53 protein-coding genes, 2 tRNA genes and 2 pseudogenes (2 of these 57 only partly in view) are annotated in these 55,855 nt (G+C 64.7%); 20 read left to right on the top strand and 37 right to left on the bottom strand.

Annotated features, from left to right (window positions below; all coding sequences use genetic code 11):
* The 3 genes from F7D09_RS02910 to F7D09_RS02900 form a co-directional block, all read right to left on the bottom strand.
* Window positions 1–757, bottom strand: the 5' portion of a protein-coding gene (locus F7D09_RS02910; RefSeq protein WP_152233926.1) for an AMP-dependent synthetase/ligase. It extends 1,295 nt beyond the left edge of the window; only the first 757 of its 2,052 coding nucleotides appear in the window; its start codon is at window positions 755–757; its stop codon lies beyond the left edge, outside the window.
* A gap of 63 nt (window positions 758–820) precedes the next feature.
* Window positions 821–1,390: a hypothetical protein gene (locus F7D09_RS02905; RefSeq protein WP_226835895.1), complete on the bottom strand. Its 570-nt coding sequence runs from the start codon at window positions 1,388–1,390 to the stop codon at window positions 821–823.
* 188 nt (window positions 1,391–1,578) lie between these two features.
* Entirely contained in the window at window positions 1,579–2,700 is a 1,122-nt protein-coding gene (locus F7D09_RS02900; protein ID WP_152233925.1) for a GuaB3 family IMP dehydrogenase-related protein, read from the bottom strand.
* Window positions 2,701–2,872: 172 nt separating this feature from the next.
* Here F7D09_RS02900 and F7D09_RS02895 point away from each other — a divergent pair, with 172 nt between their 5' ends.
* The gene (locus F7D09_RS02895; protein WP_152233924.1) at window positions 2,873–4,093 is read left to right on the top strand and encodes an NADP-dependent isocitrate dehydrogenase; all 1,221 of its coding nucleotides are present in this window, start codon (window positions 2,873–2,875) and stop codon (window positions 4,091–4,093) included.
* A gap of 142 nt (window positions 4,094–4,235) precedes the next feature.
* Window positions 4,236–5,777, top strand: a complete 1,542-nt coding sequence (locus F7D09_RS02890) for a type 1 periplasmic-binding domain-containing protein (protein WP_152233923.1) — start codon at window positions 4,236–4,238, stop codon at window positions 5,775–5,777.
* Window positions 5,778–5,986: 209 nt separating this feature from the next.
* Here F7D09_RS02890 and F7D09_RS11080 read toward each other — a convergent pair whose 3' ends face one another.
* Window positions 5,987–6,517: a M23 family metallopeptidase gene (locus F7D09_RS11080; RefSeq protein ID WP_226835893.1), complete on the bottom strand. Its 531-nt coding sequence runs from the start codon at window positions 6,515–6,517 to the stop codon at window positions 5,987–5,989.
* Between the two features lie 507 nt (window positions 6,518–7,024).
* On the opposite strand from F7D09_RS11080, the gene F7D09_RS02880 reads away from it, so the two are divergent.
* Window positions 7,025–7,100 (top strand) — tRNA-Asn (locus F7D09_RS02880).
* Between the two features lie 386 nt (window positions 7,101–7,486).
* A tRNA-Asn gene (locus tag F7D09_RS02875) sits at window positions 7,487–7,562 on the top strand.
* A gap of 605 nt (window positions 7,563–8,167) precedes the next feature.
* Here the strand turns inward: F7D09_RS02875 and tsaD are convergent.
* From tsaD to F7D09_RS02815, 12 genes are all read right to left on the bottom strand, one after another.
* On the bottom strand, window positions 8,168–9,211 hold the full coding sequence (gene tsaD, locus F7D09_RS02870) for a tRNA (adenosine(37)-N6)-threonylcarbamoyltransferase complex transferase subunit TsaD (RefSeq protein WP_152233921.1): 1,044 nt from the start codon (window positions 9,209–9,211) through the stop codon (window positions 8,168–8,170).
* Complete coding sequence (gene rimI, locus F7D09_RS02865; RefSeq protein WP_152233920.1) at window positions 9,208–9,801, bottom strand: ribosomal protein S18-alanine N-acetyltransferase; 594 nt, start codon at window positions 9,799–9,801, stop codon at window positions 9,208–9,210. Before rimI ends, tsaD begins: the two co-directional genes overlap by 4 nt.
* On the bottom strand, window positions 9,801–10,613 hold the full coding sequence (gene tsaB / locus F7D09_RS02860) for a tRNA (adenosine(37)-N6)-threonylcarbamoyltransferase complex dimerization subunit type 1 TsaB (RefSeq protein WP_152233919.1): 813 nt from the start codon (window positions 10,611–10,613) through the stop codon (window positions 9,801–9,803). Before tsaB ends, rimI begins: the two co-directional genes overlap by 1 nt.
* A 43-nt stretch (window positions 10,614–10,656) precedes the next feature.
* On the bottom strand, window positions 10,657–11,265 hold the full coding sequence (gene tsaE, locus F7D09_RS02855; RefSeq protein WP_152233918.1) for a tRNA (adenosine(37)-N6)-threonylcarbamoyltransferase complex ATPase subunit type 1 TsaE: 609 nt from the start codon (window positions 11,263–11,265) through the stop codon (window positions 10,657–10,659).
* Between the two features lie 33 nt (window positions 11,266–11,298).
* A complete protein-coding gene (gene holA, locus F7D09_RS02850) occupies window positions 11,299–12,282 on the bottom strand; it encodes a DNA polymerase III subunit delta (RefSeq protein WP_193312298.1) in 984 nt (327 codons plus the stop codon).
* Window positions 12,283–12,363: 81 nt separating this feature from the next.
* Window positions 12,364–14,262, bottom strand: a complete 1,899-nt coding sequence (locus F7D09_RS02845) for a ComEC/Rec2 family competence protein (protein ID WP_193312297.1) — start codon at window positions 14,260–14,262, stop codon at window positions 12,364–12,366.
* Window positions 14,263–14,282: 20 nt separating this feature from the next.
* Entirely contained in the window at window positions 14,283–15,098 is an 816-nt protein-coding gene (locus tag F7D09_RS02840; RefSeq protein ID WP_226835891.1) for a ComEA family DNA-binding protein, read from the bottom strand.
* A 264-nt stretch (window positions 15,099–15,362) separates the two neighbouring features.
* Window positions 15,363–18,341, bottom strand: a complete 2,979-nt coding sequence (leuS, locus tag F7D09_RS02835; RefSeq protein ID WP_152233916.1) for a leucine--tRNA ligase — start codon at window positions 18,339–18,341, stop codon at window positions 15,363–15,365.
* Between the two features lie 128 nt (window positions 18,342–18,469).
* On the bottom strand, window positions 18,470–19,330 hold the full coding sequence (locus F7D09_RS02830) for a transporter substrate-binding domain-containing protein (RefSeq protein ID WP_152233915.1): 861 nt from the start codon (window positions 19,328–19,330) through the stop codon (window positions 18,470–18,472).
* A 5-nt stretch (window positions 19,331–19,335) separates the two neighbouring features.
* On the bottom strand, window positions 19,336–20,286 hold the full coding sequence (locus F7D09_RS02825) for a magnesium transporter CorA family protein (protein WP_152233914.1): 951 nt from the start codon (window positions 20,284–20,286) through the stop codon (window positions 19,336–19,338).
* Between the two features lie 142 nt (window positions 20,287–20,428).
* The gene (locus tag F7D09_RS02820; protein WP_152233913.1) at window positions 20,429–21,265 is read right to left on the bottom strand and encodes a histidine phosphatase family protein; all 837 of its coding nucleotides are present in this window, start codon (window positions 21,263–21,265) and stop codon (window positions 20,429–20,431) included.
* A 31-nt stretch (window positions 21,266–21,296) separates the two neighbouring features.
* Complete coding sequence (locus F7D09_RS02815; protein WP_152233912.1) at window positions 21,297–21,569, bottom strand: mycoredoxin; 273 nt, start codon at window positions 21,567–21,569, stop codon at window positions 21,297–21,299.
* Window positions 21,570–21,863: 294 nt separating this feature from the next.
* Between F7D09_RS02815 and F7D09_RS02810 the strand changes: the two genes are divergently transcribed.
* Window positions 21,864–23,348: an MATE family efflux transporter gene (locus tag F7D09_RS02810; protein WP_152233911.1), complete on the top strand. Its 1,485-nt coding sequence runs from the start codon at window positions 21,864–21,866 to the stop codon at window positions 23,346–23,348.
* 260 nt (window positions 23,349–23,608) lie between these two features.
* On the opposite strand, the gene F7D09_RS02805 is transcribed toward F7D09_RS02810, so the two are convergent.
* Window positions 23,609–24,496, bottom strand: a complete 888-nt coding sequence (locus F7D09_RS02805; protein ID WP_152233910.1) for a deoxyribonuclease IV — start codon at window positions 24,494–24,496, stop codon at window positions 23,609–23,611.
* 287 nt (window positions 24,497–24,783) lie between these two features.
* Here F7D09_RS02805 and F7D09_RS02800 point away from each other — a divergent pair, with 287 nt between their 5' ends.
* Complete coding sequence (locus F7D09_RS02800; protein ID WP_152233909.1) at window positions 24,784–25,410, top strand: isochorismatase family protein; 627 nt, start codon at window positions 24,784–24,786, stop codon at window positions 25,408–25,410.
* Window positions 25,411–25,457: 47 nt separating this feature from the next.
* Window positions 25,458–26,108 (top strand): alpha/beta hydrolase, encoded by a 651-nt coding sequence (locus tag F7D09_RS02795; RefSeq protein ID WP_376863371.1) that lies wholly within the window; start codon window positions 25,458–25,460, stop codon window positions 26,106–26,108.
* 21 nt (window positions 26,109–26,129) lie between these two features.
* On the opposite strand, the gene F7D09_RS02790 is transcribed toward F7D09_RS02795, so the two are convergent.
* Window positions 26,130–26,660, bottom strand: coding sequence for a MerR family DNA-binding transcriptional regulator (locus tag F7D09_RS02790; protein WP_226835889.1), 531 nt, complete (start codon window positions 26,658–26,660; stop codon window positions 26,130–26,132).
* Window positions 26,661–26,957: 297 nt separating this feature from the next.
* Between F7D09_RS02790 and F7D09_RS02785 the strand changes: the two genes are divergently transcribed.
* Window positions 26,958–27,662 carry a helix-turn-helix domain-containing protein gene (locus F7D09_RS02785; protein WP_152233908.1) on the top strand — a complete coding sequence of 235 codons (705 nt, stop codon included), beginning with the start codon at window positions 26,958–26,960 and terminating at the stop codon, window positions 27,660–27,662.
* Entirely contained in the window at window positions 27,659–28,396 is a 738-nt protein-coding gene (locus F7D09_RS11350; RefSeq protein WP_226835887.1) for a hypothetical protein, read from the top strand. Before F7D09_RS02785 ends, F7D09_RS11350 begins: the two co-directional genes overlap by 4 nt.
* A gap of 217 nt (window positions 28,397–28,613) precedes the next feature.
* Here F7D09_RS11350 and F7D09_RS02775 read toward each other — a convergent pair.
* A pseudogene (locus F7D09_RS02775) lies at window positions 28,614–28,826 on the bottom strand (GNAT family N-acetyltransferase); the annotation flags it as partial.
* A 174-nt stretch (window positions 28,827–29,000) separates the two neighbouring features.
* Between F7D09_RS02775 and F7D09_RS02770 the strand changes: the two are divergent.
* From F7D09_RS02770 to F7D09_RS11070, 3 genes are all read left to right on the top strand, one after another.
* Window positions 29,001–29,402 carry a helix-turn-helix domain-containing protein gene (locus F7D09_RS02770; protein ID WP_193312296.1) on the top strand — a complete coding sequence of 134 codons (402 nt, stop codon included), beginning with the start codon at window positions 29,001–29,003 and terminating at the stop codon, window positions 29,400–29,402.
* An 18-nt stretch (window positions 29,403–29,420) separates the two neighbouring features.
* Window positions 29,421–29,594: a hypothetical protein gene (locus tag F7D09_RS11075; RefSeq protein ID WP_193312295.1), complete on the top strand. Its 174-nt coding sequence runs from the start codon at window positions 29,421–29,423 to the stop codon at window positions 29,592–29,594.
* A gap of 72 nt (window positions 29,595–29,666) precedes the next feature.
* Window positions 29,667–29,813, top strand: coding sequence for a PIN domain-containing protein (locus F7D09_RS11070; RefSeq protein WP_193312294.1), 147 nt, complete (start codon window positions 29,667–29,669; stop codon window positions 29,811–29,813).
* Window positions 29,814–29,872: 59 nt separating this feature from the next.
* Here the strand turns inward: F7D09_RS11070 and F7D09_RS11660 are convergent, their stop codons facing one another.
* Window positions 29,873–30,418 carry a GNAT family N-acetyltransferase gene (locus F7D09_RS11660; RefSeq protein ID WP_319792550.1) on the bottom strand — a complete coding sequence of 182 codons (546 nt, stop codon included), beginning with the start codon at window positions 30,416–30,418 and terminating at the stop codon, window positions 29,873–29,875.
* Window positions 30,419–30,432: 14 nt separating this feature from the next.
* Window positions 30,433–31,314 (bottom strand): aminoglycoside N(3)-acetyltransferase, encoded by an 882-nt coding sequence (locus tag F7D09_RS02760; RefSeq protein ID WP_152233905.1) that lies wholly within the window; start codon window positions 31,312–31,314, stop codon window positions 30,433–30,435.
* Window positions 31,315–31,544: 230 nt separating this feature from the next.
* On the opposite strand from F7D09_RS02760, the gene F7D09_RS02755 reads away from it, so the two are divergent.
* Window positions 31,545–31,814, top strand: a complete 270-nt coding sequence (locus F7D09_RS02755; protein ID WP_152233904.1) for a type II toxin-antitoxin system RelB/DinJ family antitoxin — start codon at window positions 31,545–31,547, stop codon at window positions 31,812–31,814.
* Between the two features lie 3 nt (window positions 31,815–31,817).
* Window positions 31,818–32,111: a type II toxin-antitoxin system RelE/ParE family toxin gene (locus F7D09_RS02750; RefSeq protein ID WP_152233903.1), complete on the top strand. Its 294-nt coding sequence runs from the start codon at window positions 31,818–31,820 to the stop codon at window positions 32,109–32,111.
* 135 nt (window positions 32,112–32,246) lie between these two features.
* Here F7D09_RS02750 and F7D09_RS02745 read toward each other — a convergent pair whose 3' ends face one another.
* The 8 genes from F7D09_RS02745 to F7D09_RS02710 form a co-directional block, all read right to left on the bottom strand.
* A complete protein-coding gene (locus tag F7D09_RS02745) occupies window positions 32,247–32,372 on the bottom strand; it encodes a chorismate mutase (RefSeq protein ID WP_152233902.1) in 126 nt (41 codons plus the stop codon).
* 30 nt (window positions 32,373–32,402) lie between these two features.
* A complete protein-coding gene (locus F7D09_RS02740; protein WP_152233901.1) occupies window positions 32,403–33,290 on the bottom strand; it encodes a DsbA family protein in 888 nt (295 codons plus the stop codon).
* A 148-nt stretch (window positions 33,291–33,438) separates the two neighbouring features.
* Window positions 33,439–33,816, bottom strand: coding sequence for an SdpI family protein (locus tag F7D09_RS02735; protein ID WP_193312293.1), 378 nt, complete (start codon window positions 33,814–33,816; stop codon window positions 33,439–33,441).
* Between the two features lie 74 nt (window positions 33,817–33,890).
* Window positions 33,891–34,370 (bottom strand): hypothetical protein, encoded by a 480-nt coding sequence (locus F7D09_RS02730; RefSeq protein WP_152233899.1) that lies wholly within the window; start codon window positions 34,368–34,370, stop codon window positions 33,891–33,893.
* Between the two features lie 242 nt (window positions 34,371–34,612).
* Entirely contained in the window at window positions 34,613–35,857 is a 1,245-nt protein-coding gene (locus F7D09_RS02725) for a sensor histidine kinase (protein WP_152233898.1), read from the bottom strand.
* Window positions 35,836–36,558 (bottom strand): response regulator transcription factor, encoded by a 723-nt coding sequence (locus F7D09_RS02720; RefSeq protein WP_152233897.1) that lies wholly within the window; start codon window positions 36,556–36,558, stop codon window positions 35,836–35,838. Before F7D09_RS02720 ends, F7D09_RS02725 begins: the two co-directional genes overlap by 22 nt.
* 60 nt (window positions 36,559–36,618) lie before the next feature.
* Complete coding sequence (locus F7D09_RS02715) at window positions 36,619–37,320, bottom strand: SOS response-associated peptidase (protein WP_152233896.1); 702 nt, start codon at window positions 37,318–37,320, stop codon at window positions 36,619–36,621.
* A 29-nt stretch (window positions 37,321–37,349) separates the two neighbouring features.
* A complete protein-coding gene (locus F7D09_RS02710) occupies window positions 37,350–37,649 on the bottom strand; it encodes a DUF2316 family protein (protein ID WP_152233895.1) in 300 nt (99 codons plus the stop codon).
* Window positions 37,650–37,898: 249 nt separating this feature from the next.
* On the opposite strand from F7D09_RS02710, the gene F7D09_RS02705 reads away from it, so the two are divergent.
* From F7D09_RS02705 to F7D09_RS02695, 3 genes are all read left to right on the top strand, one after another.
* Window positions 37,899–38,858: an aldo/keto reductase gene (locus F7D09_RS02705; protein ID WP_152233894.1), complete on the top strand. Its 960-nt coding sequence runs from the start codon at window positions 37,899–37,901 to the stop codon at window positions 38,856–38,858.
* A 1,220-nt stretch (window positions 38,859–40,078) separates the two neighbouring features.
* The gene (locus tag F7D09_RS02700; RefSeq protein WP_193312292.1) at window positions 40,079–41,383 is read left to right on the top strand and encodes an MFS transporter; all 1,305 of its coding nucleotides are present in this window, start codon (window positions 40,079–40,081) and stop codon (window positions 41,381–41,383) included.
* A 62-nt stretch (window positions 41,384–41,445) separates the two neighbouring features.
* Window positions 41,446–41,862: a peptide deformylase gene (locus F7D09_RS02695; protein WP_152233892.1), complete on the top strand. Its 417-nt coding sequence runs from the start codon at window positions 41,446–41,448 to the stop codon at window positions 41,860–41,862.
* 56 nt (window positions 41,863–41,918) lie between these two features.
* Here the strand turns inward: F7D09_RS02695 and F7D09_RS02690 are convergent, their stop codons facing one another.
* From F7D09_RS02690 to F7D09_RS02680, 3 genes are all read right to left on the bottom strand, one after another.
* Window positions 41,919–43,505 carry a helicase-related protein gene (locus F7D09_RS02690; protein ID WP_152233891.1) on the bottom strand — a complete coding sequence of 529 codons (1,587 nt, stop codon included), beginning with the start codon at window positions 43,503–43,505 and terminating at the stop codon, window positions 41,919–41,921.
* Window positions 43,506–43,593: 88 nt separating this feature from the next.
* On the bottom strand, window positions 43,594–45,183 hold the full coding sequence (locus F7D09_RS02685) for a S10 family peptidase (RefSeq protein ID WP_152233890.1): 1,590 nt from the start codon (window positions 45,181–45,183) through the stop codon (window positions 43,594–43,596).
* Window positions 45,184–45,305: 122 nt separating this feature from the next.
* Window positions 45,306–46,328, bottom strand: a complete 1,023-nt coding sequence (locus tag F7D09_RS02680; RefSeq protein ID WP_152233889.1) for a VanZ family protein — start codon at window positions 46,326–46,328, stop codon at window positions 45,306–45,308.
* Between F7D09_RS02680 and F7D09_RS11065 the strand changes: the two genes are divergently transcribed.
* Window positions 46,327–46,473 carry a hypothetical protein gene (locus F7D09_RS11065; RefSeq protein WP_193312291.1) on the top strand — a complete coding sequence of 49 codons (147 nt, stop codon included), beginning with the start codon at window positions 46,327–46,329 and terminating at the stop codon, window positions 46,471–46,473. The genes F7D09_RS02680 and F7D09_RS11065 overlap by 2 nt on opposite strands.
* Before the next feature lie 56 nt (window positions 46,474–46,529).
* On the opposite strand, the gene F7D09_RS02675 is transcribed toward F7D09_RS11065, so the two are convergent.
* The 3 genes and pseudogenes from F7D09_RS02675 to F7D09_RS02665 all read right to left on the bottom strand — a co-directional run bounded on the left by F7D09_RS02675 (window position 46,530) and on the right by F7D09_RS02665 (window position 52,593).
* A complete protein-coding gene (locus tag F7D09_RS02675) occupies window positions 46,530–50,138 on the bottom strand; it encodes an ATP-binding protein (RefSeq protein WP_152233888.1) in 3,609 nt (1,202 codons plus the stop codon).
* Between the two features lie 188 nt (window positions 50,139–50,326).
* Window positions 50,327–50,989: pseudogene (locus tag F7D09_RS02670) on the bottom strand (DUF4194 domain-containing protein); the annotation flags it as partial.
* A 74-nt stretch (window positions 50,990–51,063) separates the two neighbouring features.
* A complete protein-coding gene (locus F7D09_RS02665) occupies window positions 51,064–52,593 on the bottom strand; it encodes a DUF3375 domain-containing protein (protein ID WP_152233932.1) in 1,530 nt (509 codons plus the stop codon).
* Between the two features lie 198 nt (window positions 52,594–52,791).
* On the opposite strand from F7D09_RS02665, the gene F7D09_RS02660 reads away from it, so the two are divergent.
* Window positions 52,792–53,718 (top strand): winged helix-turn-helix domain-containing protein, encoded by a 927-nt coding sequence (locus F7D09_RS02660; protein ID WP_152233886.1) that lies wholly within the window; start codon window positions 52,792–52,794, stop codon window positions 53,716–53,718.
* Window positions 53,719–53,822: 104 nt separating this feature from the next.
* Here the strand turns inward: F7D09_RS02660 and F7D09_RS02655 are convergent, their stop codons facing one another.
* On the bottom strand, window positions 53,823–54,227 hold the full coding sequence (locus F7D09_RS02655; RefSeq protein ID WP_094665534.1) for a pyridoxamine 5'-phosphate oxidase family protein: 405 nt from the start codon (window positions 54,225–54,227) through the stop codon (window positions 53,823–53,825).
* A 161-nt stretch (window positions 54,228–54,388) separates the two neighbouring features.
* Window positions 54,389–55,204: a DUF1287 domain-containing protein gene (locus F7D09_RS02650; RefSeq protein WP_193312290.1), complete on the bottom strand. Its 816-nt coding sequence runs from the start codon at window positions 55,202–55,204 to the stop codon at window positions 54,389–54,391.
* A gap of 212 nt (window positions 55,205–55,416) precedes the next feature.
* On the opposite strand from F7D09_RS02650, the gene F7D09_RS02645 reads away from it, so the two are divergent.
* Window positions 55,417–55,855: the 5' portion of a nitroreductase family protein gene (locus F7D09_RS02645; RefSeq protein ID WP_152233885.1), read on the top strand. The gene runs 266 nt beyond the window's last position; only the first 439 of its 705 coding nucleotides appear in the window; its start codon is at window positions 55,417–55,419; its stop codon lies beyond the right edge, outside the window.

Below are 55,855 nucleotides of genomic sequence, written 5' to 3'. Positions count from 1 at the left end.
CGACCACGCCGTGCGAGCCGATCGCCACGTACTGGATGTACCGCGCGAAGCAGTGGGCCAGCGGCAGGAACAGCAGCAGTCGGCTCGGCTGGTAGAGCATGTCGTTGAGCACCTCGTAGCCGTTGTACACGGTGTGGTTGAAGTTGCGGTGCGACAGCATCACGCCCTTCGGTTTGCCGGTGGAGCCGGACGTGTACACGATGGTGAACAGGTCGTCGGCACGCACCCGGCCGATGGCACGGTCGAGCTCGCCGTCGCTGACGCCATCGCCGAAGTCGGCGACGGCGTCCAGACCGTTCGCCTTGAAGTTGAACACGTACTTGAGGCTGTCGCTCTGCGTGCGCAGCTGCTCGAGGGTCTGGGCGTGGGCGTCGTCGCCGGCGAACGCGATGACGGGCTCGACCTCGGCGACGATGCCTCCGGCCTGCTTGATGGAATCCGTCTCGTATACCGGCACGCTGACCGCGCCGATGGCGGCGCAGGCGAAGTCCACGACACCCCACTCATAGCAGGTGGCGGAGTAGATGACCACCATGCTTCCGGGCTTGACGCCCAAGCCCAGCAGTCCCTTGGCGACGGCACGCACCCGGTCGTCCATCTCGCCGGCGGTGACGTCATGCCAGCGGCGGGTCTCATCATCCTGCCATTGGGCGATCAGGTCGTCACGATCACGGTCGGCACGCTTCGCCAGCAGCGAATAGATGGTGTCCAGATCCGTGGTCTGGTAGATCGTATCAACGGTGTATTCACGCAACATGGGTACCACTATAGGCATTGCCGCGTACCGTCGTCGCCCGCCGCGCCGTCGGGTCCGGATGGGTCAGCCGATATCCGACATGGTGCACAGCCAGCGGCATCCCACCTGTTTGAGGATCAGGTTCGACCAGTAGTGGTCCTTGCCGATCGTCAGGTGCGCGGAGATCTCGAGCTTGGTCGGACTGACGAACATGCCCGACAGCATGTGCGGGATGACGGGGAAGTACTTGAGCCGCACCCTGATTTCCGGATGGGTGCGCATGTGGTGTTCCAGCAGATGCGCCATCGTCTCCAGCTTCTTCAGGCACGATGCTGTGGCCGCACGCTTGAGCATGCCGGCGGGCAGCTGGCCGCGCATGATGTCCGCGGACATGCAGGCGATGCGCGCCGCCGACATGACGAGTGCATGGACCTGCACGGCGTCGATGCTGTCCGGCCCACAGCAGCTGGAGACATGGTAGGGCACCGGCGTATCGGATGATTCCATGCGCAGAAAGCCGTCGAGGCTGGGCGGGCTGCCCGGCGTGCTGCGATAGCGGTGAGGGCAGCCTCCCTTATTCGGGCACCCCTCGCCCATCGGGCATCGTCGCCTCTCGAATGGGTAGTCGTCACTGATCTTCATGGATACGGTCATCGTCGGCCTTTCCTCTCCCCGTCATTGCGGTGTCGTCGCCCCTTGCCTATGTGCGGAAGGGGTCCGTATCCAAGCTCACCACATGACAAGGCATCCCCGCAACATGCGGGGATGCCTTTTTGTGTAGTCGCGCGCGTGCAGCCGCACGAGCGCGAGCCGGACGGAAGAGGCCGATCAGGCCGTGGGGCTCACGCGTGGTAGGGGTTGACGACCACCGAGCAACGCTGGAAGCTCTTCACGTCCACATAGCCCGTGGAGGCCATGGCACGCTTGAGCGCGCCGATGTAGTTGACCTGGCCGTCCGCACGGTGGCTAGGTCCGAAGAGGATCTGCTCCAACGTTCCGACGGTGCCGACTTCCGTGCGCGAACCGCGCGGCAGCGTCTGGTGACGGGCTTCGGCGCCCCAGTGCTTACCCTTGCCGGGAGCCTCGGTGGCCCTGGCCAGCGGCGCGCCGAGCATCACGGCGTCGGCGCCCATGGCGAACGCCTTGACGAAGCTGCCGGAATCGCCCATGCCGCCGTCGGCGATGATCTGCACGTAGCGGCCGCCGGACTCGTCCATGTAGTCCCTGCGCGCCTCGGCGACGTCGGCGATCGCCGTCGCCATCGGCGCGTGAACGCCGATCGTGGTGCGCGTCGCGGAGACGGCGCCGCCGCCGAAGCCGACGAGCACGCCGGCCGCGCCGGTGCGCATGAGGTGCAGCGCGGCGGTGTAGTTGGCCGCGCCGCCTACGATTACGGGCACGTCGAGATCGTAGATGAACTTCTTGAGGTTCAGCGGCTCATGGTCGCTCGACACATGCTCGGCGGAGACGACGGTGCCGCGGATGACGAACAGGTCCACGCCAGCGTCGACCACGGTGGAATAGAACTGCTGGGTGCGCTGCGGGGAGAGCGCACCGGCGACGGTCACGCCGGCATCGCGGATCTCGTGCAGGCGCTGCGTGATGAGCTCCGGCTTGACCGGCTCGCGGTAGATCTCCTGAATGCGCGCGGTGGCGACGTCCGCCGGCAGGGACGCGATCTCCTCGAGCAGGGGGCGCGGGTCGTCGTACCGCGTCCACAGGCCTTCCAGGTCAAGCACGCCGAGAGCTCCCATGCGGCCCATCGCGATGGCCGTCTCCGGACTCGTCACCGAATCCATGGGAGCGCCGATCACCGGCACGTCGAACTCGTAGGCGTCGATCTGCCAGGCCGTGGACACGTCCTGCGGGTCGCGGGTACGCCGCGAAGGCACGATCGAGACATCATCCAGGGCATAGGCCATGCGGCCCTTCTTGCCCAAACCGATTTCAATTTCCTGAGACATGGTTTCAAGGCTAATGCCGGGCGATGACACGGGCGGCAGGTCGGACGCGTCGCCCTGCGCCGACCGGACCGTCTCACATAGTGGAGCGTCGGGCGTCGTGGCGGCGAACGGTAACATACATGCACTAAGACTGGAACCCATATGCCGATCCATCTTCATAAAGGAGCATCGCATGGCCAAAATCAAGGTCGAAGGGACCGTCGTCGAGCTTGACGGCGACGAAATGACGCGCGTCATCTGGAAGGACATCAAGGACCGTCTGATCCTGCCGTATCTCGACGTGAATCTCGACTATTACGATCTGGGCATCCAGAACCGTGACGCCACCGACGATCAGGTCACCATCGACGCGGCGAACGCCATCAAGCGCGAGCACGTGGGCGTCAAATGCGCCACCATCACCCCGGACGAGGCGCGCGTCAAGGAGTTCGGCCTGAAGAAGATGTGGAAGTCCCCCAACGGCACCATCCGCAACATCCTCGGCGGCACGATCTTCCGCGAGCCGATCGTGATGAGCAACGTGCCGCGACTGGTCCCCGGCTGGACCAAGCCGATCGTCGTGGCCCGCCACGCCTTCGGCGACCAGTACAAGGCGACCGACTTCAAGGTGCCGGGAGCCGGACGACTGACCGTCACGTTCACGCCCGCAGACGGCTCCGAGCCGATCCAGCACGTCGTCTACGACTACGGCCAGGACGGCGGCGTGGCGCAGGTGCAGTACAACGTCAACGACTCCATCCGCGGATTCGCGCGGGCGTGCTTCAACTACGGCCTCAAGCGTCACTACCCGGTGTACCTGTCCACCAAGAACACGATCCTCAAGGCGTACGACGGCCAGTTCAAGGACATCTTCGCCGAGGTCTACGAGACCGAATACAAGGAACGCTTCGAGGCGGAGGGCCTGACGTACGAGCACCGCCTCATCGACGACATGGTCGCCAGCTCCCTCAAGTGGCATGGCGGCTACATCTGGGCCTGCAAGAACTACGACGGCGACGTGCAGTCCGATTCCGTGGCGCAGGGCTTCGGCTCGCTCGGCCTCATGACCTCCGTGCTCATGACCCCCGACGGACAGACCGTCGAGGCCGAGGCCGCGCACGGCACCGTGACCCGCCACTACCGCCGTTGGCTCAAGGGCGAGAAGACCTCCACCAACCCAATCGCCTCGATCTTCGCATGGACCGGCGGCCTCAAGCACCGCGCCGACCTCGACGGCACGCCCGAAGTGCGTCACTTCGCCGAAACGCTGGAGAAGGTCATCGTCGACACGGTCGAAGGCGGCCAGATGACCAAGGACCTCGCCATGCTCATCGGCCCGGACCAGCCGTGGCTCGACACCGAAGGGTTCATGAACGCGCTGGACGAGAACCTGGCGAAGGCGCTCGCCGACTGACCCCGACAGCCGGTTTCACCCCTCTTCGGAAAGGCCCGCATACCGTGCCGCACACGGCTTGCGGGCCTTTCCCATGCCCGGGACTACAATCGTGAGGAACAGCGATTCCATACGACCATCAGAGATGAAAGGCGCAGCTCACATGTCATCACGGCTTATCCCGGCTTGTCTCAAAGCGTTCGTCGTCATGCTGACCGCAGGCGTGGTGCTGTCCGTCGCCGGATGCACGATGACGCCCGGCAACGGTGCCTCGCAGAAGGAATCAGGCACGACATCCGTGCAGCAGTACGGCAAGGCCGCGGTGTTCACCCCCTCCGACGGCATCACGCTCTCCCAGCACACCCCGTTGAACAAGTGGGCCAAACTCGTGCCGGACATCACCGACGCACTGAAAAGCCAGGGGTTCAAGAACGCCGACATCACCACAAAGACGTCGGACGGACTTGACAAGCAGAGCCGCGACATTCAGGACTACGTCGTCAAGCACGCCGTGTCGGGCAAGGACTCTGGGAGCGACGGCAGCCAAGAGGACACGGACGGCACGGCGCAAGCCATCACACTGATCGTCGCGCCGGCCATGGAGACGTCGGACACGACGCGGCAGTACGGCGACTACGCCAGCCGACCAGCCGACGACGGAGACGCCGCCGGCGACGACGACAGCGACGCGGAGCAGCGGCTCGTCAACGCATTGCAGCTGGCCAAGGAATCCGGCATGCATGTCGTGCTCATGGCCAATGCGCTCGACGGCTTCACGCCGGACGCGTTCGTGGAGCTCTCCACCGCGCAGCGCATCGGGGCTATTCAGGCCGACAAGCTGGTGGACAAGCTGCAGCTGGACACCATCAGCAAGGACAATCCGAAGGCCATCGAGATCCTGCTCCCCTACAGCGCCAGCACCGACGAGGACGGCGCCGAGAAGACCGAGGACGCGGCGTTCGCCAAGGACGCCTTCGCCGGCGCATGGTCGGTGTTGCAACCGTATTTCAAGCAGGGCAAGGCATACAGCCCTTCGGGTCTGCTGACGGCCGGCACCACCGCGGCGCAATGGAGGAACGTGGCGTTCGACGCCGCCAAGGACTCGAACATCACCGACGAGCTCGACGCCAGGCTGAGCGGCGCCAAGGACGGCGAGCATACGCGCATCGACGGCATCATCGCGATGAACGACTATGTGGCGTCCGGCGTCACCGAGGCATTTGACAAGCTCGGCTACACTGGTACGGCCGCCGACATCAACCCTTCGATCACGCTGCCCGGCATCGTCGACAACATCACCGGCAAGCACGACCTGCAGCGCGGCAAGGTGCCCGATCCGATCAAGGCTCCGGAGGAGAACGCCGGCGACGACTCCGACAGCAAGGAAGCCCAGTGGCCGATCATCACCGGATACGGCGCGTATCTGGACCAGATACCGCAGATCGTCAACGGCAGGCAATGGATGACCGCATTGGAGAACAGGCAGCGCATCGCCGAGGACCTCGCGAAGGTGACCGCCGCGCTCAACAACGGAGAATCCCTCACCGGGATAACCGACCTGGCGAGGGAGCGCTATGCCGGCGCGTCATCCAAGAAGACACTGGTGCCGACCATCCGCGTGGACCTGCTGGCTGTCAGCGCGTCGAACCTGAAGAGCACGATGATCGACACCGGGTACATCTCGATGGCCGAGGCAGGACTCTGATTCCTGGTTACAGCCGGCCGATGTGACGCGCCCATGCCCCTCCCTCGGCCTCCTTGGCCCTCGGCTCGGTCGTCAGTCCGGTGAGAAACACGAGCGGCGTGACACACCCGCACCCCTCGGCCCCCTCGGTGGAGGGGGCTGGCACGGCGTAGCCGTGACTGGGGGAGCGCCACAACGGTCAAGGCACATTCGCCGACGCTCAAGGCCATTCATTCGAGCACCGGCTTGAGTCCCATGCGATGGCCGCCGATCCGGGATTGCGGGTCCAAGTACGACGCACGCGGGGAGTCCGCACCCGTCGCCGCTCCCCCACGTTTCACTCCCCAGTGCAGGCACGCACCATCGCAATGGTCGGACGTCCCCTCGATTCGCGCGAAACTCTCGCCCCTGCGCACGTGCTCGCCAACTGCCAGATCGGTACGGGCCGGCTCGAACGACGACACCAGGCCGCCATGGTCGATGCTGACCACCGCCTTGCCGCCGACCGAGCCGGAGAACCGCACGACGCCATCGGATGGAGCGCGTATCACGTCGCCTTCAGCCGCCTTCAGATCGACGCCACGATGGCCTGCCAGCCAGGGCTTGTCAGGCGGATCGTATGCCGCGGCGACTTGCGGCCGCCCGAGCGGCCAGACCCAGCCGCCGCCGCATGAAGACGCCGCTCCCCCTGCGGCACGCGCCCCGACCGCACTGGACGGCACGCCGCCCATGAGCAGCGCCATCGCCGACAGGCACCCCATACATGCCAGGCAGGCGGCCCGTCTGGCATATCTCCAGCGGCGAAGACTCCTGCGATACAGCCAGAGCCTTCGCCTGCGCGCCGACCGGTCGCCAGAGAACCTTCCCGGCCAATCCCCCAATGTCATTGTGCACCCCCAATCGCAGGCGGCTCGTTCGACCGCCGTGCATCCAGCGTGACATCGCGCCGCGCCGGCATGCAAGCCGAACCAGGGTATGTGGTCGGAGCTTACGGGTTTTCGCCGTCTTCGGCGTGTCGCCGTCATTTGAGCAGTTTGCCATCGGCTGCCGGCGTGGGCAGGTATTCGCAGCAATGCATGAATCCGACACGCGAATCGCACAATCAGGCGCGAAAACCGGTTCAACCGACAGCGCTGAACATGGAAGCAACGAACGAAAACCGTTGCAAATACTTGCGCCACGCCGTACGCCCACTCAACTTGCGCCAACGATGAATGTGTGTATTATATTCATCTTGTGCACAGCAGTTAGCTCGGCACAGGAAATATTCCTGCGTAGCTCAGTTGGCAGAGCATCCGACTGTTAATCGGACGGTCGCTGGTTCAAGCCCAGCCGCAGGAGCCATAAAAGGCCTCTTCAGTATCGGCTGAAGAGGCCTTTTGCGTTTCGAGAGCAGGACTCTCGAGTTACAAGTCAAAACAAGAGCCCTACCCGCAAACATCAACGAAACCAGTCGCTCCCATTCGCGTGACATGACGCTTCCGCTGGCGGGAACTGTCTGAGCGTAGCGAAGGCCGAGGGAGTCCTCTCCCTCTGTAGCCAACCCGGAAACCACCCTCAGTCAGCAAAGCTGACAGCCCCCGCCAGCGGGGGCGAATCCCCCTTTCTTCCGTCCTCATCAGCCCACACAAACCAAATCACAGTTGCGACACGCCGATGATTTGCATAACCGAACCAACTATGTAATAGTTATCTCTTGTGCACAGCGCAAGGCTGTCACAGGAAAACATTCCTGCGTAGCTCAGTTGGCAGAGCATCCGACTGTTAATCGGACGGTCGCTGGTTCAAGCCCAGCCGCAGGAGCCACAAGACAATCCCTCCGGCATCACGCCGGAGGGATTTTTCGTATGAACATGATGCGGCGTATAATCTCCCCGACGCGCAAGACGGGAGAATACTTCAGACTGGAAAGACCCACGTTTCTTTACTTAACCCCTGAACCCATACTGCGATGCGGCCGATGAGTCGGCGCCGCACGTGGGACGCGGCGGCGGAATCGCCTGTTTTCCTCCCCCGCCCCAATGGCCTGTGGGACGGGAGACGATGTGATCGGTCACCTGGGTTCGCGTCCCATGATTCCGTGGTACGGGAGAGCATGTGACCGGTTGCATGGGCGCGCGTCCCAATGGGCCGTGGGACGCGAGGCACGAAACCGCGGTTTCGGCGTCGTGTCCCAATCATCGGCCGATGCGGTGAGGATTGTGCGGCGGTGCCGTCTGCGGCGATATCCGCATTGTGCCGTGACCATGCTGCGGTCACGCGGTGGTCGGTGGTCGCGGCGGCGCGATTAGCGGCGCGAACGGACGCGATCATTGCGGCGATAAGGCTGTCGTGGGTCCCATCATCCCTTGCGCTGCCCGTCATGCTGCTGTGCGTGCGTGACGTCACGGACGCACAGCACGACCAACACATCACATGCAGATCTTATCCAGCGGCATGGCGGAGTCGATGGAGAATCCGGGGTCGCTGGGCCTGACGCCTGCCTCCACCAGATTCACGCCCAGCATGGCCACCATGGCGCCGTTGTCCGTGCACAGCTTGATCTCGGGGATGCGCACCTCGACGCCGTGGCTGCGCCCGTATTCAAGCAGTTTCGCGCGCAGCTGCGAATTGGCGGAAAAACCGCCGCCGACGATCAGCGTATCGGAACCATACTGCTCGCAGCCACGCATGGCCTTTTTCGCGAGCACGGTCGCCACGGAGTCGGCCAGCGAGGCGCACACGTCGTCAATGGGGATCTCATGACCCATGGCCTGTTCCTGCTCGATCCAGCGTGCCACCGCGGTCTTCACCCCGGAGAAGCTGAAATCGTACGGATGCGCCGCGCCCGCCTTGCCTTGGGTGAGTCCCTGCGGCACGCGGATGGCCTTAGGGTCGCCCTGCCGCGCGTGACGGTCGATGTGCGGACCGCCCGGGTAGGGGAAGCCGAGCAGGCGCGCCACCTTGTCGAAGCACTCCCCCGCCGCGTCGTCAAGCGTGGTGCCCACCACGTCGATATGGCGCGCGACATCGTCTACATGCAGCAGCGACGTGTGCCCGCCGGAGACGATCAGCGCGAGCGTGTCCTTGGGGAACGGGCCGAACTGCAGCTGGGTGACCGCGATATGCCCGATGACGTGGTTGATGCCGTAGATCGGCTTGCCGGAGGCCCAGGCGAGGGCCTTCGCGCCGGAGACGCCGACGGCGAGGCAGCCGGCGAGGCCGGGGCCTGCGGACACGGCTATGGCGTCGATGTCGTCAAGGGTCATGTCCGCGTCGGCGAGCGCCTTGGATACGCAGGGGACGAAGGCTTCGGCGTGGGCGCGTGAGGCGATTTCGGGGATGACGCCGCCGTATCGTGCGTGTTCCTCCATGGAGGATGCGACGACGTTGGAGCGTAGTGTGCGTCCTTGTACGATGGCTGCGGCGGTTTCGTCGCAGGTGGATTCGATGCCGAGTACGATGGGTTCGCTCATTGGTTCTGTTCTTTCTCTGCCGTGCCTGCTGTCGTTGGTTGCGTCGTTGTGGACTGCGTCGTTGTGGACTGCACTGCCGTGAAACCGACGATATGCGGTGCCAGGTCGAGTGCCATGACGAGCGCGTCGATGCCTTCGGGCTGATAGTAGCGGCGGCGCAGTCCGATGCGTTGGAATCCGAGGTTTCGGTACAGTGTCATCGCGGGCGTGTTTTCGACGCTGACTTCGAGGAGCATGCGCCGTGCGCCCTGGGCTCGTGCGTGTTCGATGATGTGGCGCATGAGGTTTGTGGCGATGCCTTGCCGTTGGTGTGCAGCCGAGACGCCGACGTCCATGATTTCGGCGTCTTCGCCGTCATACCAGTATCCGGCGAATCCGCGCACGGCGGCGTCGGAGATGGAGGCGGAGTCGATGTCGCTCTGGTCGATGCTGTTGTCATCGACGTCGAAGATGTAGGTGCGTGCCGGAGCGGCGAGTTCGTCGGCGACTGTCTGCCGGTCCCATGCGTGGCGGCCGAACAGTTCCTGTTCGAGCCGGGTCATGGCCGTCACCGCGGTCTCTCGCTCCATGGCTGTGTAGTCGACCAGCATCAGGCGGTCCTTTCGGCGCCTTCGTGGCCGAGCACGTGTTTGAGGGGCGCCGGCACTTCGGCGTCCGGTCTGCGCAGGTACAGTGGTTCGACCGGGGCGTCGGGCCGCTGCGCATATGCTGCTTGGGCGTCGGCGGCGAACACGGCGAGCCCGCGGCCGCCCTGGTCGAGCACGGAGTCGTCGGTGATGTCGCCGAGGTGTGCGATGCCGCGCAGGATATCCGCGTATCGTGTCGCGCCGTGGCCGATGACGTCGATGACGGCATCGCCGTCGATCGTCTGTGTGACGGCGTTCACCCGCTCGACGATGGCGTTCGGGTAGTCGATGTCCATGTCGATGAGCGTGCGCACTGTGGCATCGTGCGCTGCTGTCTCGTCCTGCGCCGCGTCGTCGGCGGTCGTGCTGTCGTAGAGCGCGAAGTAGAGCTGCTTGCGGCGTGCGTCGTTGACGGCGAGTGTGAGTACGCGCCGCGGCTTGGAACTGTCATGTGCGGCGGTTTCACCGCGGCGGATGAGGTTCCAGCGTACCTGCGGCTCGAGGATGTCGTGGCCGATGAGCCGTGCGCCGGTGGCGAAGGCGAGTGCCTTGGCGGCGACGATGCCGGCGCGTAGTCCGGTGAATGGTGCGGGGCCGGTGCCGACGATGATGGTGTCGATGTCGTGTGGCTTGTGTCCTGCCTGTTGCACCGCTGTCGCGATGTTCGTCTGCAGGCGTTCCACGTGGGTGCGTGAGTCGGTTTCGATGATCGGCTCGTGTCCTACGATGCCTACCGTCGAGCCGAATGACGTGTCGATCACCAATGTGCAGCCCATTGCCGCTCCTCTCCGTTTGCCGCCGTCGCCGGTCATGGTTCCGTCATGCCGGTCTTGCCAGTCCGTTGTGAGTGTACAACGAGGAGTCCCACGAGCGGTGTTCCCATGATGGTCCGACGGGGGTCAGGGTCACGATGCGCGTGCCGTCGCCGGTGAGTTCGCCGTCTTCCTGCCGGGCGCCGGAATCGGCGTGCAGGTCGAGCGGGCGTGCGATGTGGATGTCGAGCCGTTCGGGGGCGAGGGCCGCCGCCATCTGTTCGCCCCATTCCATGAGGATGACCGTGTGCTCGCCGGGGTCTTCGAGCTCCTCGTCGAGTCCGATGGATTCGAGTTCGTCGAGGAGCCTGTCGGCGGCGTCCTGTCCGGGGGCGTAGGCGTTGCCGCCGAGCCGGTAGGCGTCGACGTGGATCAGGTGGGCAGGCGTGCCGTCGCGGAATCGTCCGTCGAGTTCGCGGGCGATGGTGAAGGTGGGCGAGACGATGGGCCCTTCGATGCCCAATGCTCGGCCGAATCCTTGTGCGAACGTGGTTTTCCCCGCTCCCAATGGTCCTGACAGGAGCAGCACGTCGCCGCCGTGCACTGCATTGGCCACGGCTTGCCCCAGGTCGCGCATGTCCTGTCCGGTGGGCACGTTGATGGTCGTCGTGTTCATATGTGTCGTCGTCTCCTCGTCGCGGATTTGTATTTACCGGGTTTGCCGGCCTTTGTGGCTGATGAGTTCGATGCAGGTCTCCAGCGCGTATATGGGGTCGCCGCCGTTCGTCTTGCTTTGCTCGTCGGCCCATGCGAGCTGCCGGATGCATCGTGCCAAGCCGTCGGAGGTCCATCCGGACAGCTGCCGTGTGGCGTTTTTCAGCACCCATGGGTTGGTTTTCGCCTGCGCGGCGGTGATGGTGCCGGACCGTACCGCGGACGCCTTCGCGAGGGTGCGCAGTTTCATGGCGAGCGCCCCGATGAGCGCGATGGGGTCGGTGCCTTGTTCGACCGCGGAGCGCATGTCGATGATGGCTTGTGCGGCGCGGCCTTCGATGGCTTTGTCGGCGACGGCGAAGCCGGTGACCTGCGGGTTGGAGGTGAGGTATTGGTTGACGCGTTCCAGGCCGATGGGGTTGTCGTCGAAGTCGAAGCACAGCTGGTCGCACATGGCGGCCAGTTCGCCGGTGCGTTCGCCGAGTACGGCGACCAGCTGTTGGGCGGCCATGGGGTCGATGCGCCGGTGCTGCTGTTCGAACCTGCCGACGACGAAGTTGAGTTTCGCCTCCGCTTTTTTGAGGTCGGGTACCGGCTGCTGCCGTGCGCCGGCTTTGACGAGCTGGTCGATGAGCCGTTTGCCTTTCATGCCTCCTTCGTGACGGCAGATGACCGGGCTGGCGTCATTGGGATGGGTTTTGGCCTGTCGGCAGTAGTTGACGATGGCTTCGCCGAGCTTGTCGTCGGCGTTCTGCAGGTTGTCGATTCTGACCACCGCGCATTCGGAGAGCAGGGATGGGCTGACGGCTTCGTCGAAGGCGTAGCGGTCGCATGTCGATGCGTCGAGTTCGACGAGTTCGGCGTCGGGGTGGCGGCGCAGCGCCTTGCCGCACAGGTCCCGGGTGGTCTGGTCGTTGAGGTACGGGTCTCCTCCGGTCACGATGGTGATCACTGGGTTCGTCGATGCCTTGTCTGCCATGGTTTCCAATGTTCCCATATCGCTGGACAAGCTGCGGCGGCGTGATGCGGCCGTCTTCCCGGTTGGCTGTACTGTCACTGGTCATTCCTCCTTGTCGAACATGCGTCGCGTCTCGCCGATCCACAGCGTGATGCGGTCCCGGCGGCGCGGCCGGTATGGTGTGCCGGGCAGACGGTTGTGGCCGTTTGTCGTCGCGTCCGCGGCGTGGCCTGCGCCGTCGTGCGGACGTCCGGTTGCAGATGCGATAATGTCCGTGCAGCCGCTGCGTGCCGTGTGCGTCATGCCGCGGCGTCGTATCAGCCGGGTTCCGGCAATCGTCAATGCCGCGAACATGGTTTCGGCGGCGAGCATGAGCGCCGCGCCGCCTACGCCGCCCGCCCAGGGGACAACGGCGTAGCGTCCTGACGACAGCCATGCGGCGACGGCATCCATGGCGCGCGTGCCGCAGCCCGACAGCCACGCGAAGACCAGTCCCAGCCGGCCGTCGACCGTGGAGGTCAGCAGTGCCGCCAGTCCGGCGAGCGTGGCGACGTCCACGAACGGGCTGACCAGCAGGTTCGCCGGTATCGAGGCGAGCGGCAGTTCGGGCTCCATCAGCACCTGGATCGGCAGGGTCAGCGACTGGGCGGACGCCGTCATCGCCAACGGTTCGGCGATCACCCCCGGCAGCAGGCCTTCCAGCCATTGCGTGATCGGCTTCGAGAACAGGGTGATGCCGAGCACGGCCGCACAGGACAGCGCGAACCCGTAGCTTCTTGCCATGGCGGGGTCGGCCAGCAGCACGAGCGTGACCGTCCAGCACAGGGCGCTCACCGACTGGCCGCGACGGCCGACGAACATCGCGCAGGCGCCGATCAACCCCATGACCAGTGCGCGGAGCACCGAATCCGAGGGGACCATGAGCATCGACAATCCGAGCTGCGACACTGCCATGAGACAGGACACGATCCGGCGGGGCAGCAGCAGCCTGGCGCACAGCCGGCGCACCATGCCGGCGATCAGCGCGAAATGGCCGCCGGAGACGGCCATCAGATGCATGATGCCCGACCGTTTGAATCGCTGCTCGACGTTGCGCGCATAGTGGTCGTCCACGGGCTCGGGTGAAGCCCCGGCATCCACCGTACCGTAGCTCACTGTACCGTCGCTTACTGTGCCGTCGTTGGCCGGGACATGCTCATGGCCCAGCATCCCCAAGGTCAGGCCGGGCACCAGAATCCGCCCCTGGTCGTCAAGCCGTTCGGTGACCATGAAGAACGCCTGCTGCATGGCGTGCACCGTACGCCGCAGCAGGCCCTGCCGCCGTTCCACGGCGATGCCGTTGTCGTCCGCGGCCAGCCAGAGCGGAACGCCGCCGTAGCGCGCCTGCGACAGTTCTCCGGTGACGTTGACCGTCGCTCCCTGCAGCAACGCCGTGCAGCCGCCGTCCGAGGCGAACAGCCGTACCGGTGCGGCGGAACGTACGACGATCGACGCGCGGCCGTTCTGGTTCGATGTCGCGTAGCGTATCGTGCGTGCGACGGCGTCGGCCTGACAGTCGTGGCCGCGCACCGAAGATGCCATCATCGGCGTCGTCACCCTAGCGTGCACGGTGACCTCATGGCCGCTTCCCTGCCTCGCCAACGTGACGGCGGCGTCCTGCCATTGCGCGGTGTCAGCGGCCAGTGCGGCGATTGCGGCGAGCAGCATGGCCGACACGGTGACGGTGGCCATGCCGGGTGCCCGGCGTGACAGGACGTACAGCGCCGCCGTGGCCGCCGCTGCAAGCATGACCGGGACGATGACGTCGCAGAGCGCGCTGCCGCCGGCCGGTGGCCGCCGTTCACCGATGTCCATCATCATGGTCCACACGCCGTGCGCGCCCAGGGACGCCGCCCAGACCATCAGCGCGACCGGCATCATCCTGAAGTCGCGGCTCCCCTGCTCCCGGCTCCCGTCCGGCCGCATGCGCATGGCGATCGCGTGCACGTCCGACCTGCGCATACCCCTCACGCACGTGACCCTCACACGCGCACCCATGGCCGGATCTTCTCCAGTGTCCTGGCGCCGATGCCGCTGACGTCCAGCAACTGGTCGACGCTCGTGAACCTGCCGATGCGACGGCGATGGTCGAGGATGCGCTGCGCCGTGGCGGGGCCGACGCCGGGAATGGTGTCCAGTTGGGCGGCGGTGGCGCTGTTGAGGTCAATCAGAGACGAATCCTGTGCGCCGTCCTGCGTGGCCGCTCCCCCGGCGGTCGCGCTGCCATCCCCTGTTGCGGCATTCTCCCTTGTGCCGACACCCGCAGTGCCGTCACCCGCAGTTTCGTTCTGTCCGCTCCCCTCGACGGTCTGCCGATCATCGCCGTCCGAGCCTCCACCGTCCCCGTCCAAAGCCGCGTCGTCGCCAGTCACGCCTGCGTTGGCGGCATCCCCGGCGGGCTCCTCGTCCACCGTGCCTGCCTGCACCGGCTGCTGCCGAGCCGTGGCGGCGCCTAATGAGGCGTAGTGCAGCGACTGTTGGACGAGCATGGTCAGGCTGGCGCATAACGCCGTGGCCAGCAGCAGCACCGCCATCAGCGACTGCACCGGCTTGAAGGACAGTCTCGGCCGGGTGCGCGCGCCCGTTTGTTCTCTTCTGTCGCCGTCGGCGGACCGTACGCCCATGAGGTCGCTCATGGATACGACCCGGCGGGGAGAGGCGGCCGGGGGCGGCACCTGGGGAAGCCTGTCGGACGCGTCGTCGCGCAGCGTCCCAGGCCGCGCCCATCGGCCTGCCGTCCCGTCCAAGGCCGACAGCCGCCGTGCGACCGTCATGCCGTCTTCATGCGAATCACCCATGCAGGTCATCATGCACGACCGGCCGCGTGCATGTCCACATGAACGGGGTCATGTGGTCGGAGCTTGCCGGTTATCCACATTCCGGGCGTGTCGCACTGATGCGTTCCCTGGCTCCCCTATAGCGCCGGCTCCACTGACAGCCGTTGCACCGCGCCGAATACGCATGATGCCCGTGCATCCGTATCGCAGGATGCACGGGCATCGATGGTGCGGACGGCCCCGGAGCGCCGTGGCGTCATCCGGACAGTCCGATATGGCCTGACGTCACTCGGCGGGGACGATCGACACGATCTTCGGCGCCTTGACGATCACCTTGCGCGGCGTCTTGCCGCCAAGGCGGGAGGCGACGGCCTCGAGCGCCATGCGCTCCAGCTCATCGGCCGCAATGTCGGGCGACACTTCGAGCTTGGCGCGCACCTTGCCCTTGATCTGCACGACCGCGGTGACCGTGTCCTGGCCGACGTACCGTTCGTCGGCGACGGGCCACGGCTCGTGCGCGAGCGAGTCGGCGTGGCCCAGACGGAACCACAGCTCCTCGCAGATGTGCGGAGCGATCGGCGAGAGCATGAGGATCAGCGGCTCCACGGCGGCGCGCGGCACGGACGGCAGCGAGGTGAGATGGTTGTTGAGCACGATGAGCTTGGAGATCGCGGTGTTGGGGCGCATGCCCTCCATCTCCTCGGTCACCTCGGCGATCGTGTTGTTGAGCACCTTGAGGGTCTTCGCGTCGAGCGCGTCCTCGCTCACGTGCGCGGCTCCCGTGTTCTCGTCCACGACGTTGCGCCACAGGCGCTGCAGGAAGCGCATGCCGCCGACCACGTTGCGCGTGTTCCACGGGCGGGAGTCCGCCAGCGGGCCCATGCTCATCTCGTACAGGCGGAACGTGTCCGCACCGTAGTTCTCGTACATGTCGTCCGGCGTGATGATGTTCTTCAGGCTCTTGCCCATCTTGCCGAACTCGCGGTTGACGTGCTCGCCATGCCAGGTGAACGTCGGCTCGCCGTCGGCTCCGGCAGGACCCTCCTCCACTTCGGCTGCCGGCACGTACTGACCGCGGTCGTCGGTGTAGGCGAACGCCTGGATCATGCCCTGGTTGAACAGCTTGTGGAACGGTTCGGCGGAGTCCACGTAGCCGAGGTCGAAGAGCACCTTGTGCCAGAAGCGCGAGTACAGCAGGTGCAGGACCGCGTGCTCGACGCCGCCGACGTACAGGTCGACGCCGCCCTCGTCGCCCGAATACTTGTTGTGGTTCGGGCCCATCCAGTAGTCGAACTCGTCCTTCTCGACCATGTTGGCCGTGTCGGTCGGGTCGATGTACCGCATGTAGTACCAGCAGGAGCCGGCCCAGTTCGGCATCGTGTTCGTGTCGCGGTAGTAGGTCTTCACGCCGTCGCCGAGGTCGAGCTCGACCTTCACCCAGTCCTCGTTGCGGCTCAGCGGCGCCTCCGGGTTGGATTCGGCGTCCATCGGGTCGAAGGTGCGCGGCTGGTAGTCGGGCACGTCGGGCAGGTTGATCGGCAGCGCGGAGTCTGGCAGCAGGTGCGGGGTGCCGTCCTCGCCGTAGACGATCGGGAACGGTTCGCCCCAGTAGCGCTGGCGGCTGAACAGCCAGTCGCGCAGACGGTAGCTGACCGTGCCCTTGCCGACGCCGGCGGATTCGAGCCAAGCGTTGACCTTGGCGATCGCGTCGTCGACGCGCAGGCCGTCGAGCGACAGCGCGTCGCCCTTCGCGGCGGTGGATTCGACGGCGGAGTTGATGACGATGCCGTCGTGGGAGACGAACGGCGCCTTGCCCTCGTAGTTGGCGAGGTCGTCGCCGGATTCGGGCAGCGGCTTGACGGTGTAGATGACCGGCAGCCCGTACTTGACGGCGAAATCGTAATCGCGCTGGTCGCCGCCGGGGACGGCCATGATCGCGCCGGTGCCATAGTCCATGAGCACATAGTCGGCGGTGAACAGCGGCAGCTTGACGCCGGTGATCGGGTTGGTGGCGTACAGGCCGGTGAACAGGCCGGTCTTGGCGCCCGCCTCTTCGACACGGTCCTTCGCGGTCTTCGATTCGGCGGCGAGACGGTACGCCTTCACGCCTTCGGCGGGGTTGGCGTAGCCGCCCTTCCAGCTGTCCGGGATGCCGGCGGGCCACTCGGCGGGCACGTAGCGCAGCAGGTCATGCTCCGGGGAGACGACGGCGAACGTAGTGCCGAACAGGGTGTCGGGACGCGTGGTGTAGATCTCCATGTCCTTGTCGCCCTCGGCCGTGGCGACGGCGAAGTGAACGGAGGCGCCATGGCTTTCGCCGATCCAGTTGCGCTGCATGAGCTTGACCTTCTCGGGCCAGTCAATGCCGTCGAGGTCCTCGATGAGGCGGTGGCCGTACTTGGTGATGCGCATGGACCACTGGCGCAGCTCGCGCTGGAAGACGGGGAAGTTGCCGCGTTCGGACTTGCCTTCGGCGGTGACCTCCTCGTTGGCGAGCACGGTGCCCAGTCCCGGGCACCAGTTGACCGGGGACTTGGAGATGTAGGCGAGGCGGAAGTCGTTGAGGATGTCCTGCTGCTCGGCTTCGCTCAGGTCGGCCCACGCCTTGCCGTCGGACTCGTGGCCGGGGATGGCCTTCTCGCCGGACTCGAACTTGGCGACGAGCTCGCCGATCGGACGGGCGGAGCCCCTGGAACCGGACGGGTTGGTGGCGTCCTCGTCGTACCAGGCGTCGTAGATGCGCGAGAAGATCCACTGCGTCCAACGCACGTAGCCGGGGTCGATGGTCGCGAAGGAGCGGCGGTTGTCGAAGCTCAGGCCCATACGGTGCAGCTGGCGGCGCATGTTGGCGATGTTCTGCTCGGTGGTGATGCGCGGATGCTGGCCGGTCTGCACGGCGTACTGCTCGGCGGGCAGGCCGAAGGCGTCGTAGCCCATGGCGTGCAGCACGTTCTCGCCCTTCATGCGGTGGTAGCGGCTGACCACGTCGGTGGCGAGGTAGCCCAGCGGGTGGCCTACGTGCAGGCCCTTGCCGGAAGGGTACGGGAACATGTCCATGGCGAAGAAGGCGGGGCGGCCGTCCGCGTTGCGGCCCTTGCCGTCCTTGAGGTCGCCGTGGACGTTGGCCGCCCAGAACGTGCCCTCGTCATCCCATTTTTTCTGCCACTTGGTCTCGATGTCCTGCGCGAGCGCCGCGTTGTAGCGGAATTCGGGCTCGGCGGGAACTTCGGCCGCCTGCGCGGCGGCGTTCTTCTCATTAGCCATACGGTGCATTATCGCCATGCAACTGGACACAGTCGCCAACGCGGCCGGCGTCGTAGCCGACGGGACGAACGCCGCTGCAGGCGGTGCGGACGCGGCGGGAGCATGAGCGGATGACGCCCGCCTCGCGCTCAGGAGACCGGATCGGGCGGGTTGAGCCGGCGGTCCGGCGTGTAGCCCGTCTCATCATGCAGGGTCTGCGCGGCCTTCGCCCACGACCCGTCCTCGATCATGTCCTCGAGTATGCCGCTGATGTCGGAGGCGAGCCGTTCCTCGCCGAGCCGTACGGCGATGCCGTACTGTTCCTCGCCGTACGGGTCGCCCACCACGTGAAGGTACCCTTTTCCCTTGGCCGACGAGATGCCCTGCAGGATCGCGTCGCCCGCGGCGATGGCGTCGGAGGAGCCGACCATGAGCGAGGTGAAGCACTGCTCGTAGTCGTCACGCTCCTCCACGACCGCCTTGGGCGCCTTCTTGCGGATGTCCGCGCCTATGCTCGTGCCGGTGACGACGCAGACGGTGCGCCCGGCCATGTCGTCGAGCCCGCGGATGGCCTTCCGGTCGTCGTCGCGCACGAGCAGGTCACGTCTGGCGGTCAGATACGGCCCCGTCATCGTCACCTGCCGTCCCGCGTCGGCGATGGCGTAGCCGACGACGAAGTCGACCTTGCCGTCATTGAGCATGGCGACCCGCGTCGTGGAGGTCACCTGTTTGAAGACGATCTGCTTGTTGGCGTAGCCGAGTTCGTTCGCCACATACCGGGCCACGTCGATCTCGAACCCGGTGTAGGTGCCGTTGCGCCATGCGCCGATGCCGGGCTGGTCCGCCGATACGCCTATCGCGATGGTCGGCCCTTCCGGCGTACCGCTGATGGCGTTCTCTCCACCGGCCGGCTGCGGCTGGCCGCAGGCGGCCGCCGAGCAGACCCAGAGCATGGCGAACAGCGCGCCCAGAAGGCGCCGGCGTCGTCGATCAGCTCGTCTCGTCATCATGGCCGTCACTTGAACATGCGCGAACGCGTGAGGAACCAGGTGACGACCATGGACAGCGCGATCGAGATCACGATGATGATGAGGAATCCCCATTTGCTGCCGGTGAACGGCATGCCGAGCATGCCCTCCTGGAAGTTCATGCCGTACATGGAGAAGATGAGCGTGGGGATGGACAGCGTGATGGAGATGATGGTGAAGATGCGCATCACGTTGTTCAGGTTGTTGGACACGATCGAGGCGAACGCGTCGGTCATGTTCGCAAGAACGCCGCTGTAGATGTTGGCCATCTCGATGGCCTGCTTGTTCTCGATGATCACGTCGTCGAGCAGGTCCTCGTCGTCCGGGTACTGCTGGATGCGCGCGAGCGTGGTCAGCTTCTCCATCACGATCTCGTTCGATTTGAGCGAGGTGGTGAAGTAGACCAAGGTCTTGCTCAGTTCGAGCAGCATCATGATCTCGCGGTTCTGCATCGCATGGCGCAGCTTGAGTTCGAGCTTGTCGCTCTCGCGGTCGATGATGCGCAGGTAGCGCAGGTAGGTGCTGGCGTTGCGGTACAGGATCTGCAGGATGAACCGTGATTTCATGAACGTGTTGAACCCGCGGATGGTGCCTTCCATGAACGGGTGCAGCACCGGCGTGTCCTGCATGCACACGGTGATGATGAGGTCCTCGGTGACGATAATCGACAACGGGATGGTCTCGTACCAGTCGCGTCCGCCGCGCTCCTCGACGGTGGGGATGTCGACGATGATCATCGTGTAGTCGTCCTCCACGTCCACACGCGAACGTTCCTCGTCATCCAGGGGGGCGCGCAGGTCGGCGAGGTCGATGCCTGTCTGCTGGGCGACGGTGGCGAGCTCCACGTCGGTGGGTTCGGACAGGCACAGCCATGAGCCGTTCTCGGGTTTCTCTATCTGCTCCACTTGGCCGTTAATCGTGCTGAACATCCTCAACATGTCGTCTCACCCGCCTTCCGTCGAATCCGAACGCGACGGGCGCTTCCCGACGCCGCCGCTCAAAAACCTCACATAAGAATAGTCCCTGACCCGAGACGAGTGCGCGGCGGCGGATCGGTGCGACGCCGCGACGTTGCGGAGGTCAGGCCGTGATCGGCTTCCAGGCGGCCATCGAGCCGTGTCTGAGGTCGTCCGGACCGTTCTCCCAGTCGCACAGTCCGGCGATGGCCGGGCCTTGGTTGAACCCGGTCATGGTCCAGGTGACCGTTCCGCCGGCATGGCGTTGCGGCGTCAGCGTCGTCCAGAAGGCGTTGCGCATGCCGCCCAGGTTGCTCAGGTTGTCCGGGTCCATGCCGAGCAGCGTCTCGACGGTCGCCACATGCCATGATCCGTGGCCGACGAGCATGAGCGTGGTCGGTGTCGGCGAGTCTGCGTATCGGGGGTCGTTCACATAGTCGAGCACGGCCGCCGCGCCGCGTTCGCCGGTCGCCTTGCGGCTTTCGACGCCGAACGCGAGTTCGCCGCCCTTGTGGGCTCGCCACGAGTCGTAGGCGTCGGCATGGTCGGCGCGGATCTCCTCGCGGGTCATGCCCTCCCACTGGCCGAAGCTGCGTTCGCGCAGCCGCGGGTCAAGCCGCACCGGCAGGCCGAGCAGGTCGGCGAAGGCGTGGGCGGTCTGCTGCGCCCGGAACAGGTCGGAGGAGACAACGACCATGCGGCGGCGGGCGGCGGGAGCGTCGCGGTATTCGCCGATGTCACTGCGCGCGGCAGCGTCGGGGCCGGGCTGGGCGAGCCGTTCGGGGTGTTCGGCGATCGTGGAGACCTTCGCCCAGTAGTATCGCCGCGCCAGCTCGTACGCGCTCTGGTCGGCCTGCCATTGGCCGACGATGTCGAGCGGGACGTCGATCTGCCCTTGCAGCCGGCGGGCGAGGTTATACGAGGTCCGCCCGTGCCGCAGGAACACCACTTCGTCGATCATGACTCTCCTCTTGCGTGTCGTGGCAGCGGGGTCAGGCCAGCTGTCCCAGCTCCTGCAGCTTCGCCTTGATGTCGGTGGCGGACGGCTCGACCTGGAACGCGCCGTCGGAGTAGAGCACGACGGGGATGTGCTTCTGGCCGCTGATGGCGACGGCCCGGTCGGCGGCGCCCTCCTCGGTCTCGATGTCATGCCAGGTGAACGCGGCGCCGTAGCGGTTCAGCGCGTCCTTGGCCCGATGGCAGTCGCCGCACCAGTCGGCGCCGTACACGTCGATGGTGGGCTGGGTCTCGTTCTCGTTCGTCATGTTCGATCTCCTTTGGTTTCATGCGCGCCGGCTGATTGCGGCGAACGCCGGTTCGGCTTTCCTACGCGTAGTGTCTCATGACCCGCGGTCCGTGCCGCGCGAATCGGCCATCGGCGAACACAAGCCGGCGGCACGGCAACGCAAGCGCAGACCGGACCGCCGCCATGCCAGGGGAATGACGCGTGACACGCACAGCGTCCGGCGACGCTACAATACAGCTGTCACGCCGTGGCTCGACTCAGGTCGCGCCCGGCGGGCGTCAGGATCGGAAGAGCTTACGGGAAGGGTTGCTGCATGGATAACGAACTGTTCGAGAAGGCCTCGATCCCCCGCGCCTATTTCAGCCTGGCGATGCCGGTCGTCATGAGCATGCTGGTCACGCTCATCTACAACATGGTCGACACGTATTTCATCGCGCACACCGGCGACGCGAACATGGTGGCCGGCGTGTCCATCACCGCGCCGGTGTTCACGGTGATGATCGCCATCGGCGACATCTTCGGCCTGGGCGGCAGCTCGGTGATCTCCCGCCTGTTCGGCCAGCACCGCTATGCGGACGGCCGCCGGCTGAGCGTGTTCAGCTTTTATGGCTCGCTGCTCATCGGCGTCATCGTGATGGTCCTGGGTCTCGTCTTCAGCGCGCCGATATTGTCGGTGCTCGGCGCGAACGAGGCGACGCTGCCGCATGCGCAGGCCTACTATACGTGGATCATCATCGGCTCGCCGCTCATCATCGTCTCGATGACGCCGGTCAACCAGCTGCGCACCGAAGGCCATGCCGTGCAGTCGATGATCGGCCAGGTGGCGGGAACGCTCATCAACATCGTCCTCAACCCTCTGTTCATCCACGTGTTCGGCTGGGGCGCGGGCGGCTCGGCGTTCGCGACCGTGCTGGCGAACGTGTGCACGGACGCGTACTTCGTCTGGTTCCTCCTGTTCCGCAGCCCTAACCTGTCGATTGACCCTCGGCTCATGTTCCGGCGTGCGGCCGCCGGCGGCCGGCGCATCCTGCGGCGTCTGGACATCACCGTGCGCGAGATGCTCGACATCCTCGTCATCGGCATCCCTTCTATGGTCACGAACCTGACGCAGAGCTTCGGCATCGTCATGGTGAACCTGTATCTGCTGCGCTACGGCAACGATCCGGTGGCCGCGATGGGCATCGCATTGAAGGTCGTCATGATCGCCGTGTCCGTGTTTGTCGGGTTCGCGTTCGGCGCGCAGGCGATCATCGGATACAACTACGGCGCGCGCAACATGAGGCGGCTCGCCGGCATCCTGCGGTTCTCGTACACGTTCCTCTGCTCGTTCGCGCTGGTCATGACCGTGCTGCTCAGCGTGTTCGACCGGCAGCTCATGGGATTCTTCATCGCCGATCCGAAGATCATCGCGCTGGGCGCCGGAATGCTGCGCGTTCAGCTGCTCAGCCTCGTGTGCGTGGCGATCGTCATGGTGACCACATGCACGTTCCAGTCGACCGGCAAGGCGTTGGGCGCGTTCCTGCTGTCAATCAGCCGTCAGGGCGTGGTGCTGGTCATCGTGCTGGAGGTCGCCTCGCGCGCGGCCGGCTACAACGGCGTGATCGCCGCGCAGGCAATCGCCGACCTCATCACCGCGGTCATGGCGGCGGTCCTGTTCGCCGTCATGCTGCCGGAACTGCGCACGGCTGACAAGACGGCAGGCAGGCAGCCGGGCGACGCAGCGAACGGACGAGCGGACAGCACGCCGGACGCACGGCAGGACATGTCCGAACCGTCCGCCGCGGACAGCGTCATGTGACGGACCGTACTCGTAGCGGTGCGTTCGGGTACGTTTCGTCAGGATTGCGCAACGGACCGTACCCGTAGCCCCCCACTCGGGTACGGTCCGTCATTTCTTTCAAACGGAACGTACTCTTAACGGTCATTCCGGGTACGTTCCGTCAATGTTTTCCAACGGACCGTACTCGAAGAACCCCGCACGGGTACGTTCCGTCATTTCCTCTCAACGGAACGTACTCAAAATACACCGTACGGGTGCGGTCCGTCATCCTGTCTGTCTCACTGCGACTGCCGTACCAGCGCGCGCAGCTGCGCGATTTCGTCGCGGTGCGTGGTGTCGGCGAGTTCCTTGGTCTCCAGGATCATGGGGAGGGCCGCGGTGCGCGGGTCGTTGACCAACTGGGCGAAGAAGCCCAAGCCGAGTTTGCCTTGCCCGATGTTGGCGTGGCGGTCCTTGTGCGAGCCGAAGCCGAACTGGGAGTCGTTGACGTGGATCGCCTTGAGTCGGCCGAGCCCGATCACGCGGTCGAATTCATCCATCACACCGTCGAAGTCGTTCACGATGTCGTAGCCGGCGTCGTACACGTGGCAGGTGTCCAGCGTGACGCCCAGGTACGGCCGCCAGCGTTCGTCCACATGGTCGACGATCGCGGCGATCTGCTCGAACGTGCACCCGCATTCGGTGCCTTTGCCGGCCATGGTCTCCAACAGCACGGGGACGCGCGGAGCCGCCCCGTCGGCACCGACGGTCTCGAACACGCGGTTCAGGCCGTCGCCGATGAGCCGGATGCCCTCGTCCGCGCCCTGCCCCACATGCGAGCCGGGGTGGATGTTGAGGTACACGCCCTGCCCCGCGGCGGCGATCGGCGCGAGCAGCTGCAGGTCTTCGGCGAGCGCCCGGACGGCGAATTCGCGTTTGGCGGGGTCTTTGGCGGCGAAGTTGTATACGTAGGGCGCGTGGGCGACGAGCGGGCCGTAGCCTTCTGCGCGGAGCTGTTCGCCGAATGCCGCCGCGCCTTCGGGCGTGAGCGATTTCGAGCGGCTGCCGTATGGCGAGCGGGGGAAGAAGGCGAACGTGGTTCCCGCTTCTTTGTGGGAGCGTTTGATGAGCGCGTTCCAGCCGCCTGATGCGGACAGGTGGGAGCCGATAGTCAGAGTCGTGGTCATGGTTGGTCCTTTGCGTGTGTGGGTGCGCTGTTGTGTGCGGCGTGTGCGGCGTGGCCTTGATGGTGGCCGCCGTGGCGTGCATGGTTTCGCTGCATTCGATGATACGTCTTTCGCCGGCGTTCGCGATTGCTGCGCGGCGGTATTCATATTGCGTGATGTCGCCCGCCTGTGGGCGATTGTTTCCTTTATCATGGGTTTCGGTATGGCCGGGTCTTGCGGTGCGAATCCGGTCGGATGCGGGACCGGCGGGGTCTGGTTCTTCGGATAATGCGTGAAAGGAGTCGGCTATGAGCGGCAAGGCGTTGATCATCGTGGATGTGCAGCCCACGTTCTGCGAGGGTGGCGAGTTGGGTGTCGTGGGCGGCAATGCGGTCGCGGAGCGTATCGCAGCATTTGTGAGGGCGCATCGTGACGAGTATGCGTATGTGGCGACCACGCAGGATTGGCATATCGAGCCTGGTTCGCACTGGTCGGAGCATCCGGATTTTGTGGATACGTGGCCGGTGCATGGCAGGGCGGGCACGTCGAATGCGGACCTGCATCCGGCGGTCGCGGCGCTTGGTGTCGAGCATCATTTCAAGAAGGGCCAGTATGCGGCCGCATATTCTGGGTTCGAGGGCATCGAGGATGATTCGGACCGTATCCAGTCGCGTGAGGAGGTGGCGGCGGCGCGTCAGGCTGGCTTGACGTTGGAGAATGCGTTGAGGTCGGCTGGCGTAACCGACGTGGATGTGGTCGGCATCGCCGAGTCGCATTGTGTGAAGGATACGGCGTTGGACGCGCGTCGGCTTGGGTTTGCGGTCACGGTGTTCGAGGATCTGACGGTGCCGGTGAGCGAGGAGCTTGGGGTTGCGGCTCGCAGGCAGATGGCCGATGCCGGCATTGCGTTGCGTGATTCGGATGCGGCCCACTGACGTGCGGCGGGCGGCGTATGGCGTGAGTGGCTGATGGGAGGTTCGTCATGCTGAGGATGACCGGTCACGTGGAGGCTGCCGACGGACAGGCGGACGGCGGCCTGCTGTTCGTCATGTTCCATGGGTACGGGAACGACGAGTCGGAGATGGTACGCATTCTTGACGCCGTGGTTGCGGTTGGCGACGGCTGCAGTGCGGATGCGGCGGCCGTGGCGCGGCCGGGCTGGCTGTCGTTCCGTGGCACATACGACCGTCCGTACATGGGCGGGTCGTACTGGTATCCGGATGGGTGCGATGTGGCCTCGCGGCGTCGCGAGTGTTCCGTGGTGGGCGATGAGGTCGTCTCGTTGCTGGATGCCTCGGCGTTGCGGAACCGTCGTCGTGTGCTCGTCGGTTTTTCGCAGGGCGGGTACCTGTCGTATCGCATGGTGCGCGAGCATCCCGGGGTGTTTGATGCGGCGATTCTGCTCAGCCCGTCGTTCAAGGGCGAGGAGGATGCTACGCCGCCGGATTCCCGGACGCGGTTCTTTCTCGCCTATGGCGGCGAGGACCGTACGATCCCCGTGGATGATCAGCTGACGGCCCGCCGCGTGCTCGACGCTTCGGGGCGGCTGGTGTTCCATGAATATCCCGGCATGGCTCATGCGATATGCGACGCGGAGATCGCCGACATCCGCGGGTTCCTCGAATCGCTGTGATAACGGTCCAGATGCTTCCTATCACATGAGGAAAACGCTCAAGTCGCATTGTGCGCACTCGCGTCCGGCAATCCCCGGATGCGAGTGCAGTCGTCGCCACTGTTGCACGATCACGCATCGTTCACGATTCGAGCGGCGATATGCTGCGCATGGATGCGCATGGCCGCGTTGGCGAAGTCGGCACACGCCTTGCTGCCGTACAATGACTCGCCGCATGGGTCCGCGAAACGCGGGTCGCCGGTCAGCGCGGTGCGGATGGCGCCCAGCGAACCTGACAACGGCATAGCGGCCATTGCTGCCGGTTCCTGCCACGAACTGGAGCCGGACCAAAGTCGGCCAGTCGTACCAGCGTTTGCCGCCGGCTGTCGTCTCGGTCGGCTTGACCAGTCCGGTCTCGTCGTAGTAGCGCAGCGTACGCGTCGTCACGCCGCTGATCCGGGCGGCCTGGTCAATCGGCCACAATCGGCAAGGATCCAGCATGTCACCTTCCACGTCGACCACGCCGACGGCGGTGTCGTTCATGCTGCCTGCCACCATATCGTGCTCGTTCATGATGCGTCTCCTTTGAGCCGAGTATGCTATGTCCGCCGCGTATCCTCAGGTGTTGCGGCGTTGCCACCAGCGTAGCCGTTTCCGCAACGTCAACCGCAAGCCGCGACATGCTGCACGACAGTAGAGGCGGATGCAAAGCGCTCTGACAGTCCATGGATCGTTTGTACACCGATAATCCATCAGCACACAAGACCACGGCCACCCGTTTTAGTACTCTGACGTTCATCATCATCGGCGGATTGCTCAATGTATGCAAAACTATACGCGATTGGGAATAGTTCTGTATACCATAGGGATATGGTTATCAGAACGAATCGGACGCTGCTCACGCGGCAGGAGGCTGCCCACCGGCTGGGAGTAAGTGAGCGGCGAGTCAGTGCGCTTTGTGCTGCGGGTCAGCTTGAATCGTTCTCCGTGGGGAACGGCACGCTGATTACGGAGGATTCCGTACGCCGGCAAGCGCGATGGCAGGGAGCAGATGGACGCCCGTACTCGCCGGACATGGCGATCGGGGCGCTATACATGCTCAGTGGGCTCGACGCGTCATGGCTGAGCCGGCAGCAGCGATATCGACTCGAGAGATACCTGGAACGGATGAACGCGGAGAACCTGACTCGTCTCACGCGACGGCGTGCGACGATGGTCGAATACTGGTGCAGGGACTCCAACCTCGCCAAGATCGAAACCCTCATTCGTCCCTCCGCCGCCACCGGAACACTGGCAGACTTATTCCGGCTGACCGCCACAGACGTGGTGGAAGGTTACGTTACCGCCGATGCTCTGAATGATGCCGTCCGGCAATGCCGATTGAAGCAGGGGACAACACCGGTACGGGTGCGACTCCGTATCACCGATACTCTTCCCGCCGGCGAAGGACCGATGCCTCTCGGCGTGTGCGCGGCCGACCTGGCAGAATCCAACGACCCGCGGGAACGCCGCGCCGGCCTGGAAACCCTCCAACAGCTGATCGAAGACCACCACCGCAAGGAGCATCAGACATGATCCCAACAATCCACATCCCCAGCACGGGCCATCCGTGGAGCACCGTGTACGCGGTCGCCGCGGCGGACATCTCGGAGTCATGGTTGCTGGCAGGCGGACTCATGGTCCAGCTGCACGCCATCATGGGCGGATTGACTGCACGCCCCACCACCGACGCCGATCTGCTCGCCGATCTCATGGCGGACCGACGCGGCATCGCCAGACTGCGCGGCATCCTCACTGCCCGCGGGTTCGAGACGCAGCCGGGCACGCTGACCGGATACACGACCCGCATGAACGCACCGAACGGCGACGTCGTGGACCTGCTGGTCGCCGATCACCTGCCCAAGTTCCTCGGCAATGACGCGACCATCGCCGGCACGCCGGTGCTGTCCATGCCGGGCGGCGCTCAGGCCGTGGAACGCAGCATGCAGGTCCGACTCATCGACGACCAGAGCGGAACCGAAGTCACAATCCGCATCCCGGACCTGCTCGGCGCCCTGATACTCAAAAGCGCGGCCTACAGTGCCGACCACGCCGGCTACGGCAATCGCCATCTCTACGACGCCGCCATGCTCGCATCGCTTATCGCGGATCCTGACGCCGAGCTCACACGCCTGCACAGCGGCACCGACAGCAAACGCATCAAGCTCCTGCACGACCAGCTCACCGAGGATTCACCTTACTGGGACAACCTCGATGAACCACACCGTCAGGATGGACTGGACACCATCGAAACACTCGCCACATGGTAAATCATTTCCTGTAGATTCAGCCGATGCCCTGCGACAACCTTGAGAAGAACGCGCCGTCTCGCATGGTGATGGTGGTGTCGCATTGAGCTACGAGCGTGGGTCGCGCGTGGAGAGGATAGCGTGGTGCCAGAGAGCCGGCGGACGAGAGTCTATGACCGGCCCCTACATTGACAGCATGTCTCTGATGGTAAGCAACTCATGCATGTCGACAATCCGATACGTGCCGGTAAAAGCCCTGCGCGTTGTCGTTGAACCCGGCGACCCACAGCGCGAGCCGATCGTTGCCGATGGCCTGTTTGCCGGCCTCGACCAGCATCCGTCCGGCTCTCTGCCGGTGTCGGTCGGCCAATACGTATAGCGAGGCCAGTTCCGCCACATCGAGACGGTCGATCGGCGGGCGTGGTGTGCGCAGCAGTTCCGCGAACCCGATCGTTTGTTCGCCTGCTTGCTGCATTGGTTATTTTGTTGCTGCTCTTCCTTGTCCCGAGCGGCTGAATCTTGTCGTTGTTTCCGCAGGCCGACTATGGTGTCCGATATGTCCGATATTGCCGAAATGTCTGGTCTAAGGTAGGCTGGGCGTAAAGGTTTCAGGAAAGGAATGGCCATGACCACATTCGAGGCAATCCCCATTTCCCAGATCGGCAAGGGATCCGCATACATCACCACGGGTGACGGCAAGGCGTACCCGTTGGATGCGGAGGAGCTGCGCCGCGCGTTCGCGGCCATCGTGCGCAACGATTCAACCGAGATGATCACCACCGGTGAAGCCGCTCAGATTCTCGGCGTATCGGCGAAGACCGTCGCACGCATGCTTGACGCTGGAGAGATCCCGTTCGTACGCTACGGCACGAAAGGCAACCGCATGGTTTCCCGCACACAGGTCGTCGCCTACCGGGACAAGTCGGAATCCCACGGTCATGAGGCGTTGGAGACCATGCGCGAGGCCGCCAGCCAAGGCGGATTGGACGACATCGACTACTCGACCTATCTGGCTAAGCACAGCTGAAAACGAGAGGAATTTGAATTGGTAGTCGCTTTTCTCGACGCGAACATCTTCCCGCACACCTGGCTGACGGATGTGCTGCTCACGTTCGCCGACCACCATCTGTTCGACCCCGAATACTCCGACGACGTGCTTGAAGAAGCCCGCAGGGCATTCGTCGATGACCTCGGCAAAGACCCTGCTTGGGTCGACTGATATCTGTCCGCCATCCGCAACATCAAGCCGTATTATCTCGTCTCCTCCATTCCGGAACTGACCGGTGAGGTCGTGTTGCCGGACGACGGCGATCGGCATGTGGCGGCCGCCGCCTATAACGGCGATGCGGATGTGATCGTCACCTTCAATCTGAAGGACTTCCCCGCGACCAACTCGCCAAGATCGGATTATCCGCCCGCCACCCCGACGTGTTTCTGACCGGTGTCGCCGAGGCGTATCCCGAACGCGCGGTCAAGGCCATGACCGAACTGGTCGCATCAAAGAAGCATCCACCGCGCACCATGCAGGAAGAACTGGAGCGGCTTGAACATTCCGGTATGCCGGGATTCGCCCGTATGATGCGCGGACTGATGAACGGACGGGCTCAGACTTAAAATCGCTCCATCACAAGCCGATCGTTGCCGATGGCCTGTTTGCCGGCCTCGACCAGCATCCGTCCGGCTCCCCGCCGGAATTCCAATACTCTTCATGAGTGCGTCGCCATTGATCAGTCCGGCGGTCGCGTAGCCGTGGCCCCGATATTCGCGGGCGATGCCGTAGCCGATGTGGCCCGGTCCTTCGCGCAGAAAATCGGTGAGACGGTGGCGCAGGTTGAAGATGCCCACGTACTCACCCTCATCGTTGACGAGAATGTATTTGGTGGCCGGCACCCAACCGTCGGGCAGGCCGATACCTAACGCTTCGTCGCGCAAACCCTCCACATATGCGGCGAATTGCTCACGGCTCATGCCGGCCGCGGGGTTCTCGAATCCCGTTTCCTCCGCCGGGAACTTCGCGAACAGGTCAAACGCACGCGCCCGCATAGGGCAAAGCTCTTCTACGCACGCCGATTGTCGTCATCTTCATCGTTGCCGCTTTGACGCAAATCGCGTCGCGCATAATACTCACGAGCGGCATCCACCAAATCACGGATGGAGAAGGCGAGTATTCTCGCTTCGTTCAACGTCACGGCACACACGGAATCGGCATGCTCGACGAGAAATCGCTTACCGAAGGATTCGAAATCGTCGTAGCGGTCGAGTTCCACCGTGTCAAATGTCACCCATTCGGTCGTGCGTTCGCCGGTTACGGCATCGACGCGGCCGACCGGTGCGGTCTCCTCGATATGCGGCCGGCCGATTGTGGACTCCGCGTAATGAATCGCGGTGCATGTATCAAATCCGGTGCCGAGAAAGAGCACTTTGCCATCGATTTCGTAAAGACGCGAGAGCGGACTATGTTCACCGAACGGCATGTCGTAATCGCGATTGTTCTCGCCTCCGCATGGGCCGCACAGCCAATCAGCGTGACGTCCCCATGCGCTCATCGAGTACAGCGGGTGACTGCTCCGTCTGGTACCGGGAAGCTTGCGAAAAAACTCCGGCATACGTCCGATGCCGCGCACGGGCGTCGTCGCCGGATCGAACGCCGGCAGCGCGGCGCGCACGACGTCAACAAGATCGGGACTGACCGGCGGCGCCGCCCAATATCGTGGATCGGACAGATCCGTGGTCTGCGCGGGCATCATGATGTCGCCGTCATACAGTACGCCTTTGAGCACATCAATCACGGTCTGTTCGCCGCCGGGAATGAAGCCGAACGCACTGAGCTTCGTATGTACGATGCACGAATCCGTCGGATTCAGTCTCACGGCGAGCAGCGCATCACGAAGTTGAATTCCGGTGGTGACCGTCGTGATCATTCGCTCATTCCACGTCATATAGCCGTTTCTCCTTTTCCAAGCATGACAACGGAAACTCGAGTCCGCCATAGAGCCAATGATGGCATGGTCTTATCGTGACAGCCAATCGGAGGGGTACTCGTCAACCAAAGACGACATGGGGCGATTGCTGACTGTATGGTTATTCGCTCTGTCGAGTCTTACATTTATTGACTATTGTCATACGAACTTATACTATTGTCTTACGCAATGATGTTTGGAGGTTTGCGATGAGTATGGCATCGGTCACCGTCCGCGTGGATGCGGACACCAAGCAGAAGGCCGCGTCCATCGCCGAGGATTTCGGCTTGGACCTGTCCTCGGTCACCCGTGCGTTCTACCGGCAGATCGTTCGCGAGAAGCGCATCCCGATCAGTCTTTCCTATACGACCGTGCCGGACGAAACCATGCAGGCGCTGGCAGAGGCAAAGAGCAAGATTGCCGACGGCAAGCCGCGGTTCCACGACGCCGACGCCATGTTCGATGCGCTGGGAATCTGACGGATGCTCAAACCGGATTACACCGCAGCGTTCCAGCGGGACGTCAAGAAGCTCAAACGCAGGCACGTCGACATGGCCCCGCTCAAAGAAGTCATACGGCTGGTGCTTGAAGACACCGCGCAATCCAAGGAGACACTGAGACGCAGGCACCGGGCGCACATGCTCACCGGAGACTTGACTGGCGTGCTGGAATGTCATATAGGCAACGCCGGCGACTGGCTGCTTCTATGGATACGCGATGACGGCACCGCCGTGTTCATGCGCACCGGCAGTCATGAGGAACTACTAGGCAAATAACCGTTCTGCTGAGGACCTCACGCGTCCGTTCGATAAGGCGGCCGGTATTGCCAATCCCCGGGAGAATCGTACCGCGGCGCTGTACGACGTGATTGCCTTTTTCATCAGAGCATTGGACACCGCACGACCGTTAGTCTAGGACTGCGCGGCTTGCGCCACATAGGTTCCTCGCTCGGCTATCAGATCGACCAGCCGGGTGTCGATGCGGTCGATATTGGCGCGTACTTCATCGAGGCTTTCGCAAGTATGAATCGGTTCCACAATGCCGCTCCTCAAGGTTATGGTGTGCAATCAGTTTTTCGGTTTGACGGCCGGATCACCAACCTCGTTCTCATTCAAGCCAACGGCGGTGAGGAAACTGTCCTTCAGATCACTACCGTCCATCTGCCAGCGACGATTGTTAATCGTGACGGTCGGCGTGGAGAAACCATTCTTACCCGGCGCGTAAAGCTCCGGGCGAAGGATTGTATAGTCGTCCGTCGCCTTCAGCCATGCCCGGTACCGGTATCGGCCGTCAAACGCCTTATCCGCCGTCGTCTTGTCCACGCCGGAGTTAATCGCCTGCTGTTTGAGCTGGTCGTCGGTCACGCTACGGTATTCGCCAAGTTCGCCGGGTTGGAAGTCCTCGCGGTAGATGTTCATCAGATACCCGAGCAGATGATCGGGGTTCGGGTCCTGTTGCGCGATTGTGACGGCCGCGTTGAACGCACGGGTCGAATACTCGTCGCTGCTTTTGTAATCCTGAAACGTCATGAAATGCAAATCGAGATTGATCTGCCCCGCATCCAGCATGCGCTTAATCGTCGGATCAAGCGTACGGCTCACCAGCGCACACCCCGGGCACAACGGTTCCAGATACATGCCGACGGTCGGCACGCCATCGATCTTGCTGCCATACCCGTTTTTGGAGATCAGGATGCCACCTTGGTCGTTCGCGAGCGACGGTTTGACCTTGACCTTACGCAGAGCATCATGTGCGGCCTGTTCCGATTGCGGGGTGTCCATCGTCGCGGAACGATTGGCCGCCATGCTGCGATACAAGGCAACGCCGCCCACGATCAGCAGGACGGCGATGATCGTGACGGTCAACATTCCGATGATGGTCTGCTGACGGCGCTCCGCCACCGAAACCGCCGTGTCGTTGCGAGAATCCTGCCGTTGCGTATTACTGCGTTTCACCCCTCCATTATGATCATTCGCGAAAAATCGCGCTAATCGAAGAGATATCTGTCAACTAAAGACGACACGAAACGGCGGTAATCATTGCTTCCCAGGGTTACTCATCACAAAAAACAAGCAGTTTCGCATCGGGATCAGAGTCTTGGTCTTATGCCTGTGATTCCAAGTAATGATTTCTAGCATCGAGATTCGCGATGATCCCGCAGATGACAAGCCAAGCGATGAGGATGACGGCAAGGGCAAGGAGCATCCACCACCAGATCATGCTCATGGTATTGATATCGCGGGTCGCGATCATGCCGACTGCCACGTCTACCGGCATCAAAGCGACCAAAACGCCGCTACCGAGGAACACGAACGCGTATTTGCGGTGTATGTATTCCCATGTCTCGTCCGATGCGATGGTCCAGCGGGTCTTGATACCAATTTGGTAATTCCTCTCTAACCGGCCATTCTTCGCATCCCAATACGTGGAGAGGCACAACCGAACTGACCATATAAGCAAGACGATCAACACAAACAGCATGCTCTGAATCCTTTCCCACATTACGCCAGTTTAGAAATGGTTAAACTGCGAGCATCGGCTTATCTAGAAGCCCATCAAAAATGGTGGCACTTATTCAATTCTTTGACGATGATCGAAATCACTACATACAACGTGCAAGCCAATGCTAGGCCCCACGCCAGATAACCCAGCCATGTAACGTCGAATAGCAAGGCGATAGTGAACATGTTGACGCACAGGTTGATGCAGATAATGAATGTTATCTTCGCTGCGATAGCGTCGGATCTATCGGCGAGTAACCGGTCATAGGCATCCGGCTCCAGCTGTTCGGCCACCTTGCCGCGATATGCGAATCCTCCCGCGGCAAGTGAGCCGGCACCCAACAGGAGAAACACGATCGCCAGCGACCCGGAATTCCAGAACCATTCCGTAGTCCATCCGTACTGGATGAGACCGCATATGGCCAACACAACGGAATACAGCGCAAGGGTTCCCGCCGCCGCGAATAGACGCCATCGTCTCTCGCTCATAATCACACGTCTGCCAGCAGAGCCTTGAGCAGTGTTATCAGCCATGGCCATCCTCCTCTTCGAGGTTCGGTACCCTTCCCATACATCCATGATGACTGGAGAAGGAGAAGCGCGCCACCTGCACGAATCTTTGTCAACAAAAGACGACAAAGGTGACGTTCATCATCATTTGAACCCGTCTGCGATATGACTTCCATAGTGACCCGCATCGTGCGCACGTGCAACATGTTGTCAAGCAATCGCATGACAGTGGGATTGGGAGGTCCGGAATCGTAGGTCTGCTGGTCTTACTGTTGAGACGAATCGGATGGCAAGGTTGCGTGCAGAATCCACGTGCCGTCTTCGGCGGATGTATTGATTGAGCCGCCGAGAGTGGCGAATCGCGCGCGGTGCAGGGGCAGTCCCTTGCCGGAGTGAGGCTTGTCTGGCAATAGAGATTGCGTGGCGATGTCGTTGACTTGATCGACGGCTAGGCCATCGCTATCGCGGCGTACGACAACCCGATATTCACCAGAGGGTTCTCCATGTACGGCGATATTGGTGTACAGCTCACGTAACAGATCGATTACGGCGGATTCTCGCTCGCGAATGACGCTGTCCGCATCCGTTGGCTCGCATTCTGGCAGGTTGTCGATCATCGTGGAGTCGCCGGTGAAGCCAAGTTGAGCAAGATACCGGTCGCCGTGTTCCAATACGTCGCGAACGCACTCGGGAAACGATGCACAAGACAAAGACGCTGCAGTTGAACTTCCGGCTTCGATATCGTCGCCGGTACGCGTAGTGTCGCCGTCACCGTTCCCGTCGAGCATGTTGATGACCGTGCGCACCTCGCCGAGCGTGTCGATCGTGCGTTGATACAGGTCATCGAACAGCGCAGCATGTTGCTCATTGTTCGTCGCACGTGACCGTTCGTAGTCCAAGCGCATGGCCATGTACGCGAGATCGCTCGTCACCGCGTCGTGGATCCGACTCGCGGCCCGCGCGTCGCGGCGCATGGCCTCCACCCGATCGCGCTCCCGTTCGTAGCGCAACCGGTCCTGTTCCGCCTGCACGGCCGTGGCCCTCCATGACATCGCACAGCCGAACGCATACACGACGAAGAACGACACCAGCAGTATCACGTAGTCGCCGAACGGGATGCCGGCGCGAGCCGCGACCATCCACCGCGTTGCGGCGATCAACGGCGGCATCAGCCACCACCATCGTGACCTTCCATACCGGCCGACCGCCGCCAACGCGACCCACATGCCATAGAACAGGCTTGCACCGCTCATATCCGGCAGAAACGCGCACGCCACATACGTGACGGCGATCGCCACGCTCATCGGCAACGGATAGAACGGCAGCACCAGCAGGCACAGGATGTGCACGACCGTCAGCACCGTGGTCGCCACGAGCTGCGCGGGATACTCGAACATCTCCAACACCGTCAGCCCGGCGGACAACAACACGACGCACCACATGACCGGCCCCACGCCAGCCGCACGGACACGCTCGCGCGCACGACGAACTAATTCTGCAACATCAGCCATTCGGCCACCGCCTGCGTCCGATTCCGCGCGCCCAGTTTCCTCGCTGCACGCATCACATACGTCTTCACCGACGACTCGCCAACGCCAAGCAGCTCGCCGATTTCACGCGAACTGCGGCCCTGCGCGCACAATCGCATGACCTCACGTTCGCGATCAGTCAACGACGCGACAGCCACGGCTGCAATCGCAGGGCGCGTAGCGGAACCGTCATCAGCGTCGGTCTCGTCGTGCTTCGCGAGCAACGCATGCGATTGGACGGCGGCCAGCTCCGACACGTACCGGGTGCGCGGCGTGCGCCCGTTGACCAGCGCGACCGCCGCGTCGCAGATATCCGGTACCTGCGCCTTGTCCATCACACACTGCGCGCCCGCGGCCAGCGCGTCGGCCGCGTAATGCTCCAGCGAAAACGACGTGACGCCGATCAACACGACATCGGCCGTCGCCGCACGAACCTGACGGCACACCTCGACGCCGCTCAATCCCTCCAGTGACATGTCCACCAGCAGCACATCCGGCCGGGAGCCGGCCGATAGGCACCGGTCAATCGCATCCCGGCCACGACGGCACGCCCACGGTATCTCAACTAAGGGAAGCTCCCGATGAATCAGCAGCATCAGCATCTTCAGCGTCAACTGATCATTGTCCACTATGGCGAGGCTGAACCGCTCGCTGTCGTACATACTCACCGCCTCGCCGCTCATATTGCTGTATCACAGGATATAGTAACCATTCCGGACCGTAATCCCGCGGATTGAACCACATCAGAACAGGCTCGGCGCAGCAACCTGCCGCAGCGGTCGGATCAGCGAGCGCCCGTTGTCCGCCGGTCCGAACGCGGCGACCTCGTGGAAGGCGAGTCTTCGTGACAGTTCGACGCCGCCTGCCTGCATGTCCGCGACCAACGTCGCGCCGTCGACCGTGCGGTCGAGCCATGCGGCGGTCATGTCATGCGGTACAAGCAGGGGCATACGGTCGTGGACCGTGGCCGGACCTGCCACCGCCTGACAGGTGAGGATCGTCGCGGTCAGCAGCCACGGGAGCCGGCTGCGCGGGGGACGCCACCAGGAGAACAGTCCTGCCATGAGCAGTGGCGCGTCGTCCGGCGCGTGGAAGTAGTACGGTCGGCGGCCATGGTACTCGTAGTATCCGGAGGCGGGGATGATCGCGCGCATGGACTTGGCCGAGGCCGCGAACGTCGGCTTGTCGCACGCCGTTTCGACGCGCGCGTTGTACGTGGGGTATGGCAGTTCCTTGCCGCCGCTCCACGCGGGGATCAGCGACCAGTAGGCGCCGGCAAGGTGACGCCGGCCGCCGGTGTCCTGGGCGACGATGCCGATGGTCTGCTTTGGTTGAAGATTGTATGACGACTGCGGAAGGGCACTTGAATCGGCCTGTCCCTCACCCACGTCGAACCGTGTGGCGATCGCATCCCAGTCCAGGTCGGCCGCAAAGCATCTGCACATGCCGTCAGCGTATCACCGCCGACGCCGGCTCAATCAATCCGGTTCGCGTCGATGATCCGGTCGTCCAGGAACCAATAGTCATGCGGGTCGCCGCGCAACGCGCTGAACGGCACCGGCTGCACGCCCGCGACAGCGGCCTTGTCGAGCAGGTAGCGACGGATGATCCACGGGTATTCGAGCACGCCGGACCGCAGTCCGACGATGCGCTCGACGGTCTCGCCGGGAACCCCGAAATCCGCGCCGATCCGTTCCGCGGTCAATCCCAGCAACGTCATGTTCTCACGGAACTCACGGATGGTCGCCTTACGTTGTTCGGTCGTCAACGACATGCCGCACTCCCCCTATTCGCCTGTTGGATTCGTTGCTCGCGCAACCATGGTCGTACGTCGCCCCGACCTCTCAGCCGTGAGCGGAATGGGCTCGTCTGCGGCCGCCCACGCGCGGGAGAATGGTGGAGATGCGACTGCGAGGGCCACGGTTCTTGGCCTGCTTGGGTGGCCGGCTCATGTCCGGCGTCTGGGCGGTGCGCATCACAACGATTTCATAGGCACGGCAACATGCAAGGAAAGGACGGCATCATGACCGATCAGCGTGTGAAGGTTGGCGGCAGCGACCTGGAGGTGTTCCCGCTGGTATTGGGCGGCAACACGTTCGGTTGGACGAGCGACGAGGCGACCAGCCGCAAGGTGCTGGACGAATACGTCGAGGCCGGCGGCAATTTCATCGACACCGCCGACGTGTATTCGGCGTGGGCGCCGGGCAACGCGGGCGGCGAGTCCGAAATCATCCTCGGACGTTGGCTGGCCGTGCGCGGCAACCGCGACAAGGTGGTCGTCGCCACGAAGGTGAGCGAACACCCGCAGTACAAGGGGCTGTCGCATGACAACGTAATCGCCGCGGCGAACGAGTCGCTGCTGCGGCTGGGCACGGACGTCATCGACCTGTACTACGCGCACTTCGACGACAAGTCCACGCCGCTCGAGGAGACGGCCGCCGCGTTCGACGAGCTGGTCAGGGCAGGCAAGATCCGCGCGGTTGGCCTTTCGAACTATACGGCCGACCGCATCGAGGAATGGTTCCGCATCGCCCGCGAGCACGGCTACGCGCTGCCGGTCGCGCTGGAGCCGCATTACAATCTCGTCACCCGCGGCAACTACGAGCGTACGCTCGCACCCGTGGCCGCGCGTGAGAACCTGGCCGTGTTCCCGTACTTCTCGCTGGCCGCCGGCTTCCTCACCGGCAAGTACCGTTCCGCCTCCGACGCGGAGGGCAAGGCGCGTCAGGGCATGGTCGCCGACTATCTGACCGCTGACGGCTTCGCCGTGGTCGACGCGCTCGACGCGGTGGCCAAGGCGCACGGCGTGGCGATTGCGACGGTCGCGCTCGCCTGGCTGCGTCACCGTCCGCAGGTCGCCGGGCCGATCGCCTCCGCGCGCACGCCCGAACAGCTGCCCGCGCTGCTCGATTCGGTCTCGCTCGAGCTGACCGCCGATGAGATCGCCACGCTCGACAAGGCGTCCGCGCCGTTCACCAAGTGACGGCGTCCGGCCACCGACGTTTCGCCGCTTGAGGCGCCAGATTGACAGTCCGGGGGAGCACCAGCATATGCCTGGTGCTCCCCTGTTTGTCGTCATGGAAATCAGACCGTCGGTTTGCGTTACTAATCATGCCCGCGCACAGTCGCCATAAGTCACTGTCTCCGCATCCAGTCGATGATGCTCCTGCCCCGATGCCGTCGCGAATCCGAGGGAATTCATTCACGCTCGTCACGGGTCCTCGGCCAGTTGTCGGACAGTGAGGAGAATGCGGCAAACGCACAATCGATTGAACGCACAGGCGCCCTGACAATAATCGATGCCGCTGGCATTGCTCAGTCCGGTTGCCTGCCGTAATCCCTGATCGACGGCGTGGCATCCATTGCGTCACGCTGCCCGCCCGAGCGTAGTGACGCGTCATCGAAACCCCTTGCAAATACTGGAGTTTCGCACCTGTATCACCGTGCACGGGCGAGCAGGGTGACATGAAAGGAGCTGCCCGCGTCGGCCTTGCCGTCGATCTGCACGCATTCCGCATGCAACCTGCCCGCATGCATCGCCACAACTTGCATGAAAGGCCTGTTTTGTCGAGTCGTGGCACGGCTCCTTTGCCCGGCACCCCTCAAACCGGCCGATTCCTTGCCATAACTTGCACGAACGGCCCATTTTGTCGAGTTGTGGCAAGCTGCCGTGCCACAACTCGCCCATCAGGCCGTTTCGTGCAAGTTGTGGCAACCTCGACGACGGACCTGGCGAATCGACCGCGGAATGTCGCGCGGCACGCCCGTCCGCGCAGCCGGCCGTGCCGCGGTCAGCCGCGCGTGCCGCATACATGTACGTCCTCGTCGCAGGCGGCAGTATGTGAAATGCCGGATCATGGCGTTTTGCCGCTTTGCGGCGGAGTATCATAAGCCATAACAATGCTGTCGCGAGTGACGGCAACCAGCCATCCACCACAACGCACCCGCATCATCGGTCATAGGAGACTTTCATGTACAACGTTCTGATTTCCTTCGCATACGACTAGTACGGCCGGCAGCATCGCCGTCCGTCTGTTTCTTCCGTCGCGCCGGCCGTTCGGCCCGCGTGACATGTCGTTATGCGAATCATCAGAACGAATCCCGCACCGCGAGCGCCAGCATCGACTCGCACAGCCTGGTTGCCCCAGCCTTCAGGCACCCAGCGCATCGCGGTTCCGGGATGATCATGAACCGAGTTTCACCATGAACACCGATACCATTTCTCCCACCCACTCCCCCGACACCCATCCCCGTTCCCTGTGGCGCATCCGCGCGTATCGCAACTGGTTCGCCGCGGACACGGCCGATGTGGTCGCCGTCAGCCTGCGCACGTTCGCGATTCCCCTGGTCGGTCTCGCATTGTCCGGCTCGCCGTTCGTCGCCGGATTGCTCGTCACCGTCGAATCCACGATCGGACTGGTCCTCATGTCCGTCGGCGGCGCCATCGCCGACAGGCATGACCGCCGCCGCCTGATGATCGCTCTTGGTGTGACCGGCATGCTGCTGTCCGCGGCGACGACCGCGCTGCTGGCGACCAGCACCATGACCACGGTCATGTTCGCCGTGCTGGTCGCCCTGTTCGCCGTCATGAACGGCCTGCTCGGCCCGTCCAACGACGCGATGCTCAAGTCGCTGGTGCCGATGGACCGGTTCGCCAAGGCGCAGGCGATCCGCGAAGCGCGCGAATCGTGTGTGGAACTGTCCGGCGGCGCCATTGGCGGCCTGCTGTACCGGGTCGCCGGCTGGTGCACGTTCCTCGCTTCGGCCGTGCTGTACCTGATTGCCGCCGTCACTGCTGCCGTGCTGCCGAAACGATCCCCGCAGTCCGGAACGGAGACCGGACAGTCCGGCGACGGCGATCGGCAGGAAGCCGCGCCGTCGTTCCTCGCGCAGTTCGCAGAAGGCTGGCGTTGGACATTGTCACGCAGGACCATTCTCGCGGCGATTGCGCAGGGCGCGGTCGTGAACATCGCCTGCTACGGCAGCATCGTCGGCGTACAGATCATGCTCGCCCAGCATGGCACGGACGCGGCGCTCATCGGCCTGGTCGGCACCGCCACGGGCGCGTGCGCCCTGATCGGCTCGCTGATGGCCGGATGGCTGGTGGACCATATCCCGACCGGCCGTCTCATCATCCTCGCGTTCGCCGTGCTGACTGCCGCGATGATCCCGCTGCTGTTCACCAGCTCCTATGTGGTGGTCGTCGCCTGCATGGGCTGCACGTCGCTGTTGTTCCCCGCGTTGAACGCCGGCGAGCTCGGCTTCATCTTCGGCCGCACGCCAGACGACATGCAGGGTCGCGTCTCCACCGTGTTCGAGACGACCATCGGCGTTCCCGGCGCGCTCACGCCGGCGCTGGTCGGCTGGCTGCTGCAGGCTCCGGGCTTCGGGTTCCGCGCGGTCATGATGCTGGTCGTCGTATGCGCCACGGCCGGCCTTGTGCTCGCCTGCATCACCCCGACGCGGCATATCCCGCTGCCCTCGCAGTGGGAGCAGGCCGAACTGTAGTCGGAACGCGGCGGCTGCTACCATACGTGTTCTGCATCGCATTCGTATGAAAGGACCACATCATGCAACGGAAGATTGTGACCGATCCGGAGTTCCTGAGCCAGCCCTCCGTGCCGGCCACCGAAGCGGACCTGTCCACGGCCGTCGACCTTGCGGACACGCTGGCCGCGAACCGTGAGGTCTGCGTCGGCATGGCGGCGAACATGATCGGCGTGTCCAAGCGGATCATCGTGTTCCGCGACAAGTCGATCGGCCGGGACATGACGATGTTCAATCCGCGCATCATCGCCCGCAGCGAACCGTATGAGACGCAGGAAGGCTGCCTGTCGTTGGACGGCGAGCGGGCGACTACCCGGTACCGTCGCATCACGGTGACGTATCAGAACCGTCGTTTTCGCGAGTTCACGGCCTCGTTCGACGGGTTCACCGCGCAGATCATCCAGCATGAGGTCGACCACTGCGATGGCGTGCTGATCTGACGCGGCATCGGCGAGGTTCTGACGCGGATCCTCGGCCTGTCAGCCGGGGTGTCGCATCAAAACCGCCAGACGCCATGCTCGTCTCGGACGTTCCATTCGTCCTCATCGGCGAGGCGTCGTTCAAGCAACGCCGCCTTGGACCCCGTCACCTTGACAATCACGTCATGCTCCAGGCGCATACGCGTAGCGGCGAAGCGCTCCTCCATCGCGCGGTCCATGATGTTCAGTTTGCGGGCAAAAGCGAATCGTATGCCGAGCGTGCGCAGCAGACGCTCCAGTCGTATCAGGGAGCGCGGCTCGCCGGTGTCGTAGTCATGCGCCCATGCGCCGCCTCCGGGCAGCAGGGGGTGCGTTTTGCGTTTCAGTCCTTGGTACAGCGCCATGACCTCATCAAGGTCGCGCTGCGGGTCGACCGGCAGGAACGCCATGCCCAGCAACGTCTGCCGGTCGGAGGGGAAGCGGGTGCCGCTTCCAGCGCCCACTCCCTCGAGCATGGTGGCGATGGTGATGGGGCCGGTCAGGTCGATACGGCGCAACATGTCGTAGCTCATCGGCGTTTTCGCCCAGACCTTCAACAGCAGCGTCAATGGCACCGCGGTCTCCATGCCGAGCTCCTGCGGGAACGCCAGTCGCGCCGCCGTCAGGGGCCGCACCTGCTCTTCCAGCCGGTGTCGCAGCCAGTCGTTCGCCCGGCAGGTCGAGGTGACGAACCCCTGCTGATACATACCGCGCCGGCCGGCACGCCCGGCTATCTGTTTGATTTCCGCAGTAGTGAGCGAGCGGCTGGCCTTTCCGTCGTACTTTGTCGTCGCCGTGAAGACGACACGGCGGATCGGCAGATTCAGGCCCATGCCGATCGCGTCGGTGGCGATGAGGACTTCAGCCTCCCCTGTGGCGAAGCGTTTCGCTTCGGCTCTGCGAGCCGGCCATGGCAGCGCCCCGTAAATCACGGCGGTCGGGATGCCCCTCGCCTCGATGGATGCGGCGAGTTCGAGCACATCGGTGCGGTCGAACGCGATGAGCGCATCATCCGGCATCGGATCGCCGTCAAGCGGTTCCGGTTCCACGCTCAGCCCGGTGGCCCGCCGATGCCGCACAATCTCGATGTCGTCGCCGCACATGGCGATGAGCCGGGTGACCAGCGCGAGCGCCTCGTCGGCCATGCAGATGTGGATCTGCGGCGCATCCGCCGCGAGGATGGCCCGTGTCCATGCGCCGCCGCGCCGAGGATCGCTGATCATCTGCGCCTCGTCGATGACCACGCACCGGTAGGAGCGTTCCGTGTCGAACATTTCGACGGTCCGTGACGAGAACGTCGCGCCGAATTCTATGGAACGCTCCTCTCCGGTGATGATGTCACAGCGTAGCCCCTGCGCCCGCAGCCGTTCACCGGTCTCCAACGCCAGCAGTCTTAACGGAGCAAGGTATACGCCGTCGCCGGCGTCCATCAGCGACTGCAATGCGTCATGGGTCTTGCCGCTGTTCGTGGGTCCGACGTGCAGGATGAACCGTCTGACGCGGTGACGCATCCGGGCGTAATATCCGAACGGGTCGGATGCGGCTTGGGACACTGCGATGCACTCGCAGGCAACGGCACGCTGAGCCTTCTCCATCTCATTCTTCCGTTTGATGGATTTCTTCATCGCATCATGCTCCCTTCAGCCGAGCCGCTACGGCCGGAATCATCCTAATCGTTCCGGCCGCCACCTGTCGTCATGGTCCCTCACCGCCCTACAGGCGGATGTCCGGCACGGGTGCGGCAGGCCGTTCGTCGATCATGCGCAGTCCGGCGACGTCGGCGGCGTAGAACCGCTTGAGGTCATCCGAGAACTTGGCGAGGCTCTCGGGGTTGGAGTACAGCATGTGCCCTGCCGGATAGTAGGCGAACGCGATGTTGCCGCGCAGCAGCTTGGGCAGGCCGAGATGGTCGATGTCGTATTCGGTCTGGCCGAACGGGGTGCACAGGTCGTACACGCCGTTGCCGAGCAGCACCTTCAGCGTCGGCTGGTGGGCGATGGCGGCGGCGAGGTCGGGAACGACGTTGGGGAACGGGATGTTCTGCCCCCATGAGGATTTGGTCATGTCGGGCTGCTTGTGCCACCAGGTCCAGCCTTTGCCCGGTTCGGTGGCGTTCCAGTCGAAGTCGGCGAATCCGACGCGTTCGGGCGTGCGGTCCCAGCCGAGTTCGTCGCGCAGGTAGGCGTTGCACAGGCTCGAGTATGCGGGGTCGAGGTAGGCGTCGTCGACGACGAACGTCTCCTCGTCGTTCATCCGGTCGAGGTCGTATCCGGCGACGCGGCCGTCGTAGCGGCCGACGATCCGTTCCTCGTCGCGCAGCAGCTGCTTGCGGAAGCGCATGTCGACCACGCGCAGGTCGGAATCGTAGACGTACTGTGCGTCCAGTCCGGTCAGTTCGGCGTAGCGTGCGGCGACGCGGCGCTTGGTCTCGTCGTCGAGCGAGGCGCCGGCGGCCAGCGCCAGGCGCAGCGGTCCGTTGGCGAACGCGCGGGCGGCCTGCAGATGGTCGGCGAGTTCGACGTCGGCGGCGGCACGGCCGTGGTATTTGGCGACGGACGCGAACGTCGGGAAGTAGCCGATGTAGAACTGGTCGGAAGTGTCGAGCGTGTACGCGTAGTCGAGGATGTTGGAGATGAGCGTGATGCCGTTGAGCGCGACGCCGTCCTGCTGGAGCCGGTAGGCGAGCGCCGCGCCGCGCGTGGTGCCGTACGATTCGCCGAGCACGTACTTGGGCGAGTTCCAACGGTGGTATTTGCTCGCGTATGCCCGGATGAACGCGCTGAATCCGGCCACGTCGCCGTCGACCGACCAGAGTTCGGGCTTGGCGGCGTCGAGGATCTCGGAGAAGCCGGCTCCGGCGGCGTCGATGAACACGAGGTCGCTGCTCGGCAGCAGCGTGTGCGGGTTGTCGGCCAGATGGTACGGCGCGGCGGGCACGGGGGCGGCGTCGGGCACGTCGATGCGCTTGGGGGCGATGGATCCCATGAGCAGGAACGTGGTGGACGAGCCGGGGCCGCCGTTGAAGATGAAGGTGACGGGACGGTTCGGGTCTACGGTTCCGTCGCCGTCGAGCAGGGTGAATGCGGTGAAGAAGATGCTGGCGGCCGGCTTCACTTTCGGCGTGTCGATGAGCAGCGTGCCGACGGTCGCCGTGTACCGCAGCTCCCGGCCGTCGATGGTCAGGCTGTGCCGGGTGGTTTTCTCGTAAGGTTCCGGCAGGGTGGCCGGTTTCGCGGCCGTGGCCGGTTTCGCGGCCGTGCCGCCTGTCGTGCTGTTTGCCGTGTCCGGGGTTGTTTCGGCCATGATGATGCGCTCCTTGCCTCATGGGATGGTCGTGCGTTCGCCGCACGTTCGCCATCCACTATAGTCGCGGCGTCCGCGACGTCTGAAGCCGGGTGCGCAGGCGCACGGCGGCGCGAACGCCGTCAGATCAGGTCGTAGGGCATGCGGTGCCTGATAAACCAGAACACGAGGACGGCGATCACGACCAGGCCGGAGTAGCGCACGTCGCCGCCGAAGACGACGCAGCAGATCACCGCGAACCTGGCCGCATAGAACGCAGCTCGCCGCCAGCCGGACCGTGTTTTCGTCTCGCAGGTCATGTGCGTGTAGCTGCCGCCGAGCGTGCTGCCCTGCCGGCGCCATGGGATTATAAGCTCGAAGACGGCGAGCATGGCGAGCATCACCAGCTGGGCGTAGCCGACTGAGCCGAGCGCGCCGCCTGCGAGCATGATCCGACCCATGCGCTCGCCGGTGGCCATCGTGTACAGGGCGTCGCCGCCGATGACGATCGGCAGCGAGCAGAGCATGGCCAGGCCGTAGTCGATGAGGAAGGCGATGAACCGGCGTACGAACCCCGGTTGGGTGACGGTCGCCGTATCGGCCTGCCGTTGCGGGAAGATCCGGTCGAACAGGAGCGCGAGCGCGTAGCCAATCAGCGCGCCGGACGTGTTCCAGATGAGGTCGTCCACGTCGAACAGGCGGTACGAGCAGGGGAAGATGCCGAGCAGGCCGGTCAGCTGCAGGGTCTCGACCATGAGCGAGGCGAGGAAGCCTCCGATGAGCGCAGTCGGCAGGTGCCGGCGGAACACGCGGCGGACGATGAAGCCGAGCGGCATGAAGAACACGACGTTCATGACGATCTGCAGGATGGCCGTGACGCCGTCCGAGCGTATGTCGGCGACGAACTGCACCGGGTCGAGCTGCGGGGTGAGGTGATGGGTCGCGCAGTAGGCCGCGGGCTCGGCGGGCATCGGGTACAGGGTGAAGCACAACAGGCCGATCGCGTACAGCACTGTGCCGTAGGCGGACAACGCCGCGCCGAAACCAAGACGGTTGTCGCGATGGTAGAGCATCGCCAGCACCGGTACGGTCAGCAGGAACGACGCGAACGGCCATAACGCCACCGACACGAGGAACGGTGCGGAAAAGCTGCTGATGAAACCCATGATGTCCTCTCCCCTGATATCCATGCCGCCCGTGCGCGTCGTTCACGTACGCCGCGCGTCCGGCTTGCGCGCCTATCGTAAGCCGGACGCGAGCCGCCGCGGCATCGGCCTGATGGCCGAGATCCGCAGCCGCATCAACCCCTGAGGCTGACGCGGCGGACGGGGATGGCGCCGAAACGCCACCGCCGTCCGCCGGTTCGCTCATCGGTCGGCGTCGCCGCCGATGTCGGAGCCGGTGTCGTCGCCGGCGTCGCCGCCATCCGTGTCCTGCGCCGTGTCGAGGCTCGCCTCGCGCAGCGACGTGAATCCGGTGTCGGGGTCCTTGTAGGTCACGTACGCCCTGGTGGACAGTTCCAGCAGTTCGCCGGTCTTGCTTTCCGGCGCGGAGACGATGACCTGGAAGCCGAGTCTGGGCAGCACGCCGAGCGCACGTTTGGTATAGCGGCCGTCGGCCTTGATGAGCGCCTCGTCAAGGAACAGCGTGGTGTACGACGGCCGCAGCCGCTGCTCCATGCCACCGCCGAGCAGGTAGATGAGCGCCGCGCCGTAGACGAACGAGGTGAGCTCCTGCAATGCGCCGCCGGAGCGTCCGCCGGTCGAGGTGATGCGCTCGTCAACGCCGTCCTTGTGATGGACGAGCGCGTAGAACGAGGAGCGGCATCGCGGGTCGAGGTTGCGCGCACCGTAGCTTTTCACGCCGTTCATGTCCTTGACCTGGGCGAGCTCGTGACGCAGCAGCTCGATCATGGGGGCGATCGCGGCGAACGCCCGCTTCGATTCCCGGATGCCGTCCGTATCGCCGCCGCTGCCGGTGTCGGGGCTCTCGTCGACCGCCGCCGACGCCGTCTTCCAGTCGTCAAGGACCGTGATGGCGTGCCTGAGCTGAGAGGCGAAGACCTGCTCGGGACGGCGCACGTCGGCGTGCAGCGACAGGCTGCCGTGCCGTGGACCGAACTGCTGGCCGTCGAGCATGCGGTTGATGCGGTCGAGCTGGTCGCGGATGTCGCCGGCGTCCGTGTCGATGGCTCGTTTGACGGTCAGCAGGCTCATGCGCAGCTGGTCCAGGCATCGCCGGTACTCGTCGCCGGTGGCGTCGACCGCGGCCAGATGCGACAGGCCTTCCAGCTCGTCGAGATAATACCGGTAGTCGTCCACGTCGGCGGTCAGGGAGTCGTCGTCTGCCGCGTATTCGCGGATGTAGGCGGCCATGAGCATCTCGACGGCGTTGCGCGCGTTGTCGGCGGCGCCGTCGAGCAGTGCGATGCGGCCGGCCAGATCGTCGCCGATGCCGGTGATGGCACGTTCGGCGAACGCGGTGGCCGCCATCCCGGCGTCACCGTCGTCACGCCGCGGCTTGGACGCCGCCGCCCCGGCGCCGATGATCATGTGGGCGCGGGTCTGCGCGTCGGGCATGCCGGACATCATACGCTCGTAAGACTCGCGCAGCGCCGTGTCCGCGGTCTCGGACAATGCCGAGCCCACCGACGTCACAGTCTGCGGATCGTCGTCGGCCGCGTTCGCCCACTGCAGCCAGGCGACGGCCGCCTCGACCGCTGCGGAGGCGTCGGCCGCATGGCGTTCCGCCTCGGCCTGCAGATGTTCGGCCTGCGCGAGTTGCACGGCCATGTCGTCGCGCATCTCGGCTAGGCCGGTGGCCTTCGATCCGCGGCGAGCCGCCTCGATCGCCTCGTCGAGCTCGCCGACCTGGCGCCGCGCCTCGTCCACGTCGATGCGGTCCCATGACGTGTAGGCGAGCAGTTTCGCCAGCTCATGCTCCGCCTGCAGGCGCAGCGCGTCCTTCTTGGCGTCCTCGTAGCTTCGTCGCGCCGAGTCCACCGTCTTCCGGGCGCGCGCAATGCGATCCTGCAGCTGGGAGAGATACTCCTCGTTGACGAAGCCGATGACCTGCGCACGGTCCCTGACGCCGTACTGCCCGCGGTCGCCGGATTTGATCTGACCGTCCGGCTGCACCTGACGATCGTCCCTGTCCGTGTCGTCGATGGCATCGACGCACAACGCGTCGTACCGTTCGCCGCCGGTCTGCTGTCGCAACCAGCCGGCGAACGGCGAATCCTCGCGGAACCGCAGCTTCGACGACATCCACCCGTCGCCGCCGTCATGCGCCGTCTCGGCGGTCTCGGCCGTCCCTCGCCGCTCCCCCGGCGTCGTGTCAACGAAACGCCAGGTGCGCCTGCTCATCGCGTACGGGTCGATGGCGCTCACCTTCGCGGCGAATCCGCGCTCGTAACGGCTGTCCACCAGTATCGTCTGGCTGATCGGCGCATAGACGACGTTCATGGCCAGCCGCCATCGTTCCTCGCCGTCGCGCACGTCCATGAGCTCGGCCACGTACGGCATGTCCTCGGGGGAAAGCCCGACGGCACGGCACAGCATGGCGCGCGATTCGTCCATCTGCCGGGTGATGCGCGTGCGCTGGGCCTGCTGGAGCTCGTAGTCGCGGCTGAGCCTGTCCAGTTCCGCCTGCGCCTCGGCCCGGGCGGTGAACGCCTCGTTGCGCTTCGTCTCCAGCGTCTCCGTACGCCGCTGCCAGGAGCGGGTGAAGTTCACGGCCTCGATGCGGGCCTGCTCCCATGCCTGCGCGTCGGCGGGCATGTCCTGTCCCGCCTCTTCGAAACGCTGCCTGACGCGTTCACGGGACTCCTGCACGTCGCGCAGCGCGCGCTTCGCCGCGTCGCGCTCGTATTCCAGCCGGGCGAGGTCGCCGCCGTCCGCGCTGCGCATGCGGTCGCGGATCGATTCGATGCGCCCGCGCAGCTCTTCGGCACGACGTCGGGCGGAACCAGCCTGATCCGTGTAGGCGCCGAGCGCCGCACGGTCCGAAGGCAGCTGGGCGCGCACCTCGTCGGCCATGGCCCGGATGGCCCACCGCCGCACCGTCGCCTTGCCCGACGGGGTGCGCGGGTCGACCGAGGCGAGCGTCCCCGCACGCCGGCTGGCCTCCTCGTAGCGTCCGTATCCGTCGCGGATGGCCTGCAGGCGCGTCATGCGGCGCGTCTTCTCCTCCATGCTGCGGAAGTTCTCCGCATACCGGTCGTAGTCGGCCACGATGTCACGGGCGAGGCCCAATGCTTCGGGGACGCCGAGCACGCCCTGCTTGAAGATGTCGTCGAGCCGTGAGGGCGCGTCGGCCGACTGGATGCGCGCCAGCAGGCGGCAGGCCTCGGCGGTCAGGCCCATGACCGACCAGATGTGCTCGTGGAACGCATCCGCGCTGGGGAAGACCAGGCACTGGTCGTACACGGTCCTCAACTGTGACGGCGTGAACGGCGAGCGCCGGTATTCGTCCATGAGCCGCGGGTCCATCGGCCGGTCCCAGACCACGTATTGGCGGCGCACGTCGCCGCGGCCGTCGCCGGGCATGAGGTACATGAACTTGCCGCAGGAGAGCACCTGGCCGGTGACCTGATTGCGGTAGGTGTCGACGATGGCGCCCCACACTGCCTGCGGAGAGCCGTTGCCGTCGCGTCCGCGCAGGTAGATCGGCTCGTCGCCGTCCGCACCGCCGCCCACGCCGACCATGCCGCGCAGGTACGTGTAGTCGCTGCGTTCGGAGCGTCCCGAGTTCGACGCCTTGTTGAACGGGGTGCCGGTCGGGTACAGCAGCGAGTTCTGCGCGTCGACGAGCGTGGATTTGCCGGATTCGCTGGCTCCGGCGAGCAGGGTGACCGGCATGTCCCGGTCCGTGGACGGCCGGAACTCGTGGTACCCCTCATACGATCCCCAGTTGACGAGGCGGCGGCTTTCCATCATCCACCGGTCGGCGATCATCTGCAGGTCCTTGGCTGCCATCGTCACTCCCCTTTCTCGTCGTTCCGGGCGGCACTGTCGTGGGCGGCACTGTCGTGGGCGGCACTGTCATTGTCGTCGCCGGTGTTGTCGTCGCCGAACAGCGGCTCGGCGAACAGCGCGGGATCGATGTCCGCGTCCCCGCCGTCGTCGGTCGCGTCCCCCGCATCCGCGGTGTCGGATGTCGCAGTGTCGGCTGTCGTGGATGAGTCGGCGTCCGCGGCGGAGTCGGACATGTCCTCGTCCGCGGTCGCCAGCCAGGTGCGTGCGAGGCCGCGGTCGAGCACGACCGGCACGAGCGGCGTGATCCGGTACATGGTCTCGTCGTCCGGCATGCGTTCCAGATAACCGTACGTCGTCATGGCGGACACGAGCGACCCGACGGTGCGCAGCACGCCCTCCTCGTCGTTGCGGGCCGCAAGGTAGCCGGTGCCGGTGGCGAGCGCCGCGCGGATCTCCTCGAAGCTGACCAGCCATCGGTCGGCCGGCTCCCCCGCGTTCTCGTATTCGAGCACGCGGATGCGCAGGAACGCGAGCGCCGCCGCCTCCTCGCGTTTGAGGCTGGTGCGGGTCTTGAGCGAGCGCATGGCTATGTCGGGGCCGGCGACCGGCATGGCGATCATGATTCGGTACCGTTCGTTGACGACGAGCTGCAGCAGGTCGTTGTTGAGCGAGCGGACCACGGCGTCGCGGTTGTCGAGGACCATGTCGTACATGGCGCCGGACACGTATCGTTCGCGTTTGAGTGCGATGGCGGCCGCGCGCGCGTCGGCCGGCATGTCGCCCGTGTCGCCCTCGAAGAGCGCGTAAGGGTTGACGGCTTCTTCGCGCGGCTGCTGCGGGTCCTGTCGCACGTCCTGCCGCGTGTCTTCCGCGGCGGGCGTGCGCTGCGGCGTTTCGTCCGGTGTCGCGTTCGTTGCGCTCATGGTCATCCTTCCTTCACGATTGCGTCCAGCTCGTCCGCCTCGGCGTATACCGGCCGCGTCTGCCAGTCGCGTGTCAGACCGCCGGCTGAGATGCAGTGCCAGGTCACGGCGGGCTCGTCGGGGTTCCATGCGCGTATGGCGCTGAGGAATCCGACAAGTTCGCTTTCCCGCCGTTCCGTTTCGGGCAGCCGGTTGAAGCTTGCGGCCATGTCGATGCGCCCGTCCGGCATGGTCGTCGGGGCCTGGCTGATGAGTCGGGCCATGCGGCGCAGGCGGGGGCCTCCGTTGACGATCATCGAGGCGAGTTCGTCGGCCGGGGAGCGTCCGGCGTTGTCCGCCGCTGTGGTGTCGGCGAGGCCCGGCGTCGGGGTGACGCTCATCGCCCTTGCCGGCCGGGTGGGCAGGGAGGCGAGCTGTGCGCCGGCGCCGCCGGTCGGGTATGGTCGGTCGGATTGCGCGGGGTGGGTTTTCGCGTCCGCGTTGACGGTCACGTACAGACGGTTGAGCAGGTCGAGCATGGTGCGGTACCGGGTGTCGGTGCGCTGACGGACGAGTCGGCTGACCGCCTCGTCGGAGACGCGCATCTGGGCACGCACCTCCTCGAGTCCCCGGTAGATGCGTGCGAGTTCGTCGCGTACCTGGTCGAGCAGCGCGCCGGACGCGCCGGCGAGGTAGGGGGTGCGTGCGATGGAGCGCAGCGCCTCGTCGATCTGCTGGCGGCCTTCGTCGGTGATGATCACCTGGAAGGCGTCCTCGAAGCGGCGTCCGCTGTCGGATTCGCTGAAATTGCGCCGGTATTCGCGGTGGTAGGCGCCGAGGATCTCGTCGACGCTCATGTCGCCGGCTTGCATGCGACGGCGTAACGCGTCGCCGTTGTCGCGTTCGGCGAGCACGAGTTCGCGCAGGTCGACGGGAACGCCGCGCAGCGTGTTGTGGATGACGGCGATGATGTCCTCGACCTGCGCGTCGGTGAGGGCTGCTTCGCGCTGGCCTTGCTGGATCCTTTTGATCTCGTGCCGGCGTTCCTTGATTTCGCGGTTGAGCAGGCGCACCCGTTCGCCCGGATCGGCGGTCAGCTGCATGCGCGCGTGCTCGATCTCCATGATGATGCTGTTGGCCTGGGCGCCGGAGAGCGTGCGCGTATCGTCCTCGAGACGGCCCAACGCCTCGATGGCGCGGTGCGCGCGGGCGGTGAGGCGGTAGAGGAACCGGTGTGAGGCGGCGTCGTGCGAGTTGGCGAGCCATGCGTAGTCGCCTTCGCCCTCTCTGGTGAGGTCGACGAGCACGCGATGCGCCGCCTGGGCGAAGTCCTGGTCTGGTTTGGGTGTATAGTCCCCGGTCTCGGCGAGTGATGACAGTGACTGCGCGAACCGTTCCTCGAGGGTCTCGCGCGGCAGCTCGCCGGTCAGCGGGTCGAACGCGGAGCGCAGCAGCGCCACGTACAGCATGGCGTTCTGCCGCAGCAGCAGACGGAGCACGCCGGTCTCGTAGACCGGACGCAGACGTTCCATCTCACGGCGTACGTCGCTCATCGTCATGCCTCGCTTCCATCCCGCTGCCTGCCGTTTTCCGCGGTCTATGGACATTAGCACAAGCTCGGGAGCAGCAGGCGTGCGCGGCTGCGCGGCACAACGCGTGACGCCGTCGCGTCGCCGGCTGGAATCGCCGCGGGGACGGGACTACAGTGGTCTTTCGAAACGTACCGGCCGTTCCGTCGAAAGGCAAGCGCAATGGACATCCTCTTCGCGACCAGCGACACCGCGTTGGGTTTTGCGGTGACGGGGGCATTGGAATCGCAGGGCCATGCCGTGGCATCCGTCACGAACCGCGACACCCTTGCCGAGGCGTGGAGCGACCATCCGCGCTTCGATCTCGCCATCATCGACGACATGGCCGACGACGGCCTCCTCGACGCGGTATGCGGGGACCTGAACCGTCATGGCGATGACGGCACGCGCGTGCTGCTCCTGTCGACGCCGCCGCGCACGCAGGCCGCGAACCGGGACAGCACGCCGTCGGTCAGACGGCAGACCCCGCTGCCGACAATCCGCAGGACCGTCGCGAACGCCGCGAAGCCGGCCATGGCGAAGCCGCGGCAGCCGGCCATGCCATCACGTGGCGGCTCACTGCCGGCATCCGCGACGTCGACGGCGGCACCTGCTGCGGCAACACCTGCTGCGGCGACGTCCCCATCGGCGTCCGTCGCGAGCCGGGAAGCCGCGCCGGACGGACCGAGGACGCGGAACCATCCAGACCTTCCCATCCGCGTCGACGCGACGATCGTCAAGCCGTTCTCCGATGCCGAGCTGCTGTCGCGTGTGCACGCGCTGTCCCAGGATCGTGACGACGGCGACGGACGCGGGCCGGGCATGCTGATCCACGGCGACCTGACGTTGGACACGCGGGCCGGGCGGGCGTTCTACCGCAACGGCGGGCAGCCGCTCGCCCTCTCCCCGCGCGAGTACAAGACGCTGGAGACGCTGATCCGGGCCGACGGGGAGTTCCTCACCTTCGACGAACTGCTGGAGACGGTGTGCGGCACCGGCGTGCTCGAGCAACGCGACATCATGGACGGCGTATTGTACTCGCTGACGCGCAAGCTGCGCAGGCTCGGCTTCTTCATCACCCAGCGCGGCCATAAGTACCGGATCCGCTGAAGTCGGCGGCGTGGACAACGCCGGGCGAGCAGCGTGACGAAAACGGGGTGCACCCGCCTTGCGGCGGATGCACCCCATCCCCATAAGTCGCGGTATATGCGGCCTCAGTCCTTGACGATGGTCTTGCCGGCGTTCGGGCCGGAGGCGAGGTCCTCGATCTCGGTGATCTCGAGCACCGGGATGGCGGCGGGCTTCTTGGTGCCCTTCTCCTCGGCGACCTTCACCTGCTCCTCGTAGATGGCGTCGTCGGTGTGCAGCACGACATTGCCGCGGAAGCGGTAGCCCTTCTTCTCGGCGAGGTTGGCGAAGGCAATCACGAGCTTGCCGTTGGCCTGCAGGTTCTTGTAGGCCTGGCCGGCGGTGCGCTCGTGGTAGGCGATGTGGTTGTCGTCGAGCACGAACAGCGACATCTTCGGGCCGAGGTCGAGCGTGCCGTCCTCGTTCTGGGTGGCGATCCAGCCCAGGTTGTTCTCGATGAAGGTCTTCATCTCGGCGGTGAGCGTTGCCATAGTGCGATCCTTTCGATGGGCGGGTTCCATGAATCCGCGGTGGCTTCGTATCAGGTCCGTGGCGGACCCTTCCAAGTTCCAGACTACGTCACGGCGTACGCGGCGCGCGCACGAATCGGCCGACTGTGAACAATCTCACCCGACCGGCGAGGTTGCGCGGCTCACCGCTTCCACGCGCGCAGCACCGAGGACGGCACCTTGGAGGCGTCCCAGCGGTAGTGTCCGGTGACGGTCATGTGCCGTCTGAACGCAAGATAGTCGTTCTCCCGTTCACGCTGGTTCATGTTGTGCAGCACGTAGGCGGTGCCCGCCTTGTCGCGGCGGTCGGAGATCACGCCGATGTGCTTGACATGCTGGAACACCACGATGTCGCCCGCCTGCCATTGCGCGTAGTCGGAGGTGTCGGTGGTGAGGGTCTGCCCGTACTTGCGGAAGAACACGTCGAGCACGCCGGTGCGACGGAAGTCGATGTTCGGGGCCGGGTTCGCCGCCACGGCCGCATAGGAGGAGGGGTCGGCGGCGATGTCCGCGTCGACCATGGCCTTGAGGTCGTAGCCGGCCTGCCGGAACGCGCGCCATACCAGATCGGTGCAGGCGCCGCGGTCCGCCGGCGGATAACCTCCCTGATAATACCCGGAATCGTAGGCGGGACGGGCTTCGGCGTCCTTGCGGGCGCCGTCGAGGATGTCCGTGTAGTCGTCGACGCCGTTGCCGTTGTAGTCCGTGGCGCTGGTCAGCCGCGGATACCGTTTCGCCGCCTCGGCGGCGGGCATGCGGGTCGCCTGACCCTCCTGTCCGTCCGACGAGAGGGCCGCGCCGCGCGTGGCGAGCGACTTCACCGCGCCGATGACGTCCGCCCGCCACACCCACAGACCTGCTGTCACGGCCGCAAGCACGACGACGGCGACCATGACCACAGCCAGCGCCCGTTTCGACGTGCGGCCGTCCTGACCGCCACGCACGTACCGTCCAGTCATATCCGTTCCGAGCCTTTCCATGAACCTACAGCGACATGCCGCTCCCTCTCCCATCATGCCACGTCCGCGCAGGGGCACCCGGCCGCCGCGGCGCGTTGCCGCGACACGTTGCAGGCCGGATTCATCCCGCTTCGTCTCTAGGATTGGAAGCTGACATCACCCAGTGTGCCGCGTGGGGACACGGCGCACAATACTACCCGAGGAGGATTCGCATGGACATCGCCGAGGCCATGGCATGCCGTCACGCGGTGCGCGACTACAGCGACCGCCCCGTCGCCCCCGACACGCTCGCCCGTCTTGGCGAGGCCGTCGCGCAGGCGAACCGTGACGGGGACCTGCACATCCAGCTGGTCGGCGACGGCGGGAACGGGACCGACGCGTTCGGCGGCTGCCCGACGCACTACGGCCGGTTCCGCAACGTGCGGCACTGCATCGCGCTCATCGGACGCGACGACGACAATGCCGACGCCGGAGACCTCGACGAACGCGTCGGCTATTACGGGGAACGTCTCGCCCTGACGGCGACCATGCTTGGACTGGACACCAGCTGGGTGGTCCTGCACGAGCCCGACCGGCATGACGGCGCATGGCTGATCGGCGACGGCGAACGCATGCCGGCGGCCATCGCGGTCGGCTATGGCACGCGGCCGG

It is taken from the genome of Bifidobacterium leontopitheci (assembly GCF_009193355.1).
GTDB lineage: Bacteria > Actinomycetota > Actinomycetes > Actinomycetales > Bifidobacteriaceae > Bifidobacterium > Bifidobacterium leontopitheci.
Note: the sequence above shows the minus strand (reverse complement) of the source record. Positions and strands in the feature narration are given on the sequence as shown.

What these genes read in the sequence shown, in the direction of transcription:
- F7D09_RS02735 (WP_193312293.1), bottom strand. Translation starts at nt 33,816, where the DNA reads ATGCTGTTTGTGTTGATCGTCTTGCTTATATGGTCAGTTCGGTTGTGC.
- F7D09_RS02650 (WP_193312290.1), bottom strand. Translation starts at nt 55,204, where the DNA reads ATGACTGGACGGTACGTGCGTGGCGGTCAGGACGGCCGCACGTCGAAA.
- F7D09_RS02705 (WP_152233894.1), top strand. Translation starts at nt 37,899, where the DNA reads ATGACCGATCAGCGTGTGAAGGTTGGCGGCAGCGACCTGGAGGTGTTC.
- F7D09_RS02895 (WP_152233924.1), top strand. Translation starts at nt 2,873, where the DNA reads ATGGCCAAAATCAAGGTCGAAGGGACCGTCGTCGAGCTTGACGGCGAC.
- F7D09_RS11080 (WP_226835893.1), bottom strand. Translation starts at nt 6,517, where the DNA reads ATGGGGTGCCTGTCGGCGATGGCGCTGCTCATGGGCGGCGTGCCGTCC.
- F7D09_RS02655 (WP_094665534.1), bottom strand. Translation starts at nt 54,227, where the DNA reads ATGGCAACGCTCACCGCCGAGATGAAGACCTTCATCGAGAACAACCTG.
- tsaD (WP_152233921.1), bottom strand. Translation starts at nt 9,211, where the DNA reads ATGAGCGAACCCATCGTACTCGGCATCGAATCCACCTGCGACGAAACC.
- F7D09_RS02695 (WP_152233892.1), top strand. Translation starts at nt 41,446, where the DNA reads ATGCAACGGAAGATTGTGACCGATCCGGAGTTCCTGAGCCAGCCCTCC.
- F7D09_RS02710 (WP_152233895.1), bottom strand. Translation starts at nt 37,649, where the DNA reads ATGTCGTTGACGACCGAACAACGTAAGGCGACCATCCGTGAGTTCCGT.
- F7D09_RS02840 (WP_226835891.1), bottom strand. Translation starts at nt 15,098, where the DNA reads ATGGGTGATTCGCATGAAGACGGCATGACGGTCGCACGGCGGCTGTCG.
- F7D09_RS02685 (WP_152233890.1), bottom strand. Translation starts at nt 45,183, where the DNA reads ATGGCCGAAACAACCCCGGACACGGCAAACAGCACGACAGGCGGCACG.
- F7D09_RS11660 (WP_319792550.1), bottom strand. Translation starts at nt 30,418, where the DNA reads ATGCGGGCGCGTGCGTTTGACCTGTTCGCGAAGTTCCCGGCGGAGGAA.
- leuS (WP_152233916.1), bottom strand. Translation starts at nt 18,341, where the DNA reads ATGGCTAATGAGAAGAACGCCGCCGCGCAGGCGGCCGAAGTTCCCGCC.
- F7D09_RS02675 (WP_152233888.1), bottom strand. Translation starts at nt 50,138, where the DNA reads ATGGCAGCCAAGGACCTGCAGATGATCGCCGACCGGTGGATGATGGAA.
- F7D09_RS02845 (WP_193312297.1), bottom strand. Translation starts at nt 14,262, where the DNA reads ATGCGCAGGTCGGACGTGCACGCGATCGCCATGCGCATGCGGCCGGAC.
- F7D09_RS02825 (WP_152233914.1), bottom strand. Translation starts at nt 20,286, where the DNA reads ATGTTGAGGATGTTCAGCACGATTAACGGCCAAGTGGAGCAGATAGAG.
- F7D09_RS02790 (WP_226835889.1), bottom strand. Translation starts at nt 26,660, where the DNA reads ATGAACGAGCACGATATGGTGGCAGGCAGCATGAACGACACCGCCGTC.
- F7D09_RS02665 (WP_152233932.1), bottom strand. Translation starts at nt 52,593, where the DNA reads ATGAGCGACGTACGCCGTGAGATGGAACGTCTGCGTCCGGTCTACGAG.
- F7D09_RS02795 (WP_376863371.1), top strand. Translation starts at nt 25,458, where the DNA reads ATGCTGAGGATGACCGGTCACGTGGAGGCTGCCGACGGACAGGCGGAC.
- F7D09_RS11350 (WP_226835887.1), top strand. Translation starts at nt 27,659, where the DNA reads ATGATCCCAACAATCCACATCCCCAGCACGGGCCATCCGTGGAGCACC.
- tsaE (WP_152233918.1), bottom strand. Translation starts at nt 11,265, where the DNA reads ATGAACACGACGACCATCAACGTGCCCACCGGACAGGACATGCGCGAC.
- F7D09_RS02805 (WP_152233910.1), bottom strand. Translation starts at nt 24,496, where the DNA reads ATGACCACGACTCTGACTATCGGCTCCCACCTGTCCGCATCAGGCGGC.
- F7D09_RS02680 (WP_152233889.1), bottom strand. Translation starts at nt 46,328, where the DNA reads ATGGGTTTCATCAGCAGCTTTTCCGCACCGTTCCTCGTGTCGGTGGCG.
- F7D09_RS02890 (WP_152233923.1), top strand. Translation starts at nt 4,236, where the DNA reads ATGTCATCACGGCTTATCCCGGCTTGTCTCAAAGCGTTCGTCGTCATG.
- F7D09_RS02715 (WP_152233896.1), bottom strand. Translation starts at nt 37,320, where the DNA reads ATGTGCAGATGCTTTGCGGCCGACCTGGACTGGGATGCGATCGCCACA.
- F7D09_RS02900 (WP_152233925.1), bottom strand. Translation starts at nt 2,700, where the DNA reads ATGTCTCAGGAAATTGAAATCGGTTTGGGCAAGAAGGGCCGCATGGCC.
- F7D09_RS02730 (WP_152233899.1), bottom strand. Translation starts at nt 34,370, where the DNA reads ATGGCTGATAACACTGCTCAAGGCTCTGCTGGCAGACGTGTGATTATG.
- rimI (WP_152233920.1), bottom strand. Translation starts at nt 9,801, where the DNA reads ATGCTGGTCGACTACACAGCCATGGAGCGAGAGACCGCGGTGACGGCC.
- tsaB (WP_152233919.1), bottom strand. Translation starts at nt 10,613, where the DNA reads ATGGGCTGCACATTGGTGATCGACACGTCATTCGGCTCGACGGTAGGC.
- F7D09_RS11065 (WP_193312291.1), top strand. Translation starts at nt 46,327, where the DNA reads ATGATGTCCTCTCCCCTGATATCCATGCCGCCCGTGCGCGTCGTTCAC.
- F7D09_RS02905 (WP_226835895.1), bottom strand. Translation starts at nt 1,390, where the DNA reads ATGACCGTATCCATGAAGATCAGTGACGACTACCCATTCGAGAGGCGA.
- F7D09_RS02750 (WP_152233903.1), top strand. Translation starts at nt 31,818, where the DNA reads ATGCTCAAACCGGATTACACCGCAGCGTTCCAGCGGGACGTCAAGAAG.
- F7D09_RS02770 (WP_193312296.1), top strand. Translation starts at nt 29,001, where the DNA reads ATGACCACATTCGAGGCAATCCCCATTTCCCAGATCGGCAAGGGATCC.
- F7D09_RS02785 (WP_152233908.1), top strand. Translation starts at nt 26,958, where the DNA reads ATGGTTATCAGAACGAATCGGACGCTGCTCACGCGGCAGGAGGCTGCC.
- F7D09_RS02700 (WP_193312292.1), top strand. Translation starts at nt 40,079, where the DNA reads ATGAACACCGATACCATTTCTCCCACCCACTCCCCCGACACCCATCCC.
- F7D09_RS02725 (WP_152233898.1), bottom strand. Translation starts at nt 35,857, where the DNA reads ATGGCTGATGTTGCAGAATTAGTTCGTCGTGCGCGCGAGCGTGTCCGT.
- holA (WP_193312298.1), bottom strand. Translation starts at nt 12,282, where the DNA reads ATGGCAGACAAGGCATCGACGAACCCAGTGATCACCATCGTGACCGGA.
- F7D09_RS02660 (WP_152233886.1), top strand. Translation starts at nt 52,792, where the DNA reads ATGGACATCCTCTTCGCGACCAGCGACACCGCGTTGGGTTTTGCGGTG.
- F7D09_RS02720 (WP_152233897.1), bottom strand. Translation starts at nt 36,558, where the DNA reads ATGAGCGGCGAGGCGGTGAGTATGTACGACAGCGAGCGGTTCAGCCTC.
- F7D09_RS02830 (WP_152233915.1), bottom strand. Translation starts at nt 19,330, where the DNA reads ATGATGACGAGACGAGCTGATCGACGACGCCGGCGCCTTCTGGGCGCG.
- F7D09_RS02800 (WP_152233909.1), top strand. Translation starts at nt 24,784, where the DNA reads ATGAGCGGCAAGGCGTTGATCATCGTGGATGTGCAGCCCACGTTCTGC.
- F7D09_RS02815 (WP_152233912.1), bottom strand. Translation starts at nt 21,569, where the DNA reads ATGACGAACGAGAACGAGACCCAGCCCACCATCGACGTGTACGGCGCC.
- F7D09_RS02755 (WP_152233904.1), top strand. Translation starts at nt 31,545, where the DNA reads ATGAGTATGGCATCGGTCACCGTCCGCGTGGATGCGGACACCAAGCAG.
- F7D09_RS02810 (WP_152233911.1), top strand. Translation starts at nt 21,864, where the DNA reads ATGGATAACGAACTGTTCGAGAAGGCCTCGATCCCCCGCGCCTATTTC.
- F7D09_RS02690 (WP_152233891.1), bottom strand. Translation starts at nt 43,505, where the DNA reads ATGAAGAAATCCATCAAACGGAAGAATGAGATGGAGAAGGCTCAGCGT.
- F7D09_RS02820 (WP_152233913.1), bottom strand. Translation starts at nt 21,265, where the DNA reads ATGATCGACGAAGTGGTGTTCCTGCGGCACGGGCGGACCTCGTATAAC.
- F7D09_RS02760 (WP_152233905.1), bottom strand. Translation starts at nt 31,314, where the DNA reads ATGACGTGGAATGAGCGAATGATCACGACGGTCACCACCGGAATTCAA.